Source organism: Nocardia grenadensis NBRC 108939, from assembly GCF_001613445.1.
GTDB lineage: Bacteria > Actinomycetota > Actinomycetes > Mycobacteriales > Mycobacteriaceae > Nocardia > Nocardia grenadensis.
On sequence record NZ_BDCJ01000026.1, the window covers coordinates 55,515 to 112,545 of the forward strand.

Here is a 57,031-nt window from a genome sequence, read left to right on the forward strand (position 1 = left end):
AAGGACGCGGCCAAGGAGACGGTGGCAGGTGTCGCGGGGGAGGTGGCCGGGGAGGCCACGGACGCGGCACTCAACGACCGAGAATTCAGCTGGGAGAACGCACTCGCCCCCGAGAACCTGTCCTCGGCCGCCGCCGGTGGGTTGCAGCGGGGTACCGAGACGCTGGGGGAGCGCAACTCCGGCGACGGTCCGAACACCACCGGGGAGGGCAGCGAAAATGGTGGTGACGAGAGCCCATTGAACGAGACATCGAACTCCGGCGATCAGCAGAACGGCGAAGCACCCGGCGGCCGATCGGAGGCGGGCGACCGGGAAGCGCCGACCACACCACAGAATTCGAACCAGGCGACCCAGCCGGCGGGCACGAACTCGCCACAGACGCCGGACACCTCCACTCAGCCCCAGACCTCGTCGTTGGACCAACAGTCACCCGGGCAGCCCGCGGAAACCGGTTCGCAGCCCGCCGGACAGCAACCGCCGTCGCCACCCGGCACGGAGTCGACCACCAGTGCGGAGCAGGAGGCATCGCCGACGGGGTCGGAGTCGCCGCAACCCGCCGAGCCCGGTCCCGCCACCCCCGAAGCCCACCCGGGGCATACGGACACCGGAGCTCCGGATACCCAGCAGGCGCAGCCGACCGGTTCCGGTCCAGCGGAGTCGCCACCTCCGAACCCGGACAATGAAACGCAAACCGAGGTCGGCGATTCGCCGTCCGACTCGCAGAGTGCGCCGGAAGCCGTGGAGACGCCGGGGCCGGACGACATGCCTGCCACGTTCGATCCGGCCCCCGCGCCGGGAACGGAGCCACCCCGGTCTACCTCCAGTCTCAACCTCGGCCCCGACACCACCACTTCGCCGGACACCGGTGCACCCGCGCCCGTTACGCCCGATAGCGCCACCGCGAGCAGTACCGACACCACGCCCGGCACGAATTCCGCCACCGGCCAAGCACCCCCCGGCACAACCACACCGTTCGCGACGAATTCGCCTGCCGGTCAATCCACCACAGCAGGTGAATCCCACCCGTCGCGCACCGATCCCGGCCCTGCGTCCACACTTGGGAACACGGCCACGCCCGGTGAGTCCACCACCGGTGTAGCCCCGCCCGCCGGAGATCCGCCCATCCACGTTCCCCCGGGGCCGATTCCCGAGCCCGCGACGACAACAGCCTGGCCCCCGTCGGAAGAAGCGACCACCACCACGTCCGCCGCCGCGACACCGACCATTCGATCCACCCCGGTTACCGTGGTGGTCAGCCCCGCCCATGGTCCGGCCGAAGCGCCTCGCGGCACCACGCCCCCGGATACGACGGCTGCGCCCCCGGTCGGCGCTGCTCCGGCCCCGTCTCCGCGGAACCGGACACAGTCGCCGGCATCCCACGCCTCCGGCCCCACCGGCGGTTCCGGTACGCCGGACGGTTCCCGGAACGGACGTCCGCCCGGTATGCCCTCGCCGACCTCGGACAACGCGTCGGGTAGCTCTGGTAGCCCGTTCAACATCTTCGACCCGGCCAATCACGCACAGTTCCTGGCCGACTTCGCCCGGCCGCCCATACCTGCTCGACCGGCGACAACCGAATCTCCCGCGGATCCGCCCGCCTCGGCGGCCGCACCCGCTCCGGGAGCCGACGACCGGCCAACGACTCCCAATGTGGCCGCTACTACTTCAACCGACACCGCTCGCGCCGATCGGGAGGTGTCGCCGACCCGCCCGCGAACCCCGGGCGAAGCCACGCCGGCCCACCCGCCGCCGAGCCAACCGCACTGGAATGCACCACGCCCTACTGATCCGATTTGGAACGCTCCGGACCGATCCGGCAGGCCCTTTCAGCATCCGTCGCCGAATGTTCCGCAGCCGGAACCGAATTCCCCGGATAGGTCTACGAATCCTCCTCGACCGCCGGGCAACCACAGCCCACAACACGCCCGACCCCCCGAGCAGCATCCCGTCCCGCCCAACCGGGCTCCCACGCAGCCACCGGTCCGGAACACACAACACCCGCATACTCCATCCAGAGCAGCTCCTCCGAGCCTGCCGGCGTCTCATAGCCCGCAGCAGCCGCTCACATCTCACGGTGGGCCCGCGCGCCCCCAGCAGCCACCGGCGTCATCGGCCGACCGCTCACTTCCCCTTCGGACTACACCTGCCCGACAGCACCGGCAAACGTCCTGGGATCCGAGCGCCTTCCGCGCCCCGGAATCCATGCCGCCGCCGCGGCAAACATTCCAGCAGTCACCCTCGGCATGGATCCCGGCGAACCAGGACGCCGGCCGACCGGAACCACAGAATGGGCTGCCCGTCGCGCAGCCCGGCCCGAACAGTCGCCCCCGTCGTCCCAGTCCACTGCGCCGATTCGTCCAATGGCTGGCCCCGACGGCCCGTTCACCCCAGGAGGCCGTGCCCGCTCCGGTACATCCGGTCCGGCCGGTCACTCCGGTCATCCAACCACCGGACGGGCGACAGGAGGGCGTACCGCCCCCGGATGCGGACATACCGGAGAGTCCGTTCGGATCGACTCCTCCGTTCGAATCGACCGAGATGGTGGGTAACTATCGTGGTGAGCATCTGCCAAGGAACAGTGTCTGGACTACCTCCGTGGACTATCTGAACGAATACCGGCGAAGCCGAGCACGTCTGACGGTTCGCGACGGGTTGCTATACGATTCGGCCGGCAACCTGTTCGATACCAGAAGCGGGCGTTCGGTGTGGGGCGGCGGGGGCCGCGCGATATTCGTGATGGACCGGGCCGGAAACCTCTATGCATCCAATTACCATGAAGCCGGCCTGTTCCACCATTCGAGCTTCCTTGCAGGTGGTCCGGTGGCCGCGGCGGGGGAGCTCGTCGTGATCAACGGTCAGCTCCGGCTACTGACCGACTCGAGCGGTCATTACAGGCCGTCGCGCGCATATACGTTGCAAGCTGTCGGCTACCTGCGTAACCAGGGCGTGGATATACGGCCGGATCAAGTCGACTTCGAATCTCAGGTGTAGATCATGGAGGATCGTGTGGCATCGCTCTGGCGAGGTTTGGTCAACATTATCGTCTACAGTGTCCGATCCGATGACCTGGGCGAGGCGACCCAGGACCGCATAGCCAGGGCACTCCTCACCGAGCCGATCGACACGTTCACACCCCAGCAAGAGTTCGATGCGCTCTCCGAAGGACTGGCCGAAAACTATCCCATCCCGGAGTCGATCGACACCCAGCACCGGCCGGAGGAGATCCGCGCTTTCGTCGCCGCGGTAGTCCGGAAGATGGACGCGGCGCGCCCTTGGCCCGATCTCCCGTATCTTCCGTTACCCGCCGAGCAGCTGCGTGACTTTTTCGGTTCTGCGCGTCCGCTGGCGCGGGTGCGTGTGCCGTCAACAGGTGTGGAGGTGGCGGTCAAGCGGAACTTCCGCAACCACCCAGAGTTCGGTGAGTATCTTTTACTGCGGTTGAAATCCGGTGTCGACGTCGCCTTTTTTCCGGACTTCTGGGACGACAGCAGCGACACTCTCCTCTCGGCAGCCGCCGGATCGAAACCCTCTCACGAGATTGTCGGGGAACTGGTGGCCGGTTCCGGCTTGCGCGCGGAGGACTTTACGTTGACGATCTGGCCCGAGCCGCCCGAAAACGGCTACGCGCCATATGAAACCACCCCGCTACGGCCCGAGTTCCGCGGTGAGCACCTCCCGGGGAACCCGCAGTGGGGTGACAGGTTCGTCAGATACATGAGTCCGGCGGAACGCGAGCCCTACCGTCTGTTCGCGAACAACGGCCTCCTCTACACCGTCGAGCAGCAGCCGCTGGATACGACGCACACCCGCACGCTGTGGACCCCGCAGGGCGGCCGCGCCATCTTCGTTATGGACGAGCAAGGGACGCTGTACGCGTCCCCATACCACCTGCTCGGCGAGTTCCACCATTCCAGTCTGCTCGCCGGGGGGGCGGTCGCGGGCGCCGGGGAGATCGGTGCGGTGGGCGGGCGTGTCGAGCTCGTATCCGACCACAGCACTCATTACGTGCCCGCGCGACGGTTCACGCGGCAGGTAGTGGACAGTCTGGCGCGGCAGGGGCTGGCCGTCGATCGGCTGCAGATCGAGTACCACAGTCCGCCCGATCCAATGCCGGGCTGATTCCGGGCGTCGGCGGCACCCGCCCGTACCCGGCGCGGGTCCGTTAGATTGGCGGATCGGGTGGCCCCACCCGGTTGACCACGGATCGTCGAGGATAGGTGTCGTATGGCCAAGACCGCGCTGGTGACCGGAGCGTCCTCGGGGATCGGCCGGGCGACCGCCGCGCTGCTGGTGCGGCGGGGATATCGCGTGATCGGGACCAGCCGGGATCCGGCGGCGATCGCGGATTCGGCGCGGGTGGCAGGGGTGGAGTACCGCGCGCTCGACCTGACCGATCAGGCGGGGATCGAGCGGTTCGGTGCCGATCTGGGGCCGGTGGATGTGCTGGTCAACAATGCGGGGGAAAGCCAGTCGGGGCCGCTCGAGGAACTGCCGATCGAGGCGATCGAGCGGTTGTTCCAGTTGAATGTATTCGGGGCCGTCCGGCTGGCTCAGCTGGTGCTGCCGGGGATGCGGGAGCGGGGTTACGGGCGGATCGTCATGGTGGGGTCGATGCTGGCGAGTTTTCCGCTGGCGTATCGGTCGTCGTATGTGGCGGCGAAGGCGGCGATCAAAGGGTTCGCGGATGCGGCGCGGCTGGAGACGGCGCCGTTCGGGGTGTGGATCAGCACCGTGGAACCGGGATCCATCGCGACCGGGATCGGGGAGCGGCGCACCAAATACATCGCGCCGGATTCGGTGTACGCGGCGGATTTCGACACGATGATCACGCATCTGGATCGCAACGAGCGGGCCGGGATATCGCCGGAGCAGGTGGCCGAGACGATTCTGCGGGCGATCGCGGCGGATAAGCCGAAACCGCTGTACGCCAGGGGGAGTCGCGCGCCGATCGTCTTTCTGCTGCGGCGGTTGGCGCCCGCGTCGGTGATCGAGAAGATCGTCGCGGGGATGCACGGGCTGAAGCGTTGAAGCTTCACGTCGGCTGCGCCATGTGGACGCATACCGCGTGGCCGGTGCGCGGTGACAAACTGCGCGGCTATGCGCGGTGGTGCAATGCGGTGGAGGGGAACACGACGTTCTACGCGGTTCCGGCTCGGCGGACCGTGGAGAACTGGGCGAATCAGACCGATCCCGATTTCCGGTTCGTGATCAAACTGCCCAAAACCCTCACCCATGAGCGCCGGCTGTCCGGGGTGGATGCCGAACTGCGGCAGTTCCTGGACACGATGGAACCGCTCGGGCCGCGGATACATGCGCTGTGGGTGCAGCTGCCGTCCTCGTTCGGTCTCGGCGATCTGGGTGCGCTGGCGATGTTCTTTCGTGGGCTGCCCGCGGCGCTACCGCTCGCGGTGGAGGTGCGGCATCCCGAGTTCTTCGCCGACGCGGGTGCCGCCGCGCAACTCGAGCGGGTGCTGGGCCGGGTCGGTGCCGAATGGGTGCCGTTCGACACCACCGTGCTGTTCGCCGCGCCCGCCGCGAGCCCGGCCGAATTCGAGGCCCGATCCAAGAAACCCCGGCTGCCGCGCCGGATGGAGGCGCTGACGGGCGCGCCGATCGTCCGGTACCACGGTCGCGACGACCACGCGGTCACGGTCGCGGGCTGGCGGCCCTGGGTGGAGCAGACGGCGGAATGGCTGCGCGAGGGACGGTCGCCGACGGTTTTCCTGCACACTCCGGACAATGCTTCGTCCCGGGACCTCGCGCGCCGGTTCCACGACGAGGTCCGCACCCTGGTACCCGAACTCGAACTCTTGCCGGACCCGGCGGACGCCGAACCCATGACGCTTTTCTGAGGTGCGGCTCTTTCTGTCCGTGACCGTCCGGCCGTGCGCTGTGGGCTCGGCGTGACAGTTGCCGAGGTGGTCATCGTCACGTATAGCGTGACGACATCCGTGGAAGGCTCCATCGGGATTCCCCGAAAACCTTCTGCAAAGATGCGGACAGACGAGATCAATGGATGCTCGGCCTGTACCGATTTGTCTCCGCATCACGCGCAAAGGCGGGTGAATATGACGAACGGTTGTGGTCGGTGGCGGCCAGGCGCGATACGCCGTTCTTCACCGATGCTAGAGGGCTATGACCTGTACCTGCCGCCGCGCACCAGAGCGGGATCGGACGCCGCGGCAGACCAGAACTGGAGGCGGACGCGGTTGAAAACCTCGAAGCTGGGCGTGTCCCGTGAGTACAGCGGGATGCTGTCCTCGTCGAGGTCCCCGGCGGCCACCGTGTCGACCCGAAGACTCGTTCCCTCGGGCTCCCAGGCCATCGACACCCGCAGCCGCAACCAGCCAGCGGGTACGTCGAACGCCGGTCCGTCCTCAGGAGGCAACGTCGGCGATCCGAGGACCATGCGACCGGAACCGGCGTGCAGGCTGCACTCCAGCTCCACTTCGGCGTCGGCGTCGACTGTCGGTGGTCCGTCCGTCACCTCGACAGCGACCACGAGGTACCCGTTGACACCCGTCTCGATCGCGACCGCGTCCGTGCCCAGCGCCAGATACCCGGCTGCCGGGGCATCGTCCAGGTCCCAGAGGTCGCACGGATCTTCGGCTGTGCCCTGGTCGAAAACGTAGATTTGATGGTAGTCCGAGAAAAGTAGTACGCCCTTCGACATCGACACTCCTTCAGCAACGCCAACGAATCCGCCCGGTACGAGCGACAGACCCGCTGCCCGAAATCGTCCAGTCCTGTTCTCGACGGACTGCACTTCGTTTCCCGACCTCGACGGGCGACGCCGAGCGCGACCCCGACGTACCCGCCGAAGAATAACCTCGCTCCACCGTTCGAATCGCTCACCCCGTTGTGGGCTGAAGACAATGTGTGGGTCGGCATCGACACCAGTGGGCCAGGGCTTGGCGGTCCTCGCTTCAGTCCTGATCGATCAGTTCCCATCCATCGTCGCTCTCACCCGACCAGGACAGGCCCAGCGCCGCACACCATGCATCGCAGGGGCCACCGACCGTGTCGAGTTCTCGGTAAGCGACAGCATCGGCATCCGCAGCTCGGCCGACCGTGGCTACCGGCACACCGTACAGTGCGGCAACAGTGCTCCGGACCAGCTGTCCATCGACCAGCACGCCAGGATCCCCACCGCCTACCGGCTCCTCGGTACCTGGCAGTTGGTCACACACAGACGGCTCGCCGTCGGTGTAGTACGCCCCGTCATTCCTGGGGTAGGCGTAGTAATGGTAGATCCGCCGGACAGTGCCCTCGTGTGTGTCCAGGATGATGTGCTCCGCACGGTACTCGTCGTGGTCGAGCGCGATAAAGGCATGAGAGACGAGTTCGGTCTGTAGCGCTGTCGCCACTGGCGGTGGTTCGGCTTCCCGGCGAGCTCGTTCGGCGCCGCATTCCGGTGTGGACTACCGTGACCAGACCTCAGGTGAACCCCGACCGCTACGTCGTCACCGACCTCGTCGGCGCGCGGCCGGCCCGGTCTGTCCCCGCCACCGCAGTCGGGTCGGGCGCAAGGTACCGGCGCTCATCGCTCCTGAGACGACGCGGGACACCGGAGGGGGGCCGTTCGTCCGTTCGGGGCGATCGACCGCTGCCGAGCCGCCGATCGAAGTGAATCCGGGTTCTATAATATTCGGCCTTTTCACGCCGAATTCTATCCACTTTTGTAAGTGGTGATTCACAGTACGTGATAGAACTTCGGCAATCTGAAAGGCGGATAGGTATGAAGGCGACTGCCAAGCAACGTGCCGCGCTCGGGACGATCTGCGATACGTTCGTGCCGGGGGACGGTCTCACGTTGCCGTCGGCGACCGAAATCGGTGCCGTGGACACCGTATTCGAATTGCTGGGGCGCAATCCTCGGGAGGCCGAGGGCAAGCAGCTGGCGACGCTGCTGGATGTATGGGATTCCCCCGTGACCGGTCTGCTCACCGGGCGCGGGCCGCGGCGTTTCTCGAAGCTGTCACAGGAGCAGCGGGAGCGGGCGCTGCTGCGACTCGGTGACTCCCGTATCGGTGCGGTCCGGGCGGTTTTCCAGGCGCTGAAACAGGCATCGCTGCTCGCCTACAACGTCACGCCGGGCCGTACCGGGTTCCACCCGCTGTGGAAGGAGATCGGCTACCCGGGCCCGCCTGGACCGCTGCCGACCGCGCCGCGGCCCGCGTTGGCGCCGCAGCGGATCACCGAACCCGGCACCCTCACCTGTGATGTGGTGATCGTCGGCTCGGGCGCGGGCGGTGGGACGGCGGCCGCGGTGCTCGCCGAGGCGGGACTCGAGGTGATCGTCGTCGAACGCGGCGGCTACTACGACGACCAGGATTTCGGTGCCGGGGAACTCGCGGGCCTGCAACAGCTGTACGCGCCGGGACCGTCGGTGTCGGCCGAAGGGCAGATCACGCTGGTCGCGGGGACATGCCTGGGCGGCGGGACCGTCGTCAACTGGAGTACCTCGCTGCCGACACCGGACAGGGTGCGCGAGGAATGGGCCGGGGTCGGCGCGAAACAGTTCGGCGAGGCCGAGTTCGGTGAATCGCTGGACGCGGTGGTGCGCCGGCTCGGGGTGAACGAACGCCGCTCGATCCTCTCGGCGCGCGATGGAGTGCTGGAACGCGGTGCCGAGGCGCTGGGCTGGGCGGTGGACCCGCTGCCGCGCAATGTGACCGACGCGTGCGATGCCGGAGTGGAATGCGGTCGGTGCGGTAACGGCTGCCGGGTGGGGGCCAAACAGTCGGTCACCAAGACATGGCTGGCCGATGCCGCCGCGCGGGGGGCGCGGTTGATCGTGGACGCAGATGTGCGGCGGATCGCGGTCCGCGCCGGTAAGGCCGAATCGGTGTCGGCGCGCACCACAGCGGGTGTGGAATTCGAGATCCGGGCCCGGGCCGTGGTGGTCGCGGCGGGCGCGATCCAGACCCCGGCGCTGCTGAAGCGCTCGGGGTTGGCGAACAAGAACATCGGCCGTTATCTGCGGCTGCATCCGGCTGCGGCGGTTTTCGGGGTGTTCGACGAGGAGATCCGGCCGTGGGAAGGTGGATTGCAGACCCGTATCTGCCGTCGCCACGCGGATCTGGACGGTAACGGCTACGGCGTCATCTACGAGACCGGGCCGCTGCATCCGGGGCTGTCGACCGGGTTCATGAGCTGGCGCGGCGCCGCGAACCATCGCACCAATATGCTCGACTTCGGCCGCTCCGACGCGATCGGCATCATCACCCGCGATCGTGATTCCGGGGAGGTGAAGGTGGACCGCGACGGGCACCCCACCGTCGACTACCGCATCTCCGACTACGACGCCGGACATCTGCACACCGGTGTCGAGGGCGCGGCGAGCATTCTCGAAGCCGCCGGGGCGCGGCGCATCTTCTCCGGGCATCAGGCCGGGATCTCCTACGAACCCGGTGTCCGGGGGTCGCACGCGGAATTCTCCGCGGCCTGCCGCACCGCGGGCTACGGCCCCGGCCGATGCGCGCTCGGTGCCCTGCACATCATGGGATCGGCGCGGATGGGCGGTTCGCCGGAGCTGTCGGCGACCGACCCGGACGGCGCCACCTGGGATGTGAAGAACATCGTCGTCGCCGACGCGTCCTGCTTCCCGACCTCCTCCGGGGTCAACCCCATGGTGTCGATCGAGGCGATCGCCCATATGAACGGGAAACGGCTGGCGGCCCGGCTGACCTGAGCGGTTCGGCTCAGCCGCCGCGCAGACTGTTCGCGATGGTCCGCGGCAGGCCGAGATCGGCGGTGTCGCCGGTCTCGGCCGGGGCACGGACCAGCAGACGTCCGTCGTCGACGAGATCCCCGATGAGGACCTTGGTCAGCGCGAGCGGCACGTGCAGTTGCGCCGACACCTCGACCAGGGTGACGCTGGTGATCAGCACAATCGACAGGAGGCGGGCGCGGATGCCCAGCCGGCCGCGAGTCGCGTCTGCGCCGGAACGGAACGCCCGCACCAGTGATTTGGGCAGATGCCGCCGAACAGCCACGATAGATCAACCCGTTCCGGGCGTGCGCCGGTACGACACCGCGGTGACCGGCGCGTCACCCAATGTTCTCGGCATTGCCTTTCTCCGGCAATGCGTCAGCTCTCGTCGGAGACGATAGCGAAAGATGGGCGCCTACCGGAGACCGGTCTCACCGAGCGGGGCTCGAGGTATCGATGTGAGTGCGGCTACAGAAGCCGCCGAAATGTTAAAGGGTGATCGTTCGAAACCTGGGGCGCCAGGTCGGGGCGGTGGCGATCGTGGTATCCGGTTCAACCACCCCGCAGACTGTTCGCGATGGTCCGCAGCAGACCGAGATCGGGCGCGCTGTCGGTGGTCTCGACGGGAGCCCGCACGGCCAGCCGGCCGTCGTCGATCAGATCGCCGACGAGCACTTTGGTCATGGCCAGCGGAATCCGCAATTGCGCCGAGACCTCCGCCACCGATTGCGGCACCCGGCAGAACCGGACGATATCGATGTATTCGGGATCGGTCCGCCGCGGCGCGAAGCCGGCCCCGACGTCGACCACCATCGTGTCCAGGGTGAGTTCGCTGCGCGCGGTGCGACCCCGGCCGCCGGTCATCGCATAGAGCCGTGCGACCGGACCGGCTTCCTCTTCCTCCCAGGGTTCGCGCGGCCCGTTCACGGCTGTCTCGCCCCGTTCGGCCGCGGGCGCGAGTCGACGGCCAGATGGCTGCCGACCCGCTGGACGGTTCGGTTCATCTCGAAGGCGACCATGCCCATATTCGCGGATCCGGTGGCCAGTAGCGCGAGGCACGCGTTGGCGCCCGCGGCGGTGATGAACAGGACCGCGCGGTCGAGTTCGACCACGGTCTGGCAGACGCCGCCGGCCTTGAAATGGCTGCCGGCGCTGCGGGCCAGACTGTGGAAGGCCGACGCCATTGCCGCGAATCGTTCGGCTTCGGTTTGATCCAGTCCCGCCGAGCGGCCCATCAGCAGTCCGTCGGTGGACAGCAGGACCGCCGATTCGGCGTCCGGCAACCCGCTCACAAGTTCTTCCAGCAGCCAGCTCAGGTCAGTGCGCGGGGGAGTGGTCATCGTCGCCTTCTTCTGGAGTGTGGTCGGTTGTGGGTGAGTCGGTATCGGGGCGGCGGCCGGACCGGGAACCGCTCTCGATGGCGGCCATCAGGTTCCGGGCCTGCTCGGGAGTGCGGCTGCGCGGCATACCGACGACCGGGATGACGCCCGTATCCGCGTCGGCGGACTGCCGCTGCCGGCGCGGCAGGGCCGGGCGAGCGCCCTCGTCCGGGCGGGGCTGCGAGATCACGGTCATCGGTTGCGAATCGGCGGGCGGGCGCGGCGCCGGTCCGGCGACCGGTGTCGCGGACCCGTTGGTGGCGGCGCGGGGAACCGCGGCCGCAGTGGCCGCCGCGGGTTCGAGGGCCGGGCGGGGCCGGGCCGGGCCGGATTCGGTGAGTGCGGTCGGGATCAGCGCGATGGCCTTGATACCGCCGTACACGGAATCCGTCAGGCGCACCGTGACACCGTGGCGGGCCGCCAGGGTGGCCACCACGAAGAGGCCGAGCCGGGTATCGCCGGTGAGCGCCGCCACGCCGAAATCCGGTGGTTCGGCCAGCAGAGCATTGCGCTCGGCGATCTCCGCCGCGGTCATCCCCAGCCCTTGATCGGAGACCTCGACCGCGACCCCGCGGCCGACGACCGACGCCGAGACCTCGACCTGGGACTCGGGCGGCGAGAACGCCGTGGCATTGTCCATCAGCTCCGCGAGCAGATGGATCAGGTCGGCCACGGCTTTACCGGCGATCAGCACATCGGGTACCCGTCCGGTGTGGATCCGGGTGTAGTCCAGGCTCTCCGCGACCGCGCCGCGGATGAGTTCCCACAGCGGAACCGGGTTGCGCCAGCGGCGACCCGACTGTTCACCGCCGAGGACGATGAGGTTCTCGGCGTGCCGGCGGGCGCGGGTGGCCAGATGATCCAGCTGGAACAGCAGTTCGAGCTGGTCGGCATTCTCCTCTTGGCGTTCGGCCTTGTCCAGCAGGGCCAGCTGGCGGTGCACGGCCAGCTGGTTGCGGTGGGCGATATTGAGGAACACGGTATGGAAACCGGCCCGGGTCTTGGACTCTGCCACCGCCGCGGAAACCGCAGCGACCTGTGCGCGGTTGAACGCGTCGGCCACTTCGCCGAGTTCGTCGGTACCGAAGTCCAGGCGGGCGACCTCGGCGGCCGAGTCGATGTTCTCGCCGCGGTCGAGCCGGTCCATGATGTCGGGCAGCCGCTGGTCGGCGAGTTCGAGCGTGTCGTCGCGCAGGCGGCGCATCCGCGCGATGAACCGGTTGGCCAGCACGAGCGCGGCCAGGAACGCCAGCACCGTGATGCCCAGGACCGCTGCGCCGCCGGCCAGCGACCGGTTGGCGGTGTCGGCGCCCTGGGCGCGGCCGATGGCGTGGGCGTCGGCGCTCTGCCCCTCCCACAGCCTCAGCAGGGCGGCCACGACCTCGCCGGAAACCCGCTGCCAGTCCGCGACGCTCGAGGGCAGGGCCGGCGTATCGGCCTCGGTGGGCTCGTCGGTGGTGCTGTAGCCGGAATCGGTCCGGGTGCCGGTGCGCCCGGTGGTGGAATCCGCGCTCTCCGCCTCGTCGGCCGAGATCGCGCCGCGCAGCATGACGGCGTCCTGCACGGCTATCAGCTGTTGCCAGGCCGGTGACGCGGTGAGTGCCTGCAACTGGGCCAGCCGGTCGCCTTTGAGCACGGTGGCGGAATACGCGACCTCGCCGCGGAATTCACCGACATGCCGGTTGAATTCCACCAGCTGGGCGTCGGAGAGCTCACCGAGAGTCACCGCGACGGCGCCGAGGGTATCGGCCTTCGACAATGCCTCGGCCGCCCGCAGCGGTTCGACACCGTAGTTGAGTGCGATACCGACACCGGCGTCGGGCGCGACCCGGGCGGCCAGCACCGACGCCCCGATGATGGTGTCGATCACCGAGCTGAAGAAGCCGAACGCTTCTTCCCGCGGGATCGCGCGCGCGTCGATGGCCGCGCGCAGATTCGGCACGGCCTCGAAGAGTTTGCGATAGCCCTCGATCTGGCCGGCCGAGCCGTCGGGATCGAGGCGCTGGGCGGCGTCGCCCTTGGCGGTGACCTCGGCCAGCGCGATATCGGAGCGTTTACGTGCGTCCGCGAGCGCGGCCGCGGCCCCGGGATCGCCCGCCAGATACAGCAGTGACAGGCGTCGTTCCTCTTCGAGACCCTGCACCATCAGGATGGCGGGGGTGGTGGTGCTACTGGCCAGGTCGGCCCATTCCTGTGCCTGCCGGCCGGATTTCACCAGATAGCCCGCGGCGATGACGGCGACCGTGAGCAGCGTGATGCTGGTGATGAGCACTATGGCCAGTAGTCGGGTCCGGATACCGACGCGGCCGCGCGTCCGACCCGGTCCGGGACGGGAAGTCGATGCGAACTCGGGGAGAGGCAGCCGCTTGGACACAGTGAATCAACTCGTTCCCGGGCATGCGCGCGAACAGCATCATCGCCGCCGGCTCACCGCCCAACTATCCCGGCACTGCGGTCTCCCGGCAATGCGTCGTACTCCGGTACCAGACATTAGCGAAAGCAATACGTTTCAGTCTTGAAAACTACTACTCTTACCAGGCATTCTTTTCGGGTATCGAAGCCGGGACGTTACGGTTTATTCGGGAATTGCCCGTGCTCGACTGCCACTGCCCGCCGCGGCAGCGTGTTTCGCGCCCGCGGAACGGAAACACTGCACCCGTTCGCCGTATTCGGCCAGTGGCCGGGCCTCGGCGGCCTGCCGGATACCACTGGCCGGGAGTTCGGTGAGTTTGGCGAACATGGTGGCATTTCCGAACGCGGAACGGATCTGGGTCTCCGAGGCGTAATCCGCGCCGTAGTCGGCGAGTTTGCCGAAATCCAACGGTGCCAGCGGGGTGTCGAGGGCGACCGGCTCGGCGGGGCGGCCCAATGCCGCGTACTGGGTGGCCGACCCCTGCTCGTACCAGCACAGCTCATAGGCCAAGTTCTCGGTGCTCGTCACACTCATCACCGGCCACTGTTGGGAAAGGGCCAGCGCCAGCGGATTCTTCGCTACCGGTGTCAGTTCCCATTTGAGGCTTTTCACCGCGATCCAGCTGCCCGACATGCGCTCGATCAGGACGATGTCCTCACCGAGTTCGGTGGTGGCGTTCAGCTGTGGATCCCGGGTGCCCCAGTGGGCCTTGTCCACGCCGTAGGCGGTTTTGATATCCACCGGTTCGGCGCCGGCCGCCGTGAACGCGGTGACTATCGCGTCGCGCACCTGCTCCAGCGCATCCGGTGCCGAGCACAGCACGCTCAACGCGCCGAACGAGGACCCGATCTCCACCGGTTTGGCCGGCTGGTCCGGCATCGCCCCGGGCACCAGCGGTTTCAGCCCGACCAGCGCCAGCTGCCAGTTGATCTCCTCGATCGTGGCCAGATCCCCGGCGCTTTGGTACAGGATCTGCTGCTGGGTCAGGTAACCGGCGCGTTCGAGGGTGCGGCATTCCAGCTTCCGTAGGGCAGCCTGTGTTTTGGTGGTGAAACCGATCTCTTCGATCTTAAGGTTCCGCAGCTGCGACGCCATGGCCGCGGTGGTGAGCGCGGTATAGCGTTCGCGGTACATGGCCACCGCCTGCTTACGCTGCCGGCCCACCATCAGGGTGCGCAGCAGGGTGTTCAGGGTGGCGAGGTATTTGCGGGACTGTTCCGGATCGGCCTCGAACAGGGTGGCGCGGATGCGGACCGCCTCGTCGGTGGCCACCACGGCCGCGCCCGGATCCAGGCGGCACAGCCAGACACCGCATTTCGACAGACCGTCCGCGCAGACACCCGCGGCGTTCGGATATTCGTGCGCCACCCGGGTATAGGCGTTGCAGGCGTCGCGAATGGTGGCGGTCGCCAGTTCGCGGTGGCCGATGGCGCGGGCGGCCTGCTCCAACAGCCGCAGGGTGTCCTGGACCTGGTTGGCGAAAACCGCGGACACATGACCGGAGGTGAACCAGCGCAGCCGGATCATCACCGCTTCCTGCGCGGGCTCCAGCGCACCGGCCACCCGGTTGCGCACCGAACCGTCGGTCTGGGTGGCCAGATAGGCCGAAGCGAGCTCACACAGCGTGGTGGCAAGCTGGAGTTCTGCCTCCGGTGTTCGGTCCCGCGCCGCGAGCCGGTCCGCGGCCACCCGGCCCTCGATGGCGATCAGGTCCATCGCGATCTCAATTCCCGCATCACCTTCCGCGCACGGTCGTCGAGCGGCCGTAGTCCGAGCAGTCCTGGAAAGTCTGCCACAGGTGCCGTGGAGATAGCAGGGCTACCGGGCGGTTGCCCTCACCAGGCTCGGAGATGCGCCCGGCGGTGCGAGCCGGCGGTCAATCCGCGGGGACGGTGCTCGCGCCGATTCCCAGGTAGAACAGTGTGATCAGGAAGAGGAACCAGCCCGCCCCCTGCCAGACGGGCCAGGGCCCGCCGTGCCGCCAGACCCGGATGGTTTCCACGAATGCCCCGATACCGCCCGCCAGCAATACGACCCCGGGTCCGAAGAGGATGGCGGTCTGGGCGGTGGTGTCGCACAGCAGCGCGTCGGCGTCGCGGCACCGCCCGGTCGCCGCCCAGATGGCGGTGACCGCGCAGACCAATGCCGCGACCCCGAGCACGACGAGCGCGTAGCGCACCGCCCGCCGGAAGTTTCCGTCGTCGGACCAGCGTTTCTCCGCATCGTTGGTCATCGCTCAGCCCTCCTGCCCGCCGTATTTCCCGGGGATGGCAAGACAAACATCCCCGGTCGGGCGTGTGCCGGCCAACCGTCCACAGACCGACCGGCGAGTGCTCCACTGTGCCGGCTCGAACAGCGTCGAAGCTCGGGTGCTCACCGGTCGGCACGTGCCGTGAGCCTGCCCGGGGAACCTACTTCGCGTCTCCTCCGGATGGCCGGCATTCGTGGTCGGGGCCCGCCCCCGATTCCGGAGCGACAGAGCGACTGAGCGTGTGCGGTTGCCAGTCCAGAGAACGGGACCCTCGAGCACTCACAGTGACGTGAGCCTGCCCAGGGCGGTCGAGGCGCACACCGGCCTGCCTCTTCTGTCTATTCCGGATGGTCTACCTCAGTGGGCGGGCCCCGACCCGCCCCGCCGGAGGCGGGGCAGATCAAACACCGTACCGGGCGCGGAGTTTGCCCTTGACCAGCTTGCCCGTCGGCGTGCGCGGTAGTTCGTCGGCGAAGTCGATACCGCGCGGCACCTTGTAGTGGGCGATGCGCTCGCGCAGGTAATCGCGCAGTTCCGCGGCGAGTTCCGGGCCGGGGCCGGCGCCCGGTGCCGGCTGGACCACGGCCTGCACCGATTCGCCCATCTCCTCGTCGGGGATCCCGATCACCGCGACGTCGAGCACCGCGGGATGCAGAGCGAGCGCGTCCTCGATTTCCTGCGGATAGATGTTCACCCCGCCGGAGATGATCATGAACGCCTTGCGGTCGGTGAGGAACAGGAAGCCGTCGGCGTCGACGTAGCCGATATCGCCGGTGGTGGTCCAGGTCGGATGGTCCGGGTGGATCGCCGCCTCGGTTTTCGCCGGGTCGTTGTGATAGGCGAAGGGCAGTTGGTCGCGTTCGAAATAGATGGTGCCGATCTCGCCGTTCGGCAGTTCCGCGCCGTCGTCGCCGCAGACCCGGATCGAGCCCATACCGGCCGGGCCCACCGAACCCGGTTTGCGCAGCCACTGTTCGCTGTCTATGAAGGTGGCGCCGTTGGCCTCGGTCGAGGCGTAGTACTCGTAGAGCACCGGACCCCACCATTCGATCATCGCGCGCTTCACATCCACGGCGCAGGGCGCGGCCGCGTGCACGGCCACCTTCAGGCTGGAGAGGTCGTAGCGGGAACGGACCGCCTCGTCGAGTTTCAGCATCCGGACGAACATGGTGGGCACCCACTGGCTGTGCGTGACGCGGTAGCGCTCTATCGCGGCGAGGGCCTGCTCGGCGTCGAACCGTTCCATCACGACCAGGGTGCCGCCGAGCGCCTGGACGACACCGCCGAACCGCAGTGGTGCGGCGTGGTAGAGCGGGGCCGGCGACAGGTACACCGATTCGGTGTCGAAACCGTAGAGCGGGCCGAAGACGGCCGTGTACGGATCCCCGGGCGGATCGCCGACCTGCTGGTCCGAGAGCGGCTGTTTGATGCCCTTGGGCCGCCCGGTGGTGCCGGAGGAGTAGAGCATATCGGCGCCGCGCGGCTGGTCGGGTAGCGGTTGCGGGGGCTGGGCGGCCAGTGCGTCCTCGTAACACTGGTAGCCCTCGATCGGGCCGCCGAAGGCCAGCCGGATCTCCACCGCGGGCGTCTGCTCGACGATCGCCTCGGCCGCCTCGCGTAGACCGGCGGACGCGACGAGCGCCTTCGCGCCGCAGTCGTCGACGATATAGCTGATCTCGTCCGGCGACAGGTGTCGGTTCACGGCGGTGATGTAAAGCCCCGATCGCAGCGCCGCCCAGTAGGCCTCGTAGACCTTCGGGTTGTTACCGGAGAGTAACGCGACATGGTCACCGCGGCGCAAACCGGCGGCGTGCAGATGCCGGGCGAGCCGGACGGAGCTGTCCTCGAGCTCCCGATAGGTCAGCTTCTCGCCGGTCTCGGCGACGATAACGGCTGGTTTATCCGGGAGATCATCGACATGCGCGCCGGGATACATAGTGCTCCTCTGCGGAACGAAGCGATCGGATGACGATCGCCGAGCCGAGCCGGGGCCCGCGACGCGTGTGGCGTCACCGGCCTCCACCGGGCAATCGCCCGGCGATCGCGACGATAGCGGAAAGTGAACAGCGATTCGTCCGTTTTCCCGAACTGGCGAGACCGGCCGGTGTTTCGGGTCCGGTCCCTCCTCAGGCCCGCGCCGGCTCGTTCGGGCCGGTCCATCGCCAGCCGCAGCGCCGCCGCACCACCGTAGGAATTGCCGATCAGGTGGGCGCTCGGAAGTTCGAGGACGTCCAGCAGGTCGGCGACCGAGGCGGCGAGGTCGCCGAAGGGGTCGGACCGGTCGATCCGCTTGGCCGACCGCCCGTACCCCGGCATATCCGGCACGATCACTCGGAAGTGGCGGGACAGCTCCTCGATATTGCGCGAGTACGCCGCCAGGCCGGAGGCGCCGGGACCACCACCGTGCAGCAGCACTACGGCCGGACCGGTGCCGGAATCGGTGTAGTAGATGTCGCGGTCCCCGGCGCGTACGGTCCGCCCGCTGTCGTTCGCCGTCATCGGTCGGCCTCCTCGTCCGCGGCACCACTACCGGGCCACGCTACGGAACCGGTCCGTGGAGCTCTCGGGCAGATCGGCCGTTCGGTGCGCTGATCTCGCGGACCTCGCGCAGATGCTGTTCCATCGCGGCCGCCGCCGCGGCCCCGTCGTGGTCGGACACCGCCCGGTAGATCAGCTCGTGACCCTGGACGGAGATCCGGCGGCCGAGCGCGGTGCGGTGGGAGAGTGCCCGGGTGCGCTGGGTCCATTCGGTGGTCATCGTGCACAGCGTGACCAGCAGCGGGTTCTGTGCCGCATGCGCGAGCAGGGTGTGGAACTCGATATCCAGGCGCATCGATTCCTCCGGCGGCAGGGTCTCGCGCGAACGGACCAGCACTTCGTCGAGGGAGAGCAGATTGGACTCCGCGGCTCGCAGCGCGGCGAGTTCGGCGATCCGCGGCTCCACCAGATCGCGCAGTTCGGTGGCATAACCGAGTTCGATATCGAGATCGGCCAGATCCTCGTACAGCCGGGAGGCCGCACGCGAGATATCGGCCACCGTGCTGCCCCGGCCCTGATGTCGCTGCACCAGCTTCTTCGATTCCAGTTCGAACATCGCCTCACGCAACGAGGACCGGGAGACGTTTATACTCGCCGCGAGTTCCCGCTCGGGCGGGAGACGGTCCCCGGCGCGCAGTGCACCGCTGATGATGAGCTTCTCCAGGTGGGCGGCGACCTCGGCGCCGACACTGCGTGAGTGGCGGCGCATCGGCGGTATCGCTGCGTTCGTCATAGCCCCTCCTGACAACGGCTACGGATGCCGATCCAGTGCGGACGACGATCGTGCCGTGTGGTCCGACCAATTCTTGATCGTTGCTCCGGCAAGAATTCTACGAGTGGCACGTCTCTTTGTCGCCGCGGTCTTCTGCGCACCCGCCGTGCTTCCGGAAAGTTACCGACTATCAGCGTATTCGGGTGCTGTACTGCGGACCGGTAAAGCAGCCGTTACGTTCCGCGGCGGCGGTCGCGGGCGGGTGTGACGCCTCTTATGGTCGGTGCATGAGGTGGTCGGACCAATAAGGAGCGCGGTGACGACGCTGGCATCGAAGGAAGCGGCCCCGGCGTTTCCGGTCCTGCAGCAGGACATGGGAATCGACCCGGGCACGATGTACGTACCGGCCGAACCCGACAAGGTGTTCTGGGGCCGGTTGCCCTGCCGGACCGATACCGCGGTCGCCACGGTCGCGCCGGGAACCACGGTGGTGATCGATACCGTCAGCCACGAGGGAATCCTCGAGGACCAGGGCTCGGATCCACTGCGGTACTTCGGCGGCCACGGCGTGGCACGTGCCGATGTGCTGGAGGACGCGGTGGCCGTGGCAGCGCGCCGCAGCCGCGACCCCGGTGCGGGACCGCATATCGTGACCGGGCCGATCGCGGTCGCCGGTGCGCGACCTGGTGATCTGCTGGCCGTACGGATCGACACGCTCACCATGCGGGCGCCCTACGGGGTGGTGTCCACCCGGCACGGCCGCGGGGTGCTCAGCGGGCGGGCCGGATTCGACGGCGACTACGGGCAGTTCTGCCGGGTGCGTCCCGGCGACGACCGCTGGTTCGCCACCATGCCACTGGACACGGTGGGCAAGGCCGGCCACGCGACGTTTCCGCTGGCGCCGTTCCTCGGCATCATCGGTGTCGCCACCGATACCGGGATCCGGGTGAATTCGGTGCCGCCCGGTCCGCACGGCGGCAATATCGACGTCAAACTGCTCACCGCGGGCGCCACCTTGTTCCTGCCGGTCCAGGTGCCCGAGGCCCTGTTCTACATCGGTGACCCGCATTTCGCGCAGGGCGACGGCGAGGTCGCGTTGACGGCACTGGAGGCGCCGCTGCGGGCGCGGCTCACCCTGGACCTCGTGCCGGCGGCGGAGATCGCCGGCGGATTCGGTGGCCGGATCGGTCCCTTCGCCGCGACCCACGGCCTGCTGATCCCGACCGGATTGCACGCGGATCTGAACACCGCACTCGAACTGTGTGTGACACACGCGGTGGAAATGGTGGCCGGGCTGTTCGAGGCCGACCCGCGGCAGGCGTACCTGTACCTCAGCGCCGCAGCGGATTTCACCATCTCGCAGGCCGTCGATCAGGTGCGCGGTGTACACGCCGCGGTCCGGTGCGCGGATTTCGGCCGGTCCGCCGAGACTGCCTTCGCGCGTCGGGTGCTGGAGCGCGCGCGGTGACCGGGCTCGCGATCGCACCCGGGCTCGACACCAGCGTCTGGCGGGTGACCGGTTCACCGCTGGTGGCGGCCACCGCGCCGGGACCGCTGTCCGGGGCGTCCGTGGCGGTGAAGGACCTGTACGCGGTGGCCGGGTTCGCCCGGGGTGCCGGGGTGCCCGCCTATCGGCGCGAGCAGACCGCCGCGTCCCGGCACGCGGACGCGGTGACGCGACTGCTGGGCGCCGGAGCGCAGATCCGCGGGATCGCGCAGACCGACGAATTCGCCTACGGCCTCACCGGTGGCAATGCCGGTTTCGGTATGCCGGTGAATCCGGCTGCGCCCGACCGGATCCCCGGCGGTTCCACCAGCGGCCCGGCGGTCGCTGTGGCCCGCGGTGCGGCCGATATCGGGCTGGGTACCGATACCGCGGGCTCGATTCGGGTCCCGGTGTCCTATCAGGGGCTGTGGGGGCTACGGACCACGTACGGCCGAGCCGATACCGCCGGGCTGCTGCCGCTGGCGCAGTCCTTCGACACCGTCGGCTGGATCACCCGCGATGGGGCGACACTGGCGGCCGTCGCCGACTGCCAACTGGAGTCCGATACCTCGACTGCCGCCGGATTCGTGGTGGACCCCGGCCTCTGCGCCTACGCCGACCCGGCGATCGCGGCCGCGGTCGGTACGGCGGCGGAATCGGTGGGCGCCGGACCGATCGAAATACCCGTGGCCGACAGCTGGGTCTCCGCCTTCCGCACGGTCCAGGCATTCGAGGCCTGGACCAATCACGGGGAGTGGGTCGGTGATCACCCGGGGGCGCTGGAACCGGCAGTGGCACAGCGGTTCGCTTTCGCCGCGACGGTCACCGCGGCAGCGGCGGCCCGCGCGCGGGAGGTCTTGGGTGTGGCGGCGCGAACCCTGCGGTCCGCGCTCGGCGACCGCGTACTCCTGCTCCCCGCCGCCGCGACCAGGCCGCCGCGGCGCGCCGACGGGCAGGCGGTGTGGGAACGGACCCGCGCCCGCACTCTGCGACTGACCTGCCTGGCTTCCATCGCCGGCCTGCCCGCGCTGACGCTGCCGCTGTGGTCCGGTACCGGCGCGCCGTTCGGCCTGTGCCTGCTCGGCGCGCCGGGCACCGACCGCGCCCTGATCCACCTCGCGCTCAGCAGTGTCGCTGGACCCGCCGGGGGCTCGACCCACAGTGAGGACCGCCCATGAAACGACCACTCCGTCAACTCTTCTCGTTCCTCGTGCTCACGTTGCTGGCGGTCGTGGGATCGACCGCCTGTATCGCCACGCCCGACAGCGCGGGTGGCGACCCGGGCGCGATCCGGATCGGTACCCTGCGCGGCCAGCCGCATCTCTATGCGCCCTATTTCATGCAGCGCTTCGCCCCGGAAGGCACCACCTACGAAATCGTCCTGTTCGAGAACTCACCGGATATCAAGAACGCGCTCGCCTCGGGTGCTGTCGATATCGGGGTGCTCGGTGCGCCTGCCGTGCTCGCCGGTGTCGCGGCGGAACAGGATGTGCACATCATCGCGTCGGCGGCCGACGGCGGCTCCGGTTTCGTGGGGTTGCCGCAAATCCGTACCCCGCAGGAGCTGCGCGGTAAGCGGATCGGGTTCCCGGCGGGGTCCTCGCAGGAGATCGCGCTGAAACTCACGCTGCGGGCACACGGGTTGGACCCCGATACCGATGTACAGCTGGTCAATCTGGCGTATTCCGATATGGCGAGCGCCTACAGCTCCGGACGTGTCGATGCCTTCCTGAGTGCGGAGATGGGCGTCTCGCTGGCCCGGCAGGCCGGGGCGCACGAGATCGTCTCGCCCTACGAAACCCCGATCGGCGCGACAAATATCGTGGTCGGCGGTAACGGCCGGTTCCTCGACGAACACCCCGACCGGGCCCGCGACGCCGTGCGAGCCTTCGCCCGCGCCATCGATTTCATGAAGGGCGACCGCGCGGCCTGGGCGGCCGGACTGGTGGAGACCTTCGGCCTGGACCCGGCGGTCACCGAGATCGCCATCGACAATGTGTGGCTGCGCTGGGAACTCGACGACGAGTTCCGCGGGCGGGTGACCGAACTGGCCCGGCAGATGGTGGACTTCGACCAGTTGCCGGCGGCGCCCGATATGCAGAAGGTCTTCCGCACCGAATTCCTCGATACTGTGGGCGCGCAGTGATGACCGCGCTGGGAATCCGGTCCGGAGAGGCCACCGCCTCGCGGGATCCGGACACGAGGGCCGGCGCGGTGGAGGCGAAGCCGCGCGGCGGCCGCGTCCGGTCCCGAATCGTCGCGATCTGCTGGGCGCTACCGGTGCCGCTGCTGGTACTGCTGCTGTGGGACCGCGGGGTCGGCGGCGGCTGGACCCTGCCGTTCGGAATCCAGATGCAGTTCCTGCCCACTCCGGTGGATGTCGCGCGGCGGCTCGCGGACCTGGCGGTGGGCGGTTTTGTCGGCGACTCCTACAGCGGCACCCTGTGGCTGCATCTCTATGCGAGTACGGTGCGGGTGCTGCAGGGGTTCGTGATCGCGGCCGCAGTGGCGGTGCCACTGGGGATCGTGATGGGCCGCTCGCCGCTGGTCCATCGCATGCTCGAACCGACGCTGAACCTGATCCGCCCGATCCCGGTGACGGCCTGGGCGCCGCTGGCGCTGCTCATCATCGGATTCGGTGACCGGGCCACCATTTTCCTGGTCTTCCTGGCCGCGGTGTTCTCGATCCTGATCAACACCGTCGCCGGTGTCCGCGCGGCCCCGGCCCGGTTGTTCGAGGCCGCCGCCATGCTCGGCACACCACCCGCACAGACGCTGTACAAGGTAGTGCTCCCGGCCGCGATACCCACCATCGTGTCCGGGCTGCGGATCGCGCTCGGGCTGTCCTGGGTGATTCTGGTGGTCGGGGAGACGGTCGGTATCCGGGTCGGACTGGGCGCGCTGATCACCCAGGCGCGTGAGCAGTCGCGTACCGATCTGATCGTCGCCGTCATGATCGTGATCGGACTGGCCGGGTTCGCGGCCGACCGGATCATGATGCTCGCCGTACGCCTGGTCGCCGGACGACGGCCGCTGCTCCCGTGACCCTCCTTCCGGATCAGGTGATGATATGAAGATCTACTCCACCCGCCGCCGCCCGCACCGGCCCGCCCGGATCGTGCTCGACAACCTGGGCAAACGGTATTCCGCCACCGCCGGTTTCGCGGTCGACGGGGTGAGCCTCGAGATCGCCGCCGGGGAATTCGTCTGTGTGGTCGGCGCCAGCGGTTGCGGTAAATCGACACTGCTACGGATTCTCGCCGGCTTCGAGAACGCCACCTACGGAAGCGTTTCGGTGGGAGAGGAACCGGTCACCGGCCCGGGTCCGGACCGCGGCGTCGTATTCCAGGACTACGGGCTGTTCCCGTGGCTCACCGTCGCCGAGAACATCGCCTACGGGCCCAAACAGGCCAGGATGACCCGCGACGATATCCGCGAGACCACCGACCGGTCGCTGGCGACCGTCGGACTCACCCGGGTCCGCGATTCGTTCCCGCACCAGCTCTCCGGCGGTATGCAGCAGCGGGTCGCCATTGCCCGGGTGCTGGCCAACCGGCCCGCGCTCCTGCTGATGGACGAACCCTTCGGCGCGCTCGACGCCCTCACCCGCGGCGATATGCAGGCCGAACTCGCCCGTATCCACCGGGATTCCGGGGTAACGGTCGTATTCGTCACCCATAGCGTGGAGGAGGCGGTGTACCTGGCGGACCGGGTGGTGGTCATGGCGGGCGGCACGGCGCACGGTACCGCCGGGCATGTGCGGGAGGTCGTCACCATCGACCTCCCGCGCGAACGCGAGGCGACCGCACCGGAGTTCAACGACTACAAGCGCCGGATCGACGCGCTGATCCACCAGGGCGGCCGGGCGGCCGCCTGAATCGTCATCGGACCGGTATCGCCGGTAGCAGCTCCCGGGTCCGGGTCGTCCGCGCGACGACCCGGCCCGCTTTCACGACATAGCAGCGGTCCGGGCGGTCCAGCAGCGCGTCGGCCACACGCCGGGTCGACAGGACGACCAGATCCGCCGCCGCGCCCACCCGCAACCCGTAGTCGCCGGCGATACCGATCACCGCGGCCGCCTCGTAGGTGGCCATCCCGAGCACCCGGGTCAGTTCGGCGGGGCCGGCCAGATGCGAGGTCTGGGCCAGGAACAGGCCGATATCGAGCAGATCGGCGTTGCCGTACGGGGTGAAGGCGTTACGGATGTTGTTGGAGGAGTACGCGGTCCGTACTCCGGCATCCCACAGCTCCCGTACGGGTGCGATACCGCGGCGGATATTGGCCGTATCGCCGCGCCCACCGAGGAACATATCGGTGGCCGGGAGCGGCACCACGGCCACGCCCGCGTCGGCGAGCCGGAACAGGACCCGGCGTCGATCCGCGGGGGTGCGGGCGGCGAGTGAGGTCGCGTGGCCGATCGTCACCCTACCCGCCATTCCGGTGCGATCGGTGACTTCGGCGATGTAATCGGCCAGTGCGAAACGGGGGTCGGCGGTGTCATCGGCGAAATCGGCGTGCAGGTCCACCGGGAGCCCGAACTCGGCGGCCAGGTCGAAGACGAGATCGATATGGCGCCGGCATTCGGTCACCGACTCCTCGTTGTAGGTGCAGCCGCCGATCACATCGGCGCCGTCACGCAGGCCCTCGCGCAGCAGGGCGAGGGTGCCCGGCGCCCGGAAGATCCCCTCCTGGGGGAACGCCACGATCTGGAGATCTATCCGGCCGCGGAATTCCTCCCGCAGCTCGAGCAGCGTGTGCACGCCAAGCAGGCCGACGATGGGGTCGACATCGGGATGTGCCCGCAGGGCGGTGGTGCCGTTGCCGATCGCCTGTTCGAGTACGCGCCGGGCGCGGTCCCGGATCGAGGCGGCCGTGAAATCGCGCTTCAGCTCCGCGGTGATCGCTATGGCTCCGGCCAGGGTGCCGTCGGGGTTCGCGCGTTCGGCGTCGAGCAGCGCCTTGTCCAGGTGTACATGCGATTCCACCAGGCCGGGTATCACCACGCGGCCCGCGCAGTCGATCTCCGTCGCGGCGGTGCGCGGGAGTGCCGGGCCGATCGCGGTGATCACCCCGTCCGTGACGGCGATGTCCACAGGTGCGGTCTCGTCGTCGATCCGCGCGTCGCGCAGCAGTAGATCCGTGCGGTCGAGTGCCGACGCGCGCGCCCTGGCCACCTCGGGGTCCGAAACAGTCACACCGGTTGTATACGACCCGGGTGTTTCCGGTGCCCCCGCGTAATGCTTCGGGAACGTTACGAACCGGCGCCCGAGGGCGTGGAGGGGAGGTGCCGCAACCGGTAGGCGGTGGTCGCGTGGGCGATGTGCTCGGTGACCAGCCGCTCGGCCAGCTCCGCGTCACGGGCCTCGAGTGCGGCGCAGATCCGTTCGTGCTCGTCCCAGGAGTCGGTGGCCCGGCGGGGTAGTTCGACCGCGTACACCCAGGCGATCTTCCAGCCGAGCTGGGTGATCAGACCCGCCAGCAGGCTGCTGCCCGATGCCTCGGCCAGTACCTCGTGGAAGCGACTGTTGAGCCTGGTCAGATCGTCCAGCCGGCCGGAGCGCACCGATTCCTGCCCCAGTGCGGTGAGTTCTTTGAGCCGGCCGAGCTGTTCCGGGGTGCGCCGGTGGGCCGCCCGGCTCGCGCACAGTGGTTCCAGCCGGGCGCGGATCTCGAGCAGATCGGCCGCCTCGTCCTCGGTCAGCTCGGCCACGAAGGTTCCGGCGTAGGGCCGCGAAAAGGCGAAACCCTCGGCCTCCAGCGTGCGCAGGGCTTCCCGCACCGGTACCCGGGAGACCCCGTAGCTCTCGGCGAGGGTGTCCTCGGTCAACCGCTGACCCGGTGCGAATACGCCGCGGATGATGTCGTCGCGAATGGCGCGGCACACCTGCTGTTTGCTCATCCGCGGGTTCTTGCTGTCCACCTTGTCCTCGGTTCGGGATCGGCGGGCGGTCGCATACGATCCGCCGCTCGGCACTCCACCTGGATACCAGGAAACCATGCCGGTTGTCGTCGAAGGTCCGCCGGGAACGGCGTGTTTCCGCAGTGACCGGTGACACACGCCCGGCGAATGCCATAACTTTCGTATACGATCCGGTCTCGGTGTCGATCGGAAGGACGTCATGGACCCCGTGTATGCGGTGCTGCTGCTCGTGGCCGGTTTCGGCGCCGGTGTGTGCAATACCATCGCCGGCGGCGGCAGTCTGCTCTCGTTCCCCGCTCTGGTGGCCGCCGGTCTGCCGCCGGTGACCGCGACCGTGACCAATGCCGTCGCTGTATGGCCCGGCTACCTCGGGGGCGCCGCCGCGTTGCGTTCCCGGCTGACCGAACATCGCAGTCTGCTACCCCGGCTGATCGTGGTCGGTATGGCCGGTGCCCTGGGCGGCGTGGTCGCGCTGCTCGCCGCACCGCCCGAGGTGTTCACCGCCCTGGTGCCCTACCTCGTCCTGGTGGCGACCGCCCTGTTCGCCGCCCAGCCGCTCATCTCCCGGCGGCTCGCCGAAAGGGGCAGCGACTCCCGATTCACGCTCTTCGCCGGTGTGTTCCTGGGCGGGGTCTACGGTGCGTACTTCAACGGCGGAATGGGGATCGTGCTGCTGACCGCGCTTGCCCTCGGGATCGACGCGTCGGTCAACCTGCTCAACGGTCTGAAGAGTGTGCTCACCTTGGCCGTCTCCACCACCGCCACGGTCGCGGTCGCGGTGTTCGGGCCAGTCGACTGGTTGTCGGTGGCGGTTCTCGCCCCGGCCTGCCTGCTCGGCGGCATGGTGGGCGCCAAGATCGCCGACCTCCTCCGCCCCGGCGCGTTCCGTGCCGTGGTGATCGTCTTCGGTGCCGGTGCGGGCATCGCGATGTTGTTCACATGACCAGGGTGAAAGAAGGAACCATGACCGATCTGCTACTGCGCGACGGGCGCCCCTGGATACCCGGGCAACCATTGGAAACCGCCGATCTGCTGCTGCGCGACGGCCGGATCGCGCAGATCGGCGCGGACCTCGAGGTGGCCGGCGTCGAAACCCTCGACCTGGACGGCGCGCTGGTGTTGCCCGGGTTCGTCGATACCCACTGTCATCTCGACAAGACCCTGTGGAGCGGCCCCTGGGTGCCCAATACCGGCGGGCGCTCGCTGGCCGGCCGGATTGCGAACGGCGAGAGCCGTCGCGCCGAACTCGGCATCCCCCGCACCGACTACTCCGCCGCCCTGCTCGCGACCATGATCGCCGGGGGCACCGCGCACGTGCGCAGCCATATCGATATCGATCCCTCGGTCGGGCTGGCGGGAGTGGAGGCGGTGCGGGCCGCCGCCGATCGGCACCGCGGCCGGGTGGACGTCGAACTGGTCGCCTTTCCGCAGGGCGGCCTGGTCAGCCGGCCGGGGACCGCGGAACTGCTGGACGAGGCGCTGGCGGTCGGCGTCGAAGTGGTCGGTGGAATCGACCCCGCCGGATTCGACGGCGATCCGACCGGCCAGTTGGACATCATCTTCGGGCTGGCCGAACGCTACGGCGCCAAGATAGATATCCACCTGCACGACGGCGGCAGCCTCGGCGCCTGGGAATTCGGGTTGATCATCGAACGGACGAAGGCCACGGGTCTGGGTGGGCGGGTCACCATCAGTCACGCCTACGCGATGGGCGCCCTGCCGGCCGACGAGCAGCGGCGGATCGCCGACCGGCTCGCCGAAGCGGGTGTGGCCATGGTGACCTGTGCGGTCGGTGACGCGCCGGTGGTCCCGTTGCGCGTGATGCACGCCGCCGGGGCGACTCTCGCGCTCGGCAACGACGGGATCCGGGACCTGTGGACGCCCTACGGTGACGGCGATATGTTGCGCCGGATCAGCACCGTCGCCTTCCGCGACCGGTTGCTCGCGGACGAGGAGATCGAACTGGCGCTGGCCGCCGGAACTCTCGGCGGCGCGCGGGTTCTCGGGTTGGCAGACCACGGTATCGGTGTGGGGGCGCGGGCCGATCTCGTGACGGTCGACGCCGCGACCCCCGCGGCGGCAGTGGTCGGTGTGCCGGCCCGGAAGCTGGTCTTCAAGGGCGGCCGGATGGTGGCGCGCGCCGGGCAACTGATCGATTGATCGTATACGAAACAGGGGTGTAATCCCGGCGACTGCGATCGGCAATGCGCAGCCGATAGAACTGTTCCATGAGTACAAAGGCTATCTCGGTGCCGTCCCCGACGGGGTCGGTAGCGTATACGACCGAGCCGGACTCGGCGCTCGCGTTCCGGAATGTATCGATGGTCTTCGAGAACGGGACCGCCGCGTTGCGCGATATCGACATCACCGTCCGCCCGGGTGAATTCGTCTCCCTCGTCGGTCCGTCCGGCTGCGGAAAATCGACCCTGCTACGGCTGGCGGCCGGGTTCGAGGCAGCGAGTACCGGCGCGGTCGACGTGGCCACCGGGCAGCTCGGGTACGTCTTCCAGGAGGCGACCCTGCTGCCGTGGCGGACCGTGCTGCGCAATGTGGAGCTGCCCGCCGAACTGGCCGGGGTGGACCGCGAGGAACGGCGCGCGGCGGCACTGGACGCCATCGATCGGGTGGGCCTGGCCGGATTCGAGAAACACAAACCCGCCCAGCTCTCCGGCGGTATGCGGATGCGGACCTCCATCGCCCGCGCGCTCACCCTGCGGCCGGAACTGTTCCTGTTCGACGAACCCTTCGGGGCACTCGACGAGATCACCCGCCAGCGGCTCAACGAGGAAGTGGGCGGCCTCTTCCGCCGAGATGCCTTCGCCGGCGTATTCGTCACCCATTCGGTTCCGGAGGCGGTGTTCATGTCGACCCGGGTCGTCGTGCTCACCGGCCGGCCGGGCCGGGTGGCCGCCGATATCCCGGTGCCCCTGGACTTTCCACGGGAACCGGGGCTGCGCTACACCCCGGAATTCGCCGAGATCGCGGGCGCGGTCTCGGCCGCCCTGCACACCGCCGAACAGGGAGTAGCGGCATGACCACGGTCGCGGCGGATACCGCCGCCCCGACGGTCGCTCCACAGGCCAGGCCGAATCAGCTGGCGGGCACTCGCCGGCGCCGGACGGCACCCGTGCGGATCATCGCCCCCGTCGTGGTTTTTGTACTCGTCACGGGCCTCTGGTACTTCGCGAGCCACTATCTGATCGTGCCGGAATCGCGCTTCCTGCTCCCCGGCCCCGACGAGGTGATCACTGAAGGACTGCTCGACACAGCGGCGCGGTCGGAGATCCTGTCCGCGCTGGGTTCCACGGTGCTGGTCGCGCTGAGCGGACTGGTCGTCGCGATGGTGCTGGGTGTCGGATTCGCGGTCGCGATGAGCCAGGCCCGGTGGGCGGAGTACTCGCTGTATCCGTACGCGGTGATCCTGCAGACCATTCCGATCCTGGCCGTAGTCCCGCTGTTCGGTTTCTGGTTCGGCTATGAATTCGGCAGCCGGGTGATCGTCTGTGTGATGGTGTCGCTTTTCCCGGTCGTCACCAACACCCTGTTCGGGCTGAAGGCCGTCGCGCCGGCCGAACACGATCTGTTCACGCTGCACGGTGCGAGCCGGTGGCAGCGGTTGCGCAAACTCCAGTTGCCCACCGCGTTGCCCGCGATGATCTCCGGGTTCAAGATCTCCGGCGGGATGGCCATCATCGGTTCGATCGTGGCCGATTTCTTCTTCCGCCAAGGCGAACCCGGTATCGGCCGGATGATCGACGTCTACCGGCAGCGGCTGGCCACCGAGGAACTGCTCACCGCGCTGCTGCTGTCCTCGCTGGCCGGGCTGATCCTGTTCTGGTTCTTCGATTTCCTGGCCGTCCGCGTGGAGCGGGCGCACGGCCGCCGCCGCGGCCACTGACTTTCCCGACCTCTTCTGCCCGACCAACCGCTGACCTCAGGAATCGTCATGAAGAAACCACTATCCGCGCTCACCGCCCTCGCGGGTACCGCACTGCTCACTGCCTGTGGAGGCGCGAGCTCGGTCCCGGAACCCACCGGCGAGGGCCCCTTGGCCGGGGTCTGCCCGTCGACCGTCGTGATCCAGACGGACTGGTACGCCACCCCGGAACGCGCCGCCGCGTTCCAGCTGGTCGGCCCCGACGGCACCGTGGACGTCACCAAGGGCTCCTACGTCGGGCCGCTCGGCGATACCGGTATCAATGTCGAGGTCCGGCTCGGTGGCCCGTTCCTGGGCGGCCAGCCGGTGCCCGCGCAGATGTACCAGGACACGTCGATCACCCTGGGGTTCGTTCCCACCGACGATGCCGTCCGCGCGCAGGCCGAATTCCCGGTGACCGGTGTATTCGCCTCGCTCGATGTGAATCCGCAGATCATCATGTGGGATCCGGCGACCTATCACGTCGGATCGTGGCAGGACGTACCCGGCACCGGCGCCCCCGTGGTGTACAGCGAGGGCAAGATCTTCATGGACTATCTGACCGCCAACGGCTATGTGCGCCCGGACCAGGCGGATGCCTCGTTCGACGGCACACCGAGCCGTTTCGTCGCCGAGCGCGGTCGCGTGATGCAGCAGGGCTATGTGTCCAATGAGCCCTTCCGCTGGGAACACGATGTCGAGGGCTGGCGTAAACCCACCGACTATCTGCTCGTCCACGAATCCGGCTATGAGATCTATCCGCACGCCTGGTCGGCGCGGGCCGGTGAACTCGACGCCCTGCGGCCCTGCCTGACGAAGCTGGTTCCGATGTTGCAGCAGGCGCAGGTCGATTACATCGCGAATCCCGAACCGGTGAACCAGGCGCTGTTGCGTATCGCCGACGCCATTCCCGACGGGCCGCCGATGACCGCCGCCGGTAATACCGATTCGGTGAAGGTGCAGGTGGCGGAGAAAATTGTCGGTAACGGCCCGGACAGTACCCTCGGCGATTTCGACGAGGCGAGGGTGAACCGGGTGATCGACGCCGTGACCCCCATCCTGCGTAAACGTGGCGACACAATCGCCGCCGGACTCACCGCCGCGGATCTGGTGACCAATGAATTCATCGATCCCGCCATCGGTCTACCGGCGGTGGCGAAACCCTGAAGCCGGAGCGCGGCGCCCGAAGAAGGGCCGGGTCAATCGGTCGCGGGCGGATACAACCACGTCAATGCCGCGAGGCTCTTGTCGAGATATTCGTTTCGCCCGTGCTCGAGCCCATAGGCCATATCCTCCAGCAGGCTGCATCTGGCATAGAAGGCAGCACGTGCCCGGATCGCCCGCACATCATGGGCAGCGTTCCGGTAATTGCCCAACGCGGTGTCCAAGGCGGCCGGGCCGAGGTCACGGTAAACGAGGCCGAAGTCATAGGCGGGGTCGACGATCGCGGCATCACTCCAATCGATGACGCCGGTAACCGTTCCTTCAACCGGTTCCACGAGAACGTGTTCCATCCCGAGATCGTTGTGGGAGAACACCGGGTCGTAGCGGTCCCGCGGGGGCGTCGTTCCGAGGAATACCTCCACTGCCGGCCGGTGCTCGCGGGGGACCGCGTGGGCGACCGTCTCGTAGATCTCCGTGGCTTCGGCGAGCCACGATTTCTTCGGCTCGTCGTCGGTGTCCACCAGCTCGGCCATCCGGTCGACCGGAGCGGTGTGCAGAGCGGCGAGGAATCGACCGAGCGCCGCGGCGATCGGTCGCATATGGGCTGATCGCCGCGCCGCGGACAGTTCGATCAGCGGTCGGCCGGGGAGTGCGAAGTATGCCAGGCAACCTTGCTCGGGCACTCGGAAACACGGCTCGGGAACCGGCAGCGGCGAGATATCCGCGACAGCGGCCAGGAGGTCGGATTCATCGATCACCCGCGCGGCTCGGCTCGCGGGATCGGGTTCCTTGGCGAAACGCACGATCAACTCGCCGTTGACCGCGTAGGCGGTATTGTCCTGCCCCTCCCCGAGCAGCGCCACCGAGTCGATCCCGTAGTCGGGCAGCTGCCCGGCCACGATTCCGTGGACGTCCACGGCGCGCTCGCCGTCCCGAAAACCCATGCGACGACTCCAGAACCCCGCGACCGTGTCAGAAGCCGTCGTCGACCAGCGGCTCGTCCGCGCGCCGGAGACCGGCCCGGATCTCGTGTACCGACGCATCGCGCGGAAAGAGGCTCCGGCCGTGCACTTCGCCCGCCGCGGACGTATCGCTGCCCATCACCGCGATATCGGGACCCGCGCCCACTACGAGCTCGACCTCGAAATCCCCCGGCGCGGTGCCACATCGAGCGATCAGCCGATACGCCTCACTCCGGATGGCGGACTCGTCGTCCACGATCTTCCGGACACCGAACGCAGGTGCGGAGATGAGCCATCGGTCCTCGTATCTGCTCACCTTCACCTCGAATCGCATGCTCACCCCTTGGTCGTATGGCCGGCCCGCACAACTGGTTCCCGGCACGGTTATCGGGCGCGACGGGTTGAATCGACGGTAAGGAGTGCAGGCCGATCATGGCGAGCAGTGAGCACGAGTTTGCACAATTACGCTGTGCTGTTTCCCGCTTTCAGCGGAAAAGTGCATCATGTACGAAGCGCGAGAAAACTCGTGCTAACCATCGAACAGGGGTTGAAGTATGCGTCTGCGGTTTCTCGGTAAGGGGGGCTCGGATCTCGGTGGATGCCCCAGTCTGTACACGACCGATCAGGGAAGCTATCTGGTCCAGGGATGGGAGACGGACAGGCCGGCCACCGTCGAGATCCCCCATCTGCTACTCGGTTACACAGAACCCGACACCTTCATCGGCGCGCCCATGCAGGATACCGGCCGGGGAACGTTCACCCTCGCCGGGCGTCCGGTCGCCGAGCGTGAGATCTTGGAGCAGCTCGATCTGGCACCCGACGAGGTCGCGATCGAAGTCCCGAAGACCAGAAGGACGTTCTACGGTGCGTTATCTTCCGCATGAGCCGCCGGACTGGGCCGCGCTCCTCCGCGAATGCGTCTCCGAGGCATTCCATCTCGAGGTCCGCGATTTCTACGCCGTCCCGTCCGAAACCGGCCGGCTCGGTCGCTTCATGGACGGCCGGCCCGCCCTCCCCGACGATCAGAAGGATCGCTGGAACACGCTGATCCGGGAGACCACCGGCCGGGGTGTCACGGTACGGCGGGTCCGCGTGGTGTCGGTGCCGCACAGCGACTATCACCGCTGGCTGCTCTCGGTGACCGGCACCAATACCGACGCGGGCGAGGATATCCGGTACGTTCCGCGACATCTGGCCGGTGACGTGCCCTCGGACGACTGGTGGTTGATCGATGACGATCGCGTCGTCTACAACCTGGTCGACGAATACGACAAACCCGCCGGTCTCGCGGTGACGACCGACCGGGGAATCATCCAGTACGCCCGGTGCGTGAAACACCGGCTCTGGGACATGGCAACGCCCTACACGGAATATGTCGACAGATGAACGAAGTGCACGACGCGCGAGAAGCTCTCGGGGCACGGCTGCGGGAATTGCGGCGCCAGGCCGGCCTGACCAACCGCAGACTCGCACAACTCTGCGACTGGCACGAATCCAAGGTGAGCAAAATAGAGTTCGCCCGGATCAGACCCTCCGACGACGATATCCGCGCCTACTGCCGCCACTGCGGCGCCGAAGACCAGCTACCGGACCTGCTGGCCACCTCGAACACCATTGAGGTCGCCTACCTCGAATGGCGCAAGATCCTCGGCACCGGCCTCGGCCGCCGGCAGCAGAAATCGCTGAAATTGGAGGCGGCGGCCACCCATATCCGTGATTTCCAGCCGCAAATCGTGCCGGGGCTGCTCCAGACCGCGGCGTACGCGGCCGCGAAATTGCGCCGCGGTATCGAATTCCACCGCATCCCCGACGATGTCGAGAACGCCGTATCGAAGCGGATGGAACGGCAGCGCATCCTGTACCAGCGCGGTCATCTGTTCCACTTCCTCATCGCCGAGCAGGCCCTCTACACCACGGTCGGTGACAATGTGGTGATGACCGGCCAGCTCGATCGGTTGTCCTCCCTGATCGGCATGCCCCGGGTGACCATCGGGATCGTTCCGTTCACCGCCGAAGCACTGGTGGTTTCGACGAATTTCGCCATGTTCGACAATCGGCTGGTCATGGTCGAGGGGACCGCCGCCGAACTCACCATCACCCAGCCGCGCGAGATCGATGTGTACGGGCGGGCGTTCGACGCTCTGGCCGGACAGTCGGTGACGGGGGAGGGCGCGCGGGGTTTGATCCACAAGGCGCAGCGCGGGCGCACCGCGGACATCGGGACGGCCGGTCGTTCGTGACCCGCCCACGCGGCCGGGTTCAGCCGTGTGGTGCGTGGCGCCGGAGGAAGTCGTCGACCAGGGCGTTCACCGCGTCCGGTACTTCCAAAGCCACCAGATGGGCGGCGTCCTCCAGAAACGCCAGCTCGGCACCGGGAATGGCGTATGCCATCTCTTCGACCTCGGCGGGCGGGAAGGTCGCATCCTGCCGGCCCCCGACGACCAGGGTGGGTGTGCGGATGGAGGCGGCGAGCTCGCGCTGGTCCGGACGGCGGATGACCACGCTGCGGACCGCGTGCGCCGCCGACCCGATATCGTTGGCGCGCACGGTGCGTCGCACCTGCTCGACCACCTGCGGCCGGGCCCGCATCGTGTCCGGACCCAGGAACTCGGAGAGTGCGGCGTGCACGAGCGGCCCCCGGAATCCACCCAGGACGCGCGCGAGTGCGAGCAGGGCGCCGTATTCGAGGCGCTGCCGCGTCCCGGCCGGCGAGGCGGTGCCGTTCATCAGCACGGTGGTCAGGACTCGCTCGGGATAGAGCGCGCCGAAGGTGGTGCCGATCATGGCGCCCCAGGAATTTCCCACGATGTGCGCGCGGTCCATCTCGAGCGTATCGAGGATCTGGAGGAGGGTGTGCGCGCATTCATCGAAGGTGAACGGCCGGTCCAGCGGGGTGCTGGCGCCGTGACCCGGCGGGTCGATGGCGACAGTGGTGAACCGCCCGGAGAAATACGCGACCTGACCGGCCCAGAGCGTGTGGTCCATGAGCAGGCTCGGCCACAGCAGCATCGCCGGGCCGGCGCCGGTGACCCGGACGCGGAGCGTGCCCAACCCGGTGGGGATATCCCGATCCATCCCGCTCAATTCGATTCTCCCGTCCTGATGGGCAACTGATACGGCATCCGATCGCCGACCACCCGGAGATGTGGTCCGCTCGGAAGGCAGCAGCGGCCACTCTCGACATCGTGTACCAGGTCGCGGTAGACGAGCTGCAACTCCGCGAGGCGCGTCCATTCGAAGTGCATGAGCTCACCGGCCGGATCGTCGTGCCGCAACAGATGGAACGCGCGGGCGGCGCCGGCCGCGATCACATCGATCAGTTCGCCGAGGGTGCGTTCGTAGACGCGGGTACCCGCGGCCGGCACGGGCAGATGCCGCGAACTCCAGGCGTCGATCTCGCCTATCAGCGTGCGCCGGCGCGACTGCAGCCGGATTCCGGCGAGCCCCGCTTCGAGCCGATAGGACTCCGACAAGGCCGAGGCGAGACTGCACACCGGCCCCTCGGCGCGCCGACCGCCGACCGCGTACAGCAACTCGGTGGCCGTGGGCAGGCACGATGCGCCCGAGCCGGGCTGGGACCACCGCACGGTCACCCCCTCCTCGGGGTGGTGTGCGACGGGCGCGGCACGGCGGTCCGGGAACTTTCAGCGCAGCCGTGGACCGACGAGCATCCATTTCCGGGCGCGCGATACAGCTGAACGTGCATTCGTGAGTCGTACTTTCGCGATGGATTCGATGTGGAATGAACCGGCGGGGGCCCGAGGGAGATCCCACGGCCGGTTGGGGTATCACCGGCGTCGCGTCTCTCCACCACACAGCATCTCGAACTCCGATCGGTGCCGGAATCCCAGTGGCAGCACACGAATGGGGAAACGCGTCGTGTGCTCGATCGGACCTGGCACTGTCATCGTAAAGCGGGCCGACAGCGTCGCCTATGGGCCGCCGTCATGAAACATCGGCGCGCTCTCGTGCTGCGCGCACAAACGGGATCGGGGCCCGATCGGGCCGCATTCGGCGCCGGTGGGCGGAAGAATCGCGTATGACCATTGGTTATGTTGGTCGCCGTTCACGGGAAAGGGGGTAGGTGGTACGAGCCGAGATCGGCGCCGGAATGCCGCCGGACCCAATGCGCCAACTGCCCGGGGATCTCCAGGTGTGCCGCGTGCCCGGTGCCGGAGAGAACCCGCCACTCGATGCCGAGGGTCGTGCCCAGGTCGTGGACGGAGCAGTGCCGGGCCGGCGCCGAATACCGGCCGACGGTCAGCGTGATCCGGTCCGCCGACCGGCCCACCGGCCCGGGTTCGAACTCGCGGAACATGGCGAGTTCTCCGGCGACGGTTTCGCGCGAGGCCGTCGTGAGTTCCGGTGTCCAGCACGGACCGTAGAGAGCTTCGCCGAATCCGGCCACCCCCTGCCGTCGGAACGCCCGGGCCACCTCGTCGAGCAGGCCCGGCGCGAGCGAACCGGCCGCCGGTTCGTGCAGTAGTGCTCCGGCGAATTCGACACCGCGGGCGGCCAACTCCAGGCCCAGCGTCGCGCCGCCGCTGACCCCGACCACGAGCGCCCCCGCGCACAGCGGCGCGAGGGCGGCGATCTCGATGTCCATATCACCCGACTGCGGGCGGTCGGGGGCGTGGACCTCGACGGCCGGGCCGAGAGCGGCGATCGTGCCCGCCCACACCCGGCTGTCGGTGGCCACGCCGTGGATCAGCACAACCCTCATGCGGTGACGGACTGCTTCCCGAGAGCGGCCAGCAACTGGTCGGAGGTGGCGACCGCGCCGAAGATGCCGCCCTGCATGGTGACCATGCTCAACGCCGCCTCGTGGTGCCTGCGCTCGGTGGCTCCGGTGCAGTCGGAGAGGATCAGGCATTCGTAGCCGCGGTCGTTGGCCTCGCGCATGGTGGTGTGCACGCAGACATCGGTGGTGATACCGGTGAGGATGATGTGAGAGATCCCGGCGCCGCGCAGCAGCAGGTCCAGGTCGGTGGCGTAGAAGGCGCCCTTGCCGGGCTTGTCGACGACCGGTTCCCCGGGGATCGGCGCGGCCTCGGGCACGATCTCCCACCCGGGTTCACCGCGCACGAGGATTCGCCCGCACGGGCCCACACTGCCGATCTCCGCGCCGACCTGGGCGGAACGCCAGCGCTTGTTGGCGGGGAGGTCGGCGAGATCGGGGCGGTGGCCTTCGCGGGTGTGGATCACCGTGAGACCGAGCTCGCGCGCGGCGGCCAGGACCCGGGCGGTGGGTTCCAGGCCGGCCCGGGTGAGGGACAGGTCGTAGCCCATCCGGTCGACGTAGCCGCCGGGGCCGCAGAAATCGGTCTGCCAGTCGATGAGCAGCAGCGCGGTGCGCGCCGGGTCGATCGGGCCGTCGAACGGCCAGGTGTAGGGGGTGGCGTGCACGGTGGTCGGGGTCATGCGGTGAGCTCCTTGTCGCGTCGCGCGGTGCGGGCCGCGCCGAGGGTGAGAATCAATGCGGCGGCGGCGAAACCGATGACGGCGTCCGACAGCCACGGGGCGAATCGATGGGTGAGCAGGGCGGTGACCGCGCCACCGGCCCAGGCGGTGAACGCCGGCAGATGCCAGCGGGCCCGGCGGTCGCGCGGGCCGAGACCGAACCGGGGCAGGACCAGCTGATCGAGGATGACCACGGCACCGATCGGCGGCACGATCACACCCAGCAGGTTGAGCCACTGTTCGAAATACGACCAGATACCCGCCACCGCGAGCACCACGCCGACCGCGCCGAGGACGAGGGTCAGCCGCCGCATCCGGCCGCCGGAGAGCTGACTCCAGCCGACCGCGCCGTTGTAGAGGCAGTGCGCGCAGACCGAACCCAGGTTGATGAATACGAACGCCACGGCCAGCGGGACCAGCAGCCCGCCGTGGCCGACGAGGAGTCCGAGGAAGTTCCCGCCGTCGGCGGCGGGATCGGCGCTGCCGCCGAGGGCGACCACGAGTCCGCCGATCACCAGGGCGATCGAATTACCCACCGGGAAGGCCGAGGCCGCGGCGAGGAAGGCTTCACGGCCGTTGCGGGACCAGCGGGTGAAGTCGGCGGTCATGGTGCCGGAGTCGATGAAGGAGGCGATGACCAAGGTCACCGCCGCGCCGAAACTCATCGCCGCCGCGCCGGCCTGCCCCTGATAGGACGTGGGCGAGGAGCCGCCGTCGGCGACCGCGAGCCCGATCGCGACCAACCCCAGCACGATGTACACCGGCGCCGCGATCATGCCGATCGCCGACAGCGCACGGATACCGAGCAGGGTCACCGCGATGAAACCGAGCCCGGCGGCGAGCGCGGTGAACTGTTCGTGCCAGCCGAGAGTGTCGTGCAGGATCGCCCCGGCCATACCGGTCTGGAAGGCGAACCAGCCGATCACCACGGTCGCCAGGAAAGCGGAGGGCAGGAAAGCGCCCGCCTTGCCGAAGGTTTCGGCGGCCGAGAGCGCGAAATTCTTACCGGTGCGCCCGGCGAGCACACTCAGCGCGCCGACGTAGAGCATCATGCAGATATTGCCCACCGCGATGGCGAGCAACCCGAGCCGGAAGCCCAGCGAGTAAACGATCAGCCCACCGAAGATGGCGCAGGTCAGCACCATCGGAAAACCGAACCAGACCGCGGAGACCGAGCCCAGGCCGCGCCGCCGGTCGGTGGGCACCGGCACGTTCTCGAACTCCGCTGTCTCCCAGCTTTTCTCGGGGTCGGTCAGCGTCGTGGTGGTCATGGCGCATCGGTCCCTTCGGGGGTGGGGAGCTCGTAGATCACGGTGACGCTGCCGCCGCCCGGCGGACCCTGGTGCTCGGCGCCACCCGAGACGTAGACCGCACCATCGCCCTTGAGCGCCGACAGCAGGCCGCCGACGGCGCCGCGGGCATGCCGGGTGGCGTTGATATCGGAGTCGGTGAGCATGGTGTGGCGCAGCCCGCGGACCGATCCGCTCGGATCGGCTTCGGCCTTGGCGAAGATCTGCCGCACCGTGCCACCGGCCGCCGTGACCTGGGCGAGCAACCGCTGTACCGAGGCCAGGTCGATCGCGTCGGCCATCTGCCCGTGCAGCGCGCGCAAGGGATTGGCCGCGGTGGGACTCTCGGCGACCACCAATACATGGCAGTCGTCGAGTTCGGCGCCCGCGCTGGCGGAGGCCCGGGCCGACCAGACATCGGCTTCGCCGGCCAGGGCGCGCAGCGCGGTCTCCCGGTCGCATTCACCCAGCGCGACCGCGATACCCAGCGAACTCGCCGCCCGCGACCAGCCCATCGACGCGTAGGTGTCGGTGGCGACCGGAGTCCGGCCCGCGGCGTGCAACGCGGTGATCTTGTCGGAGGTGAGCAGCGGGCATTTCACCAGCACGAGATGGACATCGGCGGGGGTGACACCGAGTTCGGCGAGCAGTTCGCCCACGGTGTCGGTGACCGTATCGACCTGCTCGGCCCGGCCGATCTCCCCGGGGTCCAGCACCCGGCTGCGGCGGGCCGCGGCGACCAGGCCGCGATCGAACCCGGCATGGCGGCGCTGGTCGCGGACGAACATGTTCACGTGTGGGCTGAGCACCCCCTCGGTGCCGCCGGAGAACACGGTGACCGCGGCGTCCGGGATCCGTGGCTCCCAGACGGCGGTGGCCAGGGTGCGGCTGAAATCATTGACGCAGCCGTTGCCTTCGGTTTTGCCGATCACCGAAACGAGATCGCCGGGGCGGAAACCACTCTCGGTCAGTACCTCGAAGGGCCGGGTGTCGCCGGGATCTGTGGTGGGCACGGTGAGCAGGGCGATGCCGGTCATGCGTCGCTCTCCTTCGGGGTGCGGGCGGGGGTGAGGTGGTTGAAGACGAGGTTGAGGACGAACGCCACGATGACCGTGCTGGTGATCGCGCCACCGGCGATGATGCGAACCGAGGACGGGAGCCCTTCGTAGACCTCCGGCGCGACCACCGGGATCATGCCGATACCCATGGCCAGCGAGACCACGAGCAGGTTGTCGTTGCGCGAATAGTCGACCCGCGCCAGCGTCGCGATACCGACCCCGGCGACGGTCGCGAACATGACCAGGCTCACCGAACCGATCACCGCACCCGGCAGATTGGCGACGACCTCGCCCATCTTCGGCACCAGTCCGAGCGCCACCAGCAGTCCACCCGCGACGGCGACCGCCCGGCGGCTCGACACCCCGGTCATCCGCACCAGGCTCACGTTCTGCGCGAAAATGGTGTCCGGGAACGAGGTCAAGAAGCCGCCCAATACCGCCGAGGCGCCGTCGGCGCCCAGGGCGCGGGCGAGCCGGTTCGGTTCCAGCGGGCGGCCGAGATGGTCGGCGGTGGCCATGAGGTAGGCAGTGGATTCGGTGAAAATCACCAGCATCACCAGGCACATCGAGATGATTCCGGCGATCGGGAAGGTGGGGGTGCCGAATAGGAACGGGTTGGGCAGGCCGAACCAGTCGGCGCTGCCGACGGCGCTGAAATCGGTGAGCGAGAGCGCGGCGGCCGCGACCGTGCCCAGCACCAGCGCGATAAGGACCGCGGACTGCGCGACGAGACCCCGGCCGTAACGCATCAGCACGATGATCATCGCGACCACCCCGAGGGCCAGCGCCAACGGCGCGCCGCCCGCCGGTTCGTCACCGAAGGTCATGGAGACGGCCTTGCCGATCAGCGACAGCCCGATCATGGTGACCGCCGCGCCCCGCACCATCGGAGGGAAGAAGCGGACCAACTTGGAGAACGGGATCGCCACCAGCATGCCGAAGATCCCCGCCGCGATCATGGCCCCGTACACGGCCGACAGCCCGTATTCCTCGCCGATCAGGATCATCGGCGTCACCGCCGTGAACGAGGCCCCCGCCACCACCGGCATCCGGGCCCCGAGCAGCTTCCCGATACCGAGCGCCTGCACGAGGGTGATGACCCCGGCGACCAGCAGGTCGGCGTTCACCAGGGTGGCGATCGTGGAGGTGTCCAGCCCCAGGGCCGCGCCGAAGACCAGCGGGACCGCGACGCAGCCGGTGTACATGACCAGCACGTGCTGGATGCCGAAAAGTGACGTGCGCCAGAGCGATAGGCGAGCGGGTGGAGCCAGCGGCGGCGACTGGGTCGGGGCAGCGTCTGTGGACATGGGACCTGGCCTCGGGCAGAAGAAATAAGCAACACCAGAATTTGTATACAAATACTGTTTCGCTGATGTTGCTCGAGGTTCCAGGGTTGTGAACTATGCAAGACCACGCGATAGCGGCGTAGTTCTTGTATACAAACCTTGCCATTCGCATCGATCGGTCTGGCGACTACGCCGGGCCGAAGGGAGGAAGCAGGCCGCGGTCCGCGGCCTCAGTCCGGCGTCGCCTCGGCGTTCAAATCGGCAAGCAACTCCTCGTCCCGCGCGATGTGCTCGTCCATCAGATACCCCGCCTGCACCGGCGACCCGTTGAGGATCGCCTGCGCGATGGCCGCGTGATCACTCCACGAGATATGCGTGCGGCTCTCCAGCCGCTGGCCGAAAATCCACGACACCCGCTCCAAGATCTGCTCCAGCATGGCCCCCAGCTGCTGATTACCCGACGCCTCGGCGACCAGGGTGTGGAACCGCAGGATCAGCGGCGGCAACTCCTCGTGCGCCTGACTCAGATCCGCCGACCGGCCCAATTCCACCACCCGTGCCAGCTCAGCGGCCACCGGCCCGCCCTTCGCGTGCGCGGCCAGCTGCGCCGCCAACACTTCGAGTCCCCGGCGGATCTGCACCAACTCCCGCGCCGCCGACCCCGACGGCGCCGATACGGTCGCCCCGCGATACCGCACCAGCGTGACGAAGCCCTCGCTCTGCAACTGCGACAGCGCCTCGCGGACCGGGACGCGGGAGACCCCGAAACGCTCGGCCAGATCCACTTCGCGCAACCGGTCGCCGGGGGAGAGCCTGCCGGTGAGGATGTCCGCGCGGACGGCGTCCGCGACGGCGGTGCCGGGGGCGGTCCGGGGGGTGGGCTGGGAGGGTGTCACGGTGGTGAGGGTAATCGGGGCGATCAGGTCGGCGTGCTGCCGGACGGCGAGGGGGTCGTAGCCCGGTGCGCCACGGCGCTGTTCTTCTATGGATCGGCAACAAGCCAGGTCGAGGTCGTGATGGGAGGGCGAAAAGTGAATCAAAATGGGAGCTTCTGCTTGGAAACTGCCTGATCAGGAAGTGTGCTCCCCGCGCACGCGGGGATGGTTACATCGGTGAATGGTGACGTCGTCTATCGGTGGATTTCGACGACGGCCGGGTCGGCCACGAGGTGGTATCGGCGAAATCTGACTCACGTTCTTACTTGACATCCGCATGTCGGCGTAGGTCAGCGCCACGTAGGGAATGGTGCCGCGTCGGCGAGTGGTGACCCGACCACTTTCAGCGAGGTGCTGAACGCGAACAGCAACCGGGCGATCATCGCCTGCAATCTGTCGCGGTCGATGGATTCCACAGCAGGGTCCGGCGCCCAGGTGGTTCTGGATGTGCAGGTGATCTTCACTTCGCTGCCGGACGGGTGGAAGGACAAGGTCCGTTCGACTCCCTGGCCATACAGGTCGATCTCACCGACTCGGTGTGCATGGAGATCATCGAGGAGATCGGGGAGTTGTTCGACCAGCGTCGACAGATCGTAAGCGATGTCCATGGGCCAGTCGTCGGCGCCGAAACCGCGGAGAGTGAACACGCAATCGGTCTCGGCGAGCACCTGGCACGCTTCCATGACGAGCGAGTTGTAGTCCAAGTCATTGTCCGGCAGGGGAGCAACAGTTCCGAGCGGCTTCGTGGCGGGTGCGAGGAAGAAGGAAAAAGCCATCGTGTGTCCGTCCGGAGGTGAGGCGGCAGGCCGCGGTTCTCGTATGGGTAGCGCAGGGTGAGTGGCGGCCGGACCGTGAGGAAGATGCTATCCGCGACCGACTTCCGGATTCACTCATCGAGGGAAGACCGCGGCGGCGATACCGCCATCGACAAGTCGGCAGAAGCGGACACCCAGAACCGCCTACCCGTAGGACACGCTGGAGTCGCGACGTCACTTTCCGTCGATATCACCGATCACGAGCCCTGCGAACCGACGTCGAAGTTCACCGATGATCGTCGTCGGGATTCGCCAACGTAGCCACGGGGATGAGCCCCGGTGCCGTAGTGAACAATGCTCGTCGTCGGAGTGCTCCCCGCGCACGCGGGGATGAGCCCCGCGACGGCTTCCCGCCCGCGGCGAAGAAGCTGTGCTCCCCGCGCATGCGGGGATGGGCCTATCGTGCACATCGGTGCTGGCGCACTGACGAATGCTCCCCGCGCGTGCGGGACGAATACGTTTTGGTGAGGGAGTGGTTCAGCTGGTGGAGGCGGTGGCGAACGGGGTTCCGGTGGCCGCGACGGGCCGGTCGACCGGTCGGCGCCACAGGCCCTTCTTCTCCAGGATCGGCAGCACACCCTCGCCGAACCAGTACGCCTCCTCGACGTGCGGGTAGCCGGACAGGATGAAGTGGGTGAGACCCAGCCGCGAGTATTCGATGAGCCGTTCGGCGACCTCTTCGTGCGAGCCGACGAGCGCGGTGCCCGCCCCGCCGCGGACGAGGCCGACGCCCGCCCACAGGTTGGGGGCGATCTCGAGGCGGTCGGTGCGGCCGCCGTGCAGTTCGAGCATGCGGCGCTGGCCCTCGGATTCGCTCTGCGCGAGGTTGGCCTGTACGCGTTCGATATCGGCCGGGTCGATGCCCTGGAGCAGGCGGTCGGCTTCGGCCCAGGCGGCTTCGGAGGTGTCGCGGGTGATGACGTGCAGGCGGATGCCGTAGTCGAGGGCGCGGTGGCGTGCGGCGGCGAGGCCGCGGATCCATTCCAGTTTCTTGCCGACCGCGACCAGCGGTTCACCCCAGGTCAGGTACGTGTCGGCGTACTGGGCGGCGACAGGGCCGGCGGCGGCGGAGGAGCCGCCGAAGAAGACCGGGGGGACCGGGTCGGGGTGGTTGTTGAGCAGGGCGCCTCGGACCTGGAGGTGTTTGCCCTCGAAGCTGATCGGCTCCCGCGACTGCCACAGTTCGCGCACGATGTGCAGGAATTCGCCGGTGCGCTCGTAGCGCTGCTCCTTGTCCAGGAAATCGCCGAAGGCCTGCTGTTCGTGCGGTTCGCCGCCGGTCACCACGTTCAGCAGCAGCCGGCCCCGGGAATGCCGCTGGTAGGTGCCGGCCATTTGGGCGGCCAGGGTCGGGCTCACCAGGCCGGGCCGGAACGCCACCAGGAACTTGAGGGCCTCGGTGGTTTCCACCAGCATGGCGGTGGCCAGCCAGGCGTCCTCGCACCAGGCGCCGGTCGGGGTGAGTACCGCCTCGAAACCGTTCTCCTCGGCGGCGCCGGCGATCTGGTTCAGGTAGCGGAGCGAGGCTGGACGGTCGCCGGACATGGACGTGCCGTGGCCGCCGGCCATCAGGCCGCGGGAATCGCCGTAGGTGGGTAGGAACCAGTGGAACGACAGACTCACCGGAAATCTCCTCGAGGGGCTCTGGGACGGACAGTGCGGTGGCCGAGCTCCTCGCCGGGCCGATCTGTGATCCTGACCGGCACCGGGCGCGGTGTCACCGGTTGGAATCGGCGGGATTTTTTGCCGCGAATATTTCGATCCGGCTGCGTGTAACCGGTGAGGGGAGTGCGGGGGTCGGTGATCGTGGATTGATGACTTCCACGGCACAAGCTGTCTCCGATACCGATCTGGACGCGGTGTTCGCGCCGATCTACGCCGATATCGCGGCGGGCGCGGTCGAGCGCGAGATCGACCGCCGGCTCGCCCACGACGAAGTGCGCCGGTTACGCGCGGCGCGGTTCGGCGCGCTGCGGGTGCCGGTCGAATACGGCGGGTACGGCGCGAGTGTGCGACAGCTGTTCCGGCAGCTGATCGAACTGGCCGCCGCCGAGTCGAACCTGCCGCAGGCGCTGCGGGTGCATTTCGTGTTCGTGGAGGACCAGTTGCTCGCCGAGGCGGGTCCGGCGCGTGCGGAGTGGTTACGCAAGATCACGCAGGGGACGCTGGTCGGGAATGCGATCACCGAGCCCGGCGTGGGCGCGGTGGACCGGTACCGCACCCGGCTGACGCAGTCCGGGGACGGCTGGGTGCTCAACGGCACGAAGTACTACAGCACCGGATCGTTGTACGCCGACCACATCCTGGTCGCCGCGGACCGGGACGGGGAACGGGTCGGGGTGCTGGTGGATGCCGAGGCCGAGGGGGTGCGCCAACACGACGATTGGGACGGTTTCGGGCAGCGGCTGACCGCCAGCGGCACCACCGAGTTCACCGATGTCGCCATAGCGCCGGACCGCGTGCTGGGTCCCGGATACGGGGCCGCGGGGGCCACCTATTCGACCTCCTACCTGCAGTTGGTCCAGCTCGCGGTGCTGGCCGGTATCGCGCAGCGGGCCGAACGCGACACCCGCGAATGGGTGGCCGCCCGCCGCCGCGGCTACACCCATTCCGCGGCCGATCTGCCCCGCCACGATCCGCTGGTGCAGCAGGTGATCGGCCGTTTGTCGGCGGCGGCGTTCGGTGCCCGCGCCGGCGTGCTGGCGGTCGCCGATGTCCTCGACGAGGTGCTCGCGGCCGGAGCCACCGAGGAGCAGGGCTTGATCGATGCCGAACTGGCGGCGGCCCAGGCACAGCTCGGTGTGATCGATACCGTGCTGGCCGCCACGACGCAGCTGTTCGAGGTGGGTGGCGCGTCCATCACCTCGGAGGGGCTGCGGCTGGACCGGCACTGGCGTAATGCGCGCACCATCTCGGTGCACAACCCGGCCATCCAGAAGGCCCGGGCCATCGGTGACCACCTGCTGAACGGCACTGCGCTGCCGTTCGCCTGGAGCGCGGGCGAGCGTAGGCCGGTGGATGGGCCGGTGTGACGCGAGCTTCCGCGACGTGCGGGCCGACAGATTCCTGGAGAGTTACCGGTCGGGGACTGCGAGGTGGACGGTGGCGGAGTCCCGTCGGTGGGTTCGTCGACAGCGCGTCCGCCGGGACCGACTGTGTCGACACGCTGGACGGCAACTCAGTCGAAGCTGTCGTCCTCGGGAGGCCGCTGGGCGTGCGAGCGGTTGCGGACGAGCTTGCCGACGGCCGCGGCGGCGGCCGCTCCGATCGCGCCGCCGACGACCGCGCCCAGCAGGCTTTGCGGCAACGAGTCCGAAGGCAGTGTGCGCCAGAGGTAAACGCCCAGCCATGCGGCCACCAGCGGATAGGTGGTGGCGTAGGCGATCCGTTTGCGCCGCGCCGGGAAGCCTTTTAGCACTGTCTGCATATCGATGCCGCGCCGGGCGCAGTAGCGGAACAGCAGTAGCGTCGTGACTCCGGGGAGCGCGAAGATCAGTAGCGATACCAAGGTGGCGTCCAGTATCGCCGCGACGATGGCGATGAGATAGCAGCCGTAGATCGTCGCGCACAGGGCCAGCGTCGAGCCCCGGTAGAATTCCTCGCGGGCCCGCTCGTCGCCCCAGGCCGGCTCGTCGGCCGCTAGGAAGATGTCTTCGAATGCAGTAGTGCGGGCCACGTCGCCTCCATGTCCTCGGTCCAGAAGATGTCTTCGACCGTCGTTCCCAGCGCACGGGCGATTCGCAATGCGAGATAGACGCTCGGCGCGTAGTCGCCCTGTTCGATCGAGATCACGGTTTGCCGGCTGACGCCGACGGTTGTCGCCAGATTCGCCTGCGTCATCCGGCGCTCGCGCCGTCGCGTGCGTACCGGGTGCTCGGGCTGATCGCTGACCACGAAGAAGATGTTAAGTTTCTTTGACATGAAATGTCAAAGAAACTTGTCATCGACTGGTCCGGTGGCGCCGGGTCGGAGGTCGCGTCGGGGCTGGGCGACGATTCGGCGCCCGAGCGGTGACCGCGCGAAGATGTCGGCGATGGATTCGGGTATGTGCCGGGGGTATGTCCCGCGCTGTTCGAGCGGGGCCGGGTTTCCGTGTGAGCATCCAGGCGCTCGTTATCGACTGGTTGGGCCCGGTTTCGAGACGGCGGCCGACACGAGCCCCCTCGGGGCGTCTGCACCACCGGGCCCAGATCAGCCGGTCCGGCAATAGAGACCGGTCCGGTTCAGCCTCCGGACAGCGACCGCGCGAAGACCTCGGCGACCGATACCGGCCCGGTTCACCTCGGTCAGACTGTGATAGATCAGCGCACTCGGATTGGCGGCGTTGGCGATCCGGTCGGCTTCGCCGTACAGCAGAGCGGCGGCCTGCGCGGTGAGCTGCCGATACCCCTCGGCGCGGTCACCGATCGGCGGGACGAGGTCGAAGGCCATGCACCGGATGGTAGAGCGGCCCGGGCCCGCCCGGTTCCGCGGAAACCGTCGATGGTGTCACGAAAAGCACTGCGGTGCGGTGCGGTTCGGCATCAACTCGCGGTGAGTGTAATAGTGCAGCGCGGCCGCTGTGATCGTGACCATGGCGCTATGACAACACAGCACACCTCCCACCGTAAGGCCGCCGTGATCGGGGCCGGGCAGACTGGCGTGACCGCGGCACTCGGCCTGCTCGACGCCGGGTTCACGGTCACCATCTACAGCGACAAGGACCAGCGCGAGCTGCGCGACAAGGTACCGGCCACCGGTACCGCGCTGATCTTCGGTGAGGCCCAGGCCGCCGAAGCGGCGCTCGGACTGCCCACCTATCTCGACCGCGCTCCGCTGCACAGCGGCCTCACGGTCCGTATCGCCGATGGTGGCGAGGAACTGATCGCCTTCGACGGCGCGTTCGACGGTTTCCACGGTCTCGCGGTGGACACCCGGCTCAAGGCCGACGAACGGCTCACCACCTTCCTGGAGCGCGGCGGCCGGTTCGTCGTCGACCCGGTGACCCCGGAACGGCTCGATCCGATCGCCGCCGACAATGATCTGACGCTGGTCGCGACCGGCCGGGGCGGCCTGTCCCAGCTGTTCGAGGTGGACGAGGCCCGTACCGTTTACGACGCGCCCCAGCGCAGCCTGCTGACCGTCACCGTGAGCGGTCTCCCGCACGACGAGTCGGTATTCGCCCACCGCAGCCCGGCCGGCGGCGGCCGCAGCGGTTTCTCCATCGTCGCCGAGGAAGGTGAGGCCTGGTGGGGGCCGTATCTGCACAAGGACGCCGGGCCGACCTGGGCGTTCCTGGGCTGGGCCAGGCCGGGCGGCGACTGGGAGAAGCGGTTCGCGGCCGCCGATTCGGCGGAATCGGCGCACCGGATCGTCACCGATCTCTACCGCGACCACCTCGACTGGGACCTGCCGGAAGTCCTCGCCACGAAGGTGCTCGCCGAGGATCCGCACTCGTGGTTGAAGGGTGCGGTGCGGCCGCTGTTCCGGCGCGGGGTCGGGCACACCGCGGGCGGACATCCGGTGGCGGCGCTGGGCGATACGGCCGTGGCCTACGACCCGATCGCCGGGCAGGGGGCACAGAGCGGGCTCATCCAGGCACAACGCCTGGTCGCCGCGGCGGCCACGCACGACGGTGCCTTCGACGACGCCTGGATCACCGCGCAGTACCAGGCGTTTCTCGAGGCCCGCGCCGAGGACGCCGCCAAGGTCACCCGGCTGTTCCTCGGCGACCCCGAGTTCGCCGAGATCGGCGGCCAGTTCTTCGGCGCGGCGGCGGCCGACCCCCGTTTCGCGTCGGCGCTCGTGGGCACACTGCACCGCCCGCAAGCGGCGCGCCCGGTGCACTCGGTGGCGGACGCGCACCAGCTCATCGCCCAGGTCACCGGCGAGGACGCGGCCGAGGTGCTGGGCAGGTTCCGGCCCGCCGGGCGGTTCAGCAGGTCGCAGTACAGCGGAGCCGCCGCCACCGCCTGACCGGCCCACGACCCCGGCGACCCGGCGGCCCAGCCGCCGCCGGGCCGCCGGCTGCGAGCCCGAGTGCCGGATACGGGTCGCCGGTACTCGGGTGCGGGGTCACCCCGGGCCGGGAGCGCCGGCCCGCCGGTCGTGGCCGGTCCGAACTCGCGCTGCGGGATGTCGTGTTCGGCGGCGCGGCACCGGTCCCGGCGGCCGGAAGCCGTCCCGGCCGCCGGGACCGGGCGCAACCGGGGATAGGTTCCCGCCGATTCAAACCCTCGTCCACCCGCAACCGCGCTGGTGGACTGGACTCGCGCCGGTGCGGGGTTGCCGTGCCCGGCGTCCGGACCACAGATGCCGACGGTGAGCAGCGATGAGGCGATACCTCCGCCGGCGCTGCGGCCTCCGCGGACCGCATCTACCACTCTAGGGAGGCTCGATGAGTACCGAGCAGATCACCGACCGGATCCGGTTCGCCTACTGGGTACCCAATGTCAGCGGCGGTCTGGTGACCAGTGATATCGAACAGCGCACCGGCTGGGATTTCGAGTACAACAAGAAACTCGCCCAGACCGCCGAACGTAACGGTTTCGACTACGCGCTTTCCCAGGTCCGCTACACCGCTTCCTACGGCGCGGAGTTCCAGCACGAATCCACCTCGTTCAGCCTGGCGTTGCTCGGCGCCACCGAACGGCTGAAGGTGATCGCGGCGGTCCATCCCGGCCTGTGGCATCCCGCCGTACTCGCCAAATTCGGTGCCACCGCCGACCATTTGTCGGGTGGGCGGTTCGCCATCAATGTGGTCTCGGGCTGGTTCGCCGGGGAGTTCACCGCGCTGGGGGAGCCGTGGCTCGAACACGACGAGCGCTACCGGCGCAGCGCGGAGTTCCTGGAAGTGATCCGCAAGATCTGGACCGAGGACAACGTGAATTACGGCGGCGATTTCTACCGCATCCGCGATTTCACTCTGAAGCCCAAACCGCTCAATACGCCCGAACGCCCGAACCCCGAACTGTTCCAGGGCGGTAACTCCAGCGCGGCCCGCCGCAACGGCGGACGCCACGCGGACTGGTACTTCTCCAACGGCAAGGATTTCGACGGCGTCACCGAACAACTCGACGATCTGCGGGCAGTCGCCCGGGCCCACGACCGCGAAGTGAAGTTCGGCCTGAACGGATTCATCATCGCCCGCGATACCGAGCGCGAGGCCCACGACACCCTCCGCGAGATCATCGACAAGGCCGACAAGCCGGCGGTCGAGGGTTTCCGGGACGCCGTGCAACAGGCCGGGGCCGCCACCCCGGACGGCAAGGGCATGTGGGCGGATTCGGGTTTCGAGGATCTGGTCCAGTACAACGACGGGTTCCGGACCAAGCTGATCGGGACGCCCGAACAGATCGCCGGGCGGATTGTCGCCTACCGCGAACTGGGTGTGGACCTGATCCTGGGCGGGTTCCTGCATTTCCAGGAGGAGATCGAGTACTTCGGCGCCAAGGTGCTGCCGCTGGTGCGCGAACTGGAGGCCGCGCGACGCCCCGCCGCGGTAGCGGGGCGATGACCGCCGTCGGGGCCGCCCGGATCGCCTCGGCCGAGCAGGCGCGTGCCGTCGCCGCGGAACTGGCGGCCGAGTTCGCGCTGGGTGCCGCGGACCGTGACCGGGAGCGCGCGCTGCCCTTCGCCGAAGTACGCGAACTGGCGGCCGCCGGGCTGCTGGCGGTGACGGTGCCCGCGGATCTCGGGGGCGCCGATCTGCCGCCCAGCGAGCTCGCGGAGGTGATACGGCTGCTCGCGGTCGCCGATCCCAATATCGCCCAGATTCCGCACAGCCACTTCGTCTATGTCAATCTGCTGAAGATCGCCGGATCCGCCGACCAGCGGCGGCGCTATCTGGGCGGCGTCCTGGACGGTGCTCGGATCGCGAACGCCCAGTCCGAACGCGGTGGCGCGACCGTCGCCGATATCGCCACCACTGTGCGCCCGCTCGGCGGCGGACGGCAGTTCCGGATCGACGGGGTCAAGTACTACTGCACCGGTTCCCTGTTCGCCGACTTCCTGGCAGTGCTGACCAGGCTGGACGACCCGGACGGCGCTGCCGGACTGTCGGACGGCCAGTACGTCGCGTTCCTGCCCGCCGACACCCCGGGCGTGCGGATCGTCGACGACTGGAACGGATTCGGTCAGCGCACCACTGGCAGCGGCACGGTGTCGTTCGAGAACGTGGTGGTCGACCGCGATCAGCTGGTGGCCCGGACCGCCGCTGTCGACCGGCCCACCGCCTACGGTGCCTCCGCGCAGCTGCTGCACGCGGCGATCGACGCCGGTATCGCCCGCGGTGCGCTCACCGCCGCCGCCGAGTTCGCCCGAGAGAAGAGCCGGCCCTGGTTCGAGGCGCAGGTGCGCCGGGCGATCGACGATCCGCTGCTCATCCAGCGGTTCGGGGAACTGGCCGTCGCGGTCACCGCGGCCGAGGCCGGGCTCGCGGCCGCGGGGGCGGCGGTGGACGCCGCGCTGGGTGCGCCGGAACGGGTCGGCGAGGCCTCGCTCGCCGTCGCCACCGCCAAGATCCTGGCCGACCGCGCGGCCACCGAGGTGTCCGGCGCCCTGTTCGAGGTGAGCGGTACCCGCAGTGCGGCCGACGACCTCAACCTGCACCATTTCTGGCGCAATGCCCGGACCCACACCCTGCACGACCCGGTCCGCTGGAAATACCAGCACCTCGGCCGAGCCCTGCTGCACGGCAGTCCGCCACCGCTGCACGGTGTGATCTGAGCCGGACGACCGGCCCGGTGGAAGTGCCCCCGCCGGGCCGGCCGCGGGTGGCCGAATGCGGGTCGGGCACCCTGGGCGTCCGGTCGGGAAGAGAACGGCGGTGCTACCGCCCGGCCGTCCGGGGGTGCCGGGCGATCAGCGGGAGGCCGTCGCGCCCTCCGGATGCACCGGATGTTCGCCTTCCGCGAATTCCTCGACGATCTTCGCGCAGAATGCCGGCAGGTCGCCGGGGTTGCGGCTGGACACGAGTCCGCGGTCGTTCACCACTTCCTCGTCGACGACATTGCCGCCGGCATTGCGGATATCGGTCCGGACGCTCGGATAGGACGTGAGCGTGCGGCCGCGCACCACATCCGCCTCCACCAGCGTCCACGGGCCGTGGCAGATGACCCCGACCGGTTTACCGGTGGCGAAGAAATCCCGGACGAAGGCCACCGCCGACTCGTCCTGCCGGAGTTTGTCCGGGTTGGTGGTGCCGCCCGGCAGGATCAGCGCGTCGAATTCATCGGGACTACATTCGCCGACGACCCGGTCCACATCGAAGGTGTCGCCCTTCTCCACATCGTGGTTCATGGCCTGGATCCGCCCGGGTTTCAGGGACAGCAGCGCGGTGCTCGCACCGGCGTCCTCGACCGCGGATCGTGGCTGCACGAGCTCCACCTGTTCCACCCCGTCGGCGGCGAGAACAGCGACTCGTCGCCCTGTCAGATTCTGCCGGCCCATGCCTGCTCCTTCCGTGTACGCGATTGCGGTCCGTCCCGCGACCTACCCGGGCCTACGGCGGTGAAACGTGGCGCCCGCCCGGGTCCAGTGGGATCGCGCACACCCGGGCCGGTCGCTGATTCGACCGCGGACGACCGGGTAGTCGGTCCGTGTCCGGCGAACGAGAAGAAAGGCATTCGACGATGAACGTCCCCATCAAGAGCACCCTCGACCCGGAACAGCAGCACGTCACCGGTGAGGCCTTGCGCGCCACTGTCGTCGACCTCATCGACCTGTCGCTGATCGCCAAGCAGGCCCACTGGAACGTCCTCGGCCGTAACTTCCGTTCCGTCCACCTCGCCCTCGACGAGCTGGTGGCCGCGGCCCGGGAGTTCACCGACGACGCCGCCGAACGCGCGACCTCCATCGGGGTCAGCCCGGACGGCCGTGCCGCGACCGTCGCCAAGGAGGCCGGCGGCCTCGACTTCCCCGACGGCTGGCAGCAGGACACCGATGTCATCGATGCCATCGTCAAGAACCTCAGCAAGGTCATCGGCCGTCTGCGGGAGCGTATCGACGCCACCGAGAAGGCGGATCCGGTGACCCAGGATCTGTTCATCACGATCGCGGCCCGGCTCGAACAGTTGCACTGGATGTGGCAGGCTCAGCTCTCCTCCGCCTGATACGTCGTACTGCGCTCGCGCGCCCCGGCGGGCACTGCGCCGAGTCGGGCGGGAGCCCCGGCCTGTCGCGTCGCGAACCGGGCGGGAGTACGAGGAGGAGTGCGCCTGGTTCGGGTTTCCGGATCGCCGTATGGGCTGAGTACCGGTCCGGACGGCGCCCTGTGGTTCACCATGGCGGCCGAGGGCGCCCTCGGCCGCTATCTCGACGGCGAGGTCCGGACCTTCCCGCTCGGCCCCTCCGACGGACAGCCGACGGTGATCGTGCCGGCACCCGGCGAGGCCATGTAGTTCACCGAATTCCGTGGTGAACGGATCGGTCGCATCGCTGGGGAAAGTGATGCGACCTGGTTCCCGGCGCGATCTCCGTACGGCATCACTGCGGGCCCGTCGGCGCGGTGTGGTTACCGAATCGCGGACCGATGCCATCGGACGGCTGACCGTGAACGGTCAGCCGACCCGGTTCGCCGCGCCGGGGATGCCCTCCATGATCACCACCGGCCCGGACGGGGCGCGCTGTGGACGGCGATGGAATCGGGCAGCCTCGAGCGCATCGTGGTGTGAAGGCAGGCGAGAGAACATTCTGTGCGCATGGCGGCGCTGATCCAGTGTTCCCCGTGGCGGGGAGTATCGCCGGTGCGCCTAGACTTGACCGCCTGAGTTCGGAGTCGACACCGCTGGGGAGAGCGGCTGCGGAAAGGTGGGGCGAGGTAGATCGGTGGGGTAGTGCAACGCGGCCGGCGGCGGGCTTTCGTGGAGAGTCACCGGTCGGCCGGATCTTTTCTCTCCGACCCGCTTGCGTGGTCGTTCGGTCCTCGCTGCCGCGAGTCGTAGTGCAGAGGCCTGACGCGTGAGTGTTCCGATACCCAGCGAAGTCATATTCTTGTTGAACACCCTGGGTCTTCCATACCCGGATATCGATGCAGACCAGGTTCGCGAACTGGGTGGATACGTCCGTGATTTCGCTGTAGAAGTGCGCGACTCCCACGAGTCGGCGACCGGCGCGATGAACGATATGGGTACCGCCTACGCCGGACGCTCCTACGAGGCGTTGCTTGCACGGTGGGCCACAATGAGCAGCGATCGTGTCGAGAAGATCTGCGCCGCATGCGATGTGGTGTCCTCGGCGCTCGATGTCGCGGCGGACGTGATCGAAGCGATACAGGTCGCGGTGCTGGTCGAACTGGTAGCCCTCGCCGCGAGCTATACGGCGCTGTTCTTCGTGCCGGGCGGCGCGGCCACCGGTCCGATCGTGCGTGAGGTGGCCAAACGACTACTCAAATCCATGCAGGATGTGCTCATCGGCTATCTTGCGGCCGAGGTGCTCGGAAAAGCGATCGAACCGCTCGAGGACGAGATCGAACGGCTGATCAACGGGACCTTGTACGACAAGACAAGTGACCTTCTGCGCGTACCGGAACCCCCGTCCGAGATCTTCGTGGACCCGGATCAGGTGCGTCGCTACGCGGACGTGGTGGATCACCATGGCGACGCGATGCAGTCCCATTCCCAGAAGTTTCTCGAGAAGGCCGGCGGTCTCACCTTCCGGACCCCGGGTCACGCCCTTCCGGAGACCGATTGGTCGGATTATCCGGGTTCGTCTTTCGAAGTGCCCCCCGGTGGCGGCCAACATCCCGTGCAGTCGCCCCACGGCGAGCAAGGCCCGTCGGTGCTCCCCCCACAGTCGATCACCCCGGCGCAATCCGAGAGCCCTCCAGCCCGCGACAGCGGTGCGTCGATCGACGAGTCTTCTGGCGCTCGCCCTCCCGCCGCGCCGGATACCTCCGGTGCCGACCCGTCGACTGCTTCCGGTGCGAGCCCGTCGACCGCCGCGGGCGCGAGCCCGTCGACCGGGACTCCCTCCGAGGTCGGTGCTCCCGCCGAGCAGATCGCCGGGAGCTCCGCGGTAGCCGGCCCGGCATCCGATATCGATACCGGTGGAGTGGATGGGGACCGTGCGGCGGTTTCGCCGGAGTCGTCCCCGGTCGAGGGGGCGGGCCCGAGTGGGCAACCGGTCGAGGCGGCGCCTGTCGTCGGTGCGACGAATGGGATCGCACATGCTATGCCGCCGGGACCCGCGGCCGTGAGCGCCCGGCAGGACCTGCAGGGACCGGCTGCCTTTGGTCCGTCTTCCGCGCAGTCCACCCCATCCGCCTCGGCCTCGGGCAAGACGCAGGGCGGTGCGGGCGATCGTGCCCTGTCCCGTCCCGTAGCGAGTGCTCAGCAGTCATCCGGCCGCGCTGGATCTCGGACACCGTGGTCGCGTTCGGGCCGTGGCCGGACGCGTGCGACACCTGTTGCGGCTGAGTCGGGTCCGAATATACCCGCGGTCTCCGCGGCCGGGACCAGCGAAAATAGTCAGCAGGCCGTCGTTCCCGCGGACCCCCCCGCACAGGCCGCACCCGGCTCGGCTCCGCGAGTGTTCGTTCCTGGTACCTCCCCGCCCCCGCCGGTGAGACCGAACGATCCGCCAACTGCCGAATCGAACGACAAGGAAGCCGAATCCGGCCGGACACAGGACGCCGAGCCGGATACGCGAGCCAAGCCCGTCAATCCCTGATCGCCGCTGTCCGGTTCGTAGGCAAGCCGTAGCAGCCGGTGTGTTGTAGAACGGCGGACCCGGAGGCTCGGGTCTGTTTGTCCGAACAGTCGGTACCGAAGCCGGGCCGCGTCACCCGCGTAGGCGATTCCCAGTGCTGGGAGTGGTAGAGGATTGACTTGCCTTGGAGGCACAGTGCGTTGATTCCCGCCGGTCGTCGGAAGAGGTGACGGCAGGGCCCTTCCCTGCGGAGTTGGTCGTGCGAGTGAGAGTTGCTGGTTGAGCCGTGAAAAAGAACCCTGCTAAGGAAATCCTCGACAAGTTGATGGAACTCCTCGGGCGGTTGGGCGAGGGCCTGCGCAGAAATGCTCGGGACAACGGGTCCGACCGGGCCCGGCAGGGCGCGGACAATGCGAGCGGAGCCGATAACGAGGGCAGTCGTGTATTCGACGGAGACTCCAACGATCAGCCGCGCAGTGGCACTTCCGCCTTCTACGGCGAACCGGAGCAATGGGGAAACTACGACGGATTGTGGGGCCACGCCAATAATCCGTCGAGCAACCCCTTCGAAGCGGCTATGGCCCGAAGGCGGCTCGACAGGTTGAGGGACCAGGATCCGGAGGGGTACGAACGATGGCGGGAGAACCGGGGGCATCCCGCCGACGGCGATCCCCCACGCGAACCCAGAGGTGGTGCCCAGGGCGATTCCGGTGGTGATTCCTCACGCGGGCAAACTGGTGGTACCCGAAGCGAGTCCGGTGGTGATTCTTCCCGCACATCCAATGGTGGAGGGCTTGCGGCGCGTCCCCGTACCGGAGAGGGTGATGGCGGGGGCCGGGATGTCGGAAGGCACGATGGTGGTGACCCCGGTGACCGCAGAGGTGGCGACGACGAAAAGAGTGGGCGCGGTAAGCGCATCGGCCTCACCGTAGCCGGTCTCGGTGCCGGTGCGGCCATGGCGGTGGGGCTCTCCGGTGATTCCGGGCCGGACAGTGGTTCAAGTGGGGAATCGGGCGACGACGACAAGAGCGGGTCGGGCGACGACGACAAGGACGGGTCGGGCGACGACGACAAGGACGGGTCGGGCGACGACGACAAGAGCGGG

54 protein-coding genes (1 of these 54 running past the window's edge) are annotated in these 57,031 nt (G+C 68.4%); 25 read left to right on the plus strand and 29 right to left on the minus strand.

Features of this window, described 5'->3' with window-relative positions:
• From NGR01S_RS25510 to NGR01S_RS25525, 4 genes are all read left to right on the plus strand, one after another.
• Positions 1–2,991, plus strand: partial view of a WXG100-like domain-containing protein gene (locus NGR01S_RS25510; protein WP_063041143.1) — the 3' portion only. The gene continues 774 nt to the left of window position 1, outside the view; only the last 2,991 of its 3,765 coding nucleotides appear in the window; its start codon lies beyond the left edge, outside the window; the stop codon is at positions 2,989–2,991.
• Between the two features lie 3 nt (positions 2,992–2,994).
• On the plus strand, positions 2,995–4,119 hold the full coding sequence (locus NGR01S_RS25515; RefSeq protein WP_063041145.1) for an IQM protein middle domain-containing protein: 1,125 nt from the start codon (positions 2,995–2,997) through the stop codon (positions 4,117–4,119).
• Between the two features lie 105 nt (positions 4,120–4,224).
• Positions 4,225–5,028 carry an SDR family oxidoreductase gene (locus NGR01S_RS25520; protein ID WP_063041147.1) on the plus strand — a complete coding sequence of 268 codons (804 nt, stop codon included), beginning with the start codon at positions 4,225–4,227 and terminating at the stop codon, positions 5,026–5,028.
• A complete protein-coding gene (locus NGR01S_RS25525; protein ID WP_245664768.1) occupies positions 5,025–5,852 on the plus strand; it encodes a DUF72 domain-containing protein in 828 nt (275 codons plus the stop codon). Before NGR01S_RS25520 ends, NGR01S_RS25525 begins: the two co-directional genes overlap by 4 nt.
• A gap of 281 nt (positions 5,853–6,133) precedes the next feature.
• Here the strand turns inward: NGR01S_RS25525 and NGR01S_RS25530 are convergent, their stop codons facing one another.
• Together NGR01S_RS25530 and NGR01S_RS25535 are read right to left on the minus strand one after the other, a co-directional pair.
• Entirely contained in the window at positions 6,134–6,673 is a 540-nt protein-coding gene (locus NGR01S_RS25530; protein ID WP_063041151.1) for a hypothetical protein, read from the minus strand.
• A 253-nt stretch (positions 6,674–6,926) separates the two neighbouring features.
• Positions 6,927–7,367 carry a hypothetical protein gene (locus NGR01S_RS25535; protein WP_063041153.1) on the minus strand — a complete coding sequence of 147 codons (441 nt, stop codon included), beginning with the start codon at positions 7,365–7,367 and terminating at the stop codon, positions 6,927–6,929.
• 371 nt (positions 7,368–7,738) lie between these two features.
• On the opposite strand from NGR01S_RS25535, the gene NGR01S_RS25540 reads away from it, so the two are divergent.
• Positions 7,739–9,694 (plus strand): GMC family oxidoreductase, encoded by a 1,956-nt coding sequence (locus NGR01S_RS25540; RefSeq protein WP_063041155.1) that lies wholly within the window; start codon positions 7,739–7,741, stop codon positions 9,692–9,694.
• Between the two features lie 10 nt (positions 9,695–9,704).
• Here NGR01S_RS25540 and NGR01S_RS25545 read toward each other — a convergent pair whose 3' ends face one another.
• The 9 genes from NGR01S_RS25545 to NGR01S_RS25585 form a co-directional block, all read right to left on the minus strand.
• Entirely contained in the window at positions 9,705–9,998 is a 294-nt protein-coding gene (locus tag NGR01S_RS25545; protein ID WP_063041157.1) for a DUF742 domain-containing protein, read from the minus strand.
• A gap of 269 nt (positions 9,999–10,267) precedes the next feature.
• Positions 10,268–10,642, minus strand: coding sequence for a DUF742 domain-containing protein (locus NGR01S_RS25550; RefSeq protein WP_063041159.1), 375 nt, complete (start codon positions 10,640–10,642; stop codon positions 10,268–10,270).
• Positions 10,639–11,055, minus strand: coding sequence for a roadblock/LC7 domain-containing protein (locus tag NGR01S_RS25555; protein WP_063041160.1), 417 nt, complete (start codon positions 11,053–11,055; stop codon positions 10,639–10,641). Before NGR01S_RS25555 ends, NGR01S_RS25550 begins: the two co-directional genes overlap by 4 nt.
• Positions 11,033–13,366 carry a sensor histidine kinase gene (locus tag NGR01S_RS25560; protein WP_245664769.1) on the minus strand — a complete coding sequence of 778 codons (2,334 nt, stop codon included), beginning with the start codon at positions 13,364–13,366 and terminating at the stop codon, positions 11,033–11,035. Before NGR01S_RS25560 ends, NGR01S_RS25555 begins: the two co-directional genes overlap by 23 nt.
• Before the next feature lie 303 nt (positions 13,367–13,669).
• Positions 13,670–15,223 (minus strand): hypothetical protein, encoded by a 1,554-nt coding sequence (locus NGR01S_RS25565; RefSeq protein WP_063041162.1) that lies wholly within the window; start codon positions 15,221–15,223, stop codon positions 13,670–13,672.
• A gap of 160 nt (positions 15,224–15,383) precedes the next feature.
• Positions 15,384–15,740: a hypothetical protein gene (locus tag NGR01S_RS25570; RefSeq protein ID WP_063041164.1), complete on the minus strand. Its 357-nt coding sequence runs from the start codon at positions 15,738–15,740 to the stop codon at positions 15,384–15,386.
• 418 nt (positions 15,741–16,158) lie between these two features.
• Positions 16,159–17,694 carry an acyl-CoA synthetase gene (locus tag NGR01S_RS25575; RefSeq protein ID WP_063041166.1) on the minus strand — a complete coding sequence of 512 codons (1,536 nt, stop codon included), beginning with the start codon at positions 17,692–17,694 and terminating at the stop codon, positions 16,159–16,161.
• Positions 17,619–18,257, minus strand: a complete 639-nt coding sequence (locus tag NGR01S_RS31795) for an alpha/beta fold hydrolase (protein ID WP_063041168.1) — start codon at positions 18,255–18,257, stop codon at positions 17,619–17,621. The genes NGR01S_RS25575 and NGR01S_RS31795 overlap by 76 nt, the downstream gene beginning before the upstream one ends.
• Positions 18,258–18,297: 40 nt before the next feature.
• Complete coding sequence (locus NGR01S_RS25585) at positions 18,298–19,029, minus strand: FadR/GntR family transcriptional regulator (protein WP_063041170.1); 732 nt, start codon at positions 19,027–19,029, stop codon at positions 18,298–18,300.
• A gap of 295 nt (positions 19,030–19,324) precedes the next feature.
• Here NGR01S_RS25585 and NGR01S_RS25590 point away from each other — a divergent pair, with 295 nt between their 5' ends.
• The 5 genes from NGR01S_RS25590 to NGR01S_RS25610 are packed head-to-tail and all read left to right on the plus strand — an operon-like array spanning position 19,325 to position 24,371.
• The gene (locus tag NGR01S_RS25590; protein WP_245664770.1) at positions 19,325–20,476 is read left to right on the plus strand and encodes an acetamidase/formamidase family protein; all 1,152 of its coding nucleotides are present in this window, start codon (positions 19,325–19,327) and stop codon (positions 20,474–20,476) included.
• Entirely contained in the window at positions 20,473–21,672 is a 1,200-nt protein-coding gene (locus NGR01S_RS25595) for an amidase family protein (protein WP_245664771.1), read from the plus strand. Before NGR01S_RS25590 ends, NGR01S_RS25595 begins: the two co-directional genes overlap by 4 nt.
• Positions 21,669–22,640 (plus strand): ABC transporter substrate-binding protein, encoded by a 972-nt coding sequence (locus NGR01S_RS25600; RefSeq protein WP_063041174.1) that lies wholly within the window; start codon positions 21,669–21,671, stop codon positions 22,638–22,640. Before NGR01S_RS25595 ends, NGR01S_RS25600 begins: the two co-directional genes overlap by 4 nt.
• The gene (locus NGR01S_RS25605) at positions 22,640–23,539 is read left to right on the plus strand and encodes an ABC transporter permease (RefSeq protein ID WP_084481705.1); all 900 of its coding nucleotides are present in this window, start codon (positions 22,640–22,642) and stop codon (positions 23,537–23,539) included. The genes NGR01S_RS25600 and NGR01S_RS25605 overlap by 1 nt, the downstream gene beginning before the upstream one ends.
• A 25-nt stretch (positions 23,540–23,564) precedes the next feature.
• Positions 23,565–24,371 (plus strand): ABC transporter ATP-binding protein, encoded by an 807-nt coding sequence (locus tag NGR01S_RS25610; RefSeq protein WP_063041176.1) that lies wholly within the window; start codon positions 23,565–23,567, stop codon positions 24,369–24,371.
• A gap of 4 nt (positions 24,372–24,375) precedes the next feature.
• On the opposite strand, the gene NGR01S_RS25615 is transcribed toward NGR01S_RS25610, so the two are convergent.
• Both NGR01S_RS25615 and NGR01S_RS25620 read right to left on the minus strand, forming a co-directional pair.
• Entirely contained in the window at positions 24,376–25,689 is a 1,314-nt protein-coding gene (locus NGR01S_RS25615; RefSeq protein WP_245664772.1) for an amidohydrolase family protein, read from the minus strand.
• A gap of 56 nt (positions 25,690–25,745) precedes the next feature.
• The gene (locus NGR01S_RS25620; protein ID WP_218020827.1) at positions 25,746–26,414 is read right to left on the minus strand and encodes a GntR family transcriptional regulator; all 669 of its coding nucleotides are present in this window, start codon (positions 26,412–26,414) and stop codon (positions 25,746–25,748) included.
• Between the two features lie 199 nt (positions 26,415–26,613).
• On the opposite strand from NGR01S_RS25620, the gene NGR01S_RS25625 reads away from it, so the two are divergent.
• The 5 genes from NGR01S_RS25625 to NGR01S_RS25645 all read left to right on the plus strand — a co-directional run bounded on the left by NGR01S_RS25625 (position 26,614) and on the right by NGR01S_RS25645 (position 31,497).
• Positions 26,614–27,357, plus strand: coding sequence for a sulfite exporter TauE/SafE family protein (locus NGR01S_RS25625; RefSeq protein ID WP_063041177.1), 744 nt, complete (start codon positions 26,614–26,616; stop codon positions 27,355–27,357).
• A complete protein-coding gene (locus NGR01S_RS25630) occupies positions 27,354–28,574 on the plus strand; it encodes an amidohydrolase (RefSeq protein ID WP_218020828.1) in 1,221 nt (406 codons plus the stop codon). The genes NGR01S_RS25625 and NGR01S_RS25630 overlap by 4 nt, the downstream gene beginning before the upstream one ends.
• A 68-nt stretch (positions 28,575–28,642) precedes the next feature.
• Positions 28,643–29,449: an ABC transporter ATP-binding protein gene (locus tag NGR01S_RS25635; RefSeq protein WP_084481706.1), complete on the plus strand. Its 807-nt coding sequence runs from the start codon at positions 28,643–28,645 to the stop codon at positions 29,447–29,449.
• On the plus strand, positions 29,446–30,312 hold the full coding sequence (locus NGR01S_RS25640; RefSeq protein WP_084481707.1) for an ABC transporter permease: 867 nt from the start codon (positions 29,446–29,448) through the stop codon (positions 30,310–30,312). Before NGR01S_RS25635 ends, NGR01S_RS25640 begins: the two co-directional genes overlap by 4 nt.
• Before the next feature lie 48 nt (positions 30,313–30,360).
• Positions 30,361–31,497, plus strand: coding sequence for a hypothetical protein (locus NGR01S_RS25645; protein ID WP_063041181.1), 1,137 nt, complete (start codon positions 30,361–30,363; stop codon positions 31,495–31,497).
• Positions 31,498–31,529: 32 nt separating this feature from the next.
• Here the strand turns inward: NGR01S_RS25645 and NGR01S_RS25650 are convergent, their stop codons facing one another.
• Both NGR01S_RS25650 and NGR01S_RS25655 read right to left on the minus strand, forming a co-directional pair.
• Positions 31,530–32,438 carry a phosphotransferase gene (locus NGR01S_RS25650; RefSeq protein ID WP_063041183.1) on the minus strand — a complete coding sequence of 303 codons (909 nt, stop codon included), beginning with the start codon at positions 32,436–32,438 and terminating at the stop codon, positions 31,530–31,532.
• Positions 32,439–32,466: 28 nt separating this feature from the next.
• The gene (locus tag NGR01S_RS25655; protein ID WP_157107436.1) at positions 32,467–32,796 is read right to left on the minus strand and encodes a hypothetical protein; all 330 of its coding nucleotides are present in this window, start codon (positions 32,794–32,796) and stop codon (positions 32,467–32,469) included.
• Between the two features lie 214 nt (positions 32,797–33,010).
• Between NGR01S_RS25655 and NGR01S_RS25660 the strand changes: the two genes are divergently transcribed.
• From NGR01S_RS25660 to NGR01S_RS25670, 3 genes are read left to right on the plus strand one after another with little or no spacing between them, the layout of a single operon-like run.
• Positions 33,011–33,340: a hypothetical protein gene (locus tag NGR01S_RS25660; RefSeq protein ID WP_063041193.1), complete on the plus strand. Its 330-nt coding sequence runs from the start codon at positions 33,011–33,013 to the stop codon at positions 33,338–33,340.
• The gene (locus NGR01S_RS25665; protein ID WP_063041195.1) at positions 33,321–33,842 is read left to right on the plus strand and encodes a DUF6879 family protein; all 522 of its coding nucleotides are present in this window, start codon (positions 33,321–33,323) and stop codon (positions 33,840–33,842) included. Before NGR01S_RS25660 ends, NGR01S_RS25665 begins: the two co-directional genes overlap by 20 nt.
• On the plus strand, positions 33,839–34,696 hold the full coding sequence (locus NGR01S_RS25670) for a helix-turn-helix domain-containing protein (protein ID WP_063041197.1): 858 nt from the start codon (positions 33,839–33,841) through the stop codon (positions 34,694–34,696). The genes NGR01S_RS25665 and NGR01S_RS25670 overlap by 4 nt, the downstream gene beginning before the upstream one ends.
• Positions 34,697–34,715: 19 nt before the next feature.
• Here the strand turns inward: NGR01S_RS25670 and NGR01S_RS25675 are convergent, their stop codons facing one another.
• The 10 genes from NGR01S_RS25675 to NGR01S_RS25720 all read right to left on the minus strand — a co-directional run bounded on the left by NGR01S_RS25675 (position 34,716) and on the right by NGR01S_RS25720 (position 44,922).
• A complete protein-coding gene (locus NGR01S_RS25675; RefSeq protein WP_063041199.1) occupies positions 34,716–35,531 on the minus strand; it encodes an alpha/beta fold hydrolase in 816 nt (271 codons plus the stop codon).
• A 5-nt stretch (positions 35,532–35,536) separates the two neighbouring features.
• Positions 35,537–36,049 carry a hypothetical protein gene (locus NGR01S_RS25680; RefSeq protein WP_063041201.1) on the minus strand — a complete coding sequence of 171 codons (513 nt, stop codon included), beginning with the start codon at positions 36,047–36,049 and terminating at the stop codon, positions 35,537–35,539.
• A gap of 473 nt (positions 36,050–36,522) precedes the next feature.
• Positions 36,523–37,179 (minus strand): alpha/beta fold hydrolase, encoded by a 657-nt coding sequence (locus NGR01S_RS25685; RefSeq protein ID WP_063041203.1) that lies wholly within the window; start codon positions 37,177–37,179, stop codon positions 36,523–36,525.
• The gene (gene biuH / locus NGR01S_RS25690; protein WP_063041204.1) at positions 37,176–37,877 is read right to left on the minus strand and encodes a biuret amidohydrolase; all 702 of its coding nucleotides are present in this window, start codon (positions 37,875–37,877) and stop codon (positions 37,176–37,178) included. Before biuH ends, NGR01S_RS25685 begins: the two co-directional genes overlap by 4 nt.
• Positions 37,874–39,187, minus strand: coding sequence for a cytosine permease (locus NGR01S_RS25695; protein ID WP_063041206.1), 1,314 nt, complete (start codon positions 39,185–39,187; stop codon positions 37,874–37,876). Before NGR01S_RS25695 ends, biuH begins: the two co-directional genes overlap by 4 nt.
• On the minus strand, positions 39,184–40,242 hold the full coding sequence (gene atzD / locus NGR01S_RS25700; RefSeq protein WP_063041208.1) for a cyanuric acid amidohydrolase: 1,059 nt from the start codon (positions 40,240–40,242) through the stop codon (positions 39,184–39,186). Before atzD ends, NGR01S_RS25695 begins: the two co-directional genes overlap by 4 nt.
• The gene (locus tag NGR01S_RS25705; RefSeq protein ID WP_084481708.1) at positions 40,239–41,570 is read right to left on the minus strand and encodes a nucleobase:cation symporter-2 family protein; all 1,332 of its coding nucleotides are present in this window, start codon (positions 41,568–41,570) and stop codon (positions 40,239–40,241) included. The genes atzD and NGR01S_RS25705 overlap by 4 nt, the downstream gene beginning before the upstream one ends.
• A gap of 209 nt (positions 41,571–41,779) precedes the next feature.
• Positions 41,780–42,445, minus strand: coding sequence for a GntR family transcriptional regulator (locus NGR01S_RS25710; RefSeq protein ID WP_063041210.1), 666 nt, complete (start codon positions 42,443–42,445; stop codon positions 41,780–41,782).
• Between the two features lie 329 nt (positions 42,446–42,774).
• A complete protein-coding gene (locus tag NGR01S_RS25715) occupies positions 42,775–43,260 on the minus strand; it encodes a hypothetical protein (protein WP_063041212.1) in 486 nt (161 codons plus the stop codon).
• Between the two features lie 516 nt (positions 43,261–43,776).
• A complete protein-coding gene (locus tag NGR01S_RS25720) occupies positions 43,777–44,922 on the minus strand; it encodes an LLM class flavin-dependent oxidoreductase (protein WP_063041214.1) in 1,146 nt (381 codons plus the stop codon).
• Between the two features lie 191 nt (positions 44,923–45,113).
• Between NGR01S_RS25720 and NGR01S_RS25725 the strand changes: the two genes are divergently transcribed.
• Positions 45,114–46,331, plus strand: coding sequence for an acyl-CoA dehydrogenase family protein (locus tag NGR01S_RS25725; RefSeq protein WP_063041265.1), 1,218 nt, complete (start codon positions 45,114–45,116; stop codon positions 46,329–46,331).
• 146 nt (positions 46,332–46,477) lie between these two features.
• On the opposite strand, the gene NGR01S_RS25730 is transcribed toward NGR01S_RS25725, so the two are convergent.
• The 3 genes from NGR01S_RS25730 to NGR01S_RS25740 form a co-directional block, all read right to left on the minus strand.
• Entirely contained in the window at positions 46,478–46,975 is a 498-nt protein-coding gene (locus NGR01S_RS25730) for a hypothetical protein (RefSeq protein WP_063041216.1), read from the minus strand.
• Positions 46,939–47,220 (minus strand): helix-turn-helix transcriptional regulator, encoded by a 282-nt coding sequence (locus tag NGR01S_RS25735; protein ID WP_063041218.1) that lies wholly within the window; start codon positions 47,218–47,220, stop codon positions 46,939–46,941. Before NGR01S_RS25735 ends, NGR01S_RS25730 begins: the two co-directional genes overlap by 37 nt.
• A 270-nt stretch (positions 47,221–47,490) precedes the next feature.
• Complete coding sequence (locus tag NGR01S_RS25740) at positions 47,491–47,730, minus strand: hypothetical protein (protein ID WP_063041220.1); 240 nt, start codon at positions 47,728–47,730, stop codon at positions 47,491–47,493.
• Positions 47,731–47,880: 150 nt separating this feature from the next.
• On the opposite strand from NGR01S_RS25740, the gene NGR01S_RS25745 reads away from it, so the two are divergent.
• The 3 genes from NGR01S_RS25745 to NGR01S_RS25755 all read left to right on the plus strand — a co-directional run bounded on the left by NGR01S_RS25745 (position 47,881) and on the right by NGR01S_RS25755 (position 52,005).
• Complete coding sequence (locus tag NGR01S_RS25745; protein WP_063041222.1) at positions 47,881–49,254, plus strand: styrene monooxygenase/indole monooxygenase family protein; 1,374 nt, start codon at positions 47,881–47,883, stop codon at positions 49,252–49,254.
• Between the two features lie 421 nt (positions 49,255–49,675).
• The gene (gene sfnG, locus NGR01S_RS25750; RefSeq protein WP_063041224.1) at positions 49,676–50,794 is read left to right on the plus strand and encodes a dimethylsulfone monooxygenase SfnG; all 1,119 of its coding nucleotides are present in this window, start codon (positions 49,676–49,678) and stop codon (positions 50,792–50,794) included.
• Positions 50,791–52,005 carry an SfnB family sulfur acquisition oxidoreductase gene (locus tag NGR01S_RS25755; protein ID WP_063041226.1) on the plus strand — a complete coding sequence of 405 codons (1,215 nt, stop codon included), beginning with the start codon at positions 50,791–50,793 and terminating at the stop codon, positions 52,003–52,005. Before sfnG ends, NGR01S_RS25755 begins: the two co-directional genes overlap by 4 nt.
• Positions 52,006–52,140: 135 nt before the next feature.
• On the opposite strand, the gene NGR01S_RS25760 is transcribed toward NGR01S_RS25755, so the two are convergent.
• Complete coding sequence (locus NGR01S_RS25760) at positions 52,141–52,728, minus strand: type 1 glutamine amidotransferase domain-containing protein (RefSeq protein ID WP_063041228.1); 588 nt, start codon at positions 52,726–52,728, stop codon at positions 52,141–52,143.
• A gap of 182 nt (positions 52,729–52,910) precedes the next feature.
• Between NGR01S_RS25760 and NGR01S_RS25765 the strand changes: the two genes are divergently transcribed.
• The 3 genes from NGR01S_RS25765 (at position 52,911) to NGR01S_RS25775 (ending at position 55,947) form a co-directional block, all read left to right on the plus strand.
• Positions 52,911–53,390, plus strand: a complete 480-nt coding sequence (locus tag NGR01S_RS25765; RefSeq protein WP_063041230.1) for a Dps family protein — start codon at positions 52,911–52,913, stop codon at positions 53,388–53,390.
• Between the two features lie 99 nt (positions 53,391–53,489).
• The gene (locus NGR01S_RS25770) at positions 53,490–53,678 is read left to right on the plus strand and encodes a hypothetical protein (protein ID WP_063041232.1); all 189 of its coding nucleotides are present in this window, start codon (positions 53,490–53,492) and stop codon (positions 53,676–53,678) included.
• Positions 53,679–54,237: 559 nt separating this feature from the next.
• A complete protein-coding gene (locus tag NGR01S_RS25775) occupies positions 54,238–55,947 on the plus strand; it encodes a WXG100-like domain-containing protein (protein WP_157107437.1) in 1,710 nt (569 codons plus the stop codon).
• Positions 55,948–57,031: the final 1,084 nt, after the last annotated feature.

Bases quoted from the DNA above. Each gene is read 5' to 3' on its own strand.
- NGR01S_RS25515 (WP_063041145.1), top strand. From the start codon at position 2,995: ATGGAGGATCGTGTGGCATCGCTCTGGCGAGGTTTGGTCAACATTATC.
- NGR01S_RS25520 (WP_063041147.1), top strand. From the start codon at position 4,225: ATGGCCAAGACCGCGCTGGTGACCGGAGCGTCCTCGGGGATCGGCCGG.
- NGR01S_RS25530 (WP_063041151.1), bottom strand. From the start codon at position 6,673: ATGTCGAAGGGCGTACTACTTTTCTCGGACTACCATCAAATCTACGTT.
- NGR01S_RS25540 (WP_063041155.1), top strand. From the start codon at position 7,739: ATGAAGGCGACTGCCAAGCAACGTGCCGCGCTCGGGACGATCTGCGAT.
- NGR01S_RS25555 (WP_063041160.1), bottom strand. From the start codon at position 11,055: ATGACCACTCCCCCGCGCACTGACCTGAGCTGGCTGCTGGAAGAACTT.
- NGR01S_RS25565 (WP_063041162.1), bottom strand. From the start codon at position 15,223: ATGGACCTGATCGCCATCGAGGGCCGGGTGGCCGCGGACCGGCTCGCG.
- NGR01S_RS25570 (WP_063041164.1), bottom strand. From the start codon at position 15,740: ATGACCAACGATGCGGAGAAACGCTGGTCCGACGACGGAAACTTCCGG.
- NGR01S_RS25575 (WP_063041166.1), bottom strand. From the start codon at position 17,694: ATGTATCCCGGCGCGCATGTCGATGATCTCCCGGATAAACCAGCCGTT.
- NGR01S_RS31795 (WP_063041168.1), bottom strand. From the start codon at position 18,257: ATGACGGCGAACGACAGCGGGCGGACCGTACGCGCCGGGGACCGCGAC.
- NGR01S_RS25585 (WP_063041170.1), bottom strand. From the start codon at position 19,029: ATGACGAACGCAGCGATACCGCCGATGCGCCGCCACTCACGCAGTGTC.
- NGR01S_RS25600 (WP_063041174.1), top strand. From the start codon at position 21,669: ATGAAACGACCACTCCGTCAACTCTTCTCGTTCCTCGTGCTCACGTTG.
- NGR01S_RS25605 (WP_084481705.1), top strand. From the start codon at position 22,640: ATGACCGCGCTGGGAATCCGGTCCGGAGAGGCCACCGCCTCGCGGGAT.
- NGR01S_RS25610 (WP_063041176.1), top strand. From the start codon at position 23,565: ATGAAGATCTACTCCACCCGCCGCCGCCCGCACCGGCCCGCCCGGATC.
- NGR01S_RS25625 (WP_063041177.1), top strand. From the start codon at position 26,614: ATGGACCCCGTGTATGCGGTGCTGCTGCTCGTGGCCGGTTTCGGCGCC.
- NGR01S_RS25630 (WP_218020828.1), top strand. From the start codon at position 27,354: ATGACCAGGGTGAAAGAAGGAACCATGACCGATCTGCTACTGCGCGAC.
- NGR01S_RS25635 (WP_084481706.1), top strand. From the start codon at position 28,643: ATGAGTACAAAGGCTATCTCGGTGCCGTCCCCGACGGGGTCGGTAGCG.
- NGR01S_RS25640 (WP_084481707.1), top strand. From the start codon at position 29,446: ATGACCACGGTCGCGGCGGATACCGCCGCCCCGACGGTCGCTCCACAG.
- NGR01S_RS25645 (WP_063041181.1), top strand. From the start codon at position 30,361: ATGAAGAAACCACTATCCGCGCTCACCGCCCTCGCGGGTACCGCACTG.
- NGR01S_RS25650 (WP_063041183.1), bottom strand. From the start codon at position 32,438: ATGGGTTTTCGGGACGGCGAGCGCGCCGTGGACGTCCACGGAATCGTG.
- NGR01S_RS25660 (WP_063041193.1), top strand. From the start codon at position 33,011: ATGCGTCTGCGGTTTCTCGGTAAGGGGGGCTCGGATCTCGGTGGATGC.
- NGR01S_RS25670 (WP_063041197.1), top strand. From the start codon at position 33,839: ATGAACGAAGTGCACGACGCGCGAGAAGCTCTCGGGGCACGGCTGCGG.
- NGR01S_RS25675 (WP_063041199.1), bottom strand. From the start codon at position 35,531: ATGGATCGGGATATCCCCACCGGGTTGGGCACGCTCCGCGTCCGGGTC.
- NGR01S_RS25685 (WP_063041203.1), bottom strand. From the start codon at position 37,179: ATGAGGGTTGTGCTGATCCACGGCGTGGCCACCGACAGCCGGGTGTGG.
- biuH (WP_063041204.1), bottom strand. From the start codon at position 37,877: ATGACCCCGACCACCGTGCACGCCACCCCCTACACCTGGCCGTTCGAC.
- NGR01S_RS25695 (WP_063041206.1), bottom strand. From the start codon at position 39,187: ATGACCACCACGACGCTGACCGACCCCGAGAAAAGCTGGGAGACAGCG.
- atzD (WP_063041208.1), bottom strand. From the start codon at position 40,242: ATGACCGGCATCGCCCTGCTCACCGTGCCCACCACAGATCCCGGCGAC.
- NGR01S_RS25705 (WP_084481708.1), bottom strand. From the start codon at position 41,570: ATGTCCACAGACGCTGCCCCGACCCAGTCGCCGCCGCTGGCTCCACCC.
- NGR01S_RS25715 (WP_063041212.1), bottom strand. From the start codon at position 43,260: ATGGCTTTTTCCTTCTTCCTCGCACCCGCCACGAAGCCGCTCGGAACT.
- NGR01S_RS25725 (WP_063041265.1), top strand. From the start codon at position 45,114: ATGACTTCCACGGCACAAGCTGTCTCCGATACCGATCTGGACGCGGTG.
- NGR01S_RS25735 (WP_063041218.1), bottom strand. From the start codon at position 47,220: ATGTCAAAGAAACTTAACATCTTCTTCGTGGTCAGCGATCAGCCCGAG.
- NGR01S_RS25740 (WP_063041220.1), bottom strand. From the start codon at position 47,730: ATGGCCTTCGACCTCGTCCCGCCGATCGGTGACCGCGCCGAGGGGTAT.
- NGR01S_RS25745 (WP_063041222.1), top strand. From the start codon at position 47,881: ATGACAACACAGCACACCTCCCACCGTAAGGCCGCCGTGATCGGGGCC.
- sfnG (WP_063041224.1), top strand. From the start codon at position 49,676: ATGAGTACCGAGCAGATCACCGACCGGATCCGGTTCGCCTACTGGGTA.
- NGR01S_RS25755 (WP_063041226.1), top strand. From the start codon at position 50,791: ATGACCGCCGTCGGGGCCGCCCGGATCGCCTCGGCCGAGCAGGCGCGT.
- NGR01S_RS25760 (WP_063041228.1), bottom strand. From the start codon at position 52,728: ATGGGCCGGCAGAATCTGACAGGGCGACGAGTCGCTGTTCTCGCCGCC.
- NGR01S_RS25765 (WP_063041230.1), top strand. From the start codon at position 52,911: ATGAACGTCCCCATCAAGAGCACCCTCGACCCGGAACAGCAGCACGTC.